This is a genomic window from Pseudomonas sp. GW822-FHT03F04, assembly GCF_058801405.1.
The window spans coordinates 1-57671 of record NZ_JBXANF010000007.1; the positions used below are offsets into that span (position 1 = coordinate 1).

The following is a 57671-nucleotide window of genomic DNA, read 5'->3' on the forward strand; positions in this document are numbered from 1 at the left end:
ACGATGCATCGCCGATGGTAGTGTGGGGTTTCCCCATGTGAGAGTAGGTCATCGTCAAGATTAAATTCCGAAACCCCAATTGCGAAAGCAGTTGGGGTTTTGTTTTGCCCGCAGGAAAGTTCGTACGACATTCTCGGACGCCCTGCGGCTGTCCTCGCCTGCCGACAATGCTAAGGTTCAGCCCTAGCTTTTGTACTTTTCCAAGGAAGCCTTCATGCCGGACACTCAGTCCCTCAACGCTGCATTCATGGTGGTTCAGAGCAACAGCCTGGACGAACTGCGCAGCCTTGTGATCAGCATAATGCGGCGCTATCCGCTGGCTCCTCTGGAGAACGAAATTGCGCTCGTGCAGAGCAACGGCATCGCTCAATGGCTCAAGCTGGCATTAGCCGAGGATCCTGAAGAGGATGACCTTGGCGGCTGCGGTATTGCCGCCGCAATTGATGTGCAGTTGCCGGGCAGTTTCATGTGGCAGCTTTACCGCATGGTCCTGGGGCGAGATGAGATCCCGGCAAAGTCCCTGCTCGACAAGGCACCTCTGACCTGGCGGCTGATGCGCTTGTTGCCGCAGGTCATCGACCTGCCGCATTTCGAACCGCTGCAACGATTTCTGACCCATGACACCGACTTACGCAAGCGCTACCAGCTGTCCGAGCGTCTGGCTGATCTATTCGATCAGTATCAGGTGTACCGTGCCGACTGGCTTGAGGATTGGGCCGAGGGGCGTCATCAACTACGAAATGTCAGAGGTGAAATAAAACCGCTGCCCATCACCAGTTGCTGGCAGGCGGAGCTATGGCGTGCATTGCTTGAGGATGTCGGTGAACAAGGTATGGCTCAAAGCCGTGCGGGCGTGCACCAGCGATTCATCGAGTGCATCAACAACCTTGAAAAAGCACCGACAGGTTTGCCTTCACGAGTAATCGTTTTCGGAATTTCCTCACTGCCTGCGCAAGTACTCGAAGCATTGGCAGGGCTGGCCCGTTTCAGCCAGGTCCTGCTCTGTGTCCACAACCCTTGCCGTTATCATTGGGCCGATATCGTTGCCGACAAGGATCTGTTGCGCCATCAATACAAACGTCAGGCTCGCAAGAACGGTATGCCCGTGGTTCTGGATTCGGAATCACTGCATCAACATGCCCACCCGCTACTGGCTGCCTGGGGCAAGCAAGGTCGTGACTACATCAATCTGCTCGACAGCTATGACGACCCCGGCAGCTATCGCGCGGCATTTCGCAATGGTCGTATCGATCTGTTCAGCGAAACAGTCCCGCAAAATATGCTCAATCAACTGCAGGATGACATTCTGGAGCTGCGCCCACTCGACGAGACGCGTGAGCTCTGGCCCGACGTCGATCTGAAGCACGACCAGTCGATTCGATTCCACATTGCCCATAGTGCCCAGCGTGAAGTGGAGATTCTCCACGATCAGCTTCTGGCCCGCTTCAGCGCCAATCCCGAACTGCGCCCGCGCGATGTAATCGTGATGGTGCCTGATATCGACAGCTATGCACCGCATGTCCGTGCGGTGTTCGGGCAGCTGGATCGTCATGATCCACGGTTCATTCCTTTCACACTGGCAGACCAGGGGCAACGCGGTCGCGATCCATTACTGATCGCTGTCGAACATCTGCTCAAACTGCCAGACAGTCGTTTCCCCGTCAGCGAAATCCTCGACTTGCTCGATGTTCCAGCGTTACGCGCACGGTTCGGAGTGGAGGAGCGGGACTTGCCGACTCTGCATCGCTGGATCGAAGGCGCCGGTGTGCGTTGGGGGATGGACGCTGATCAGCGCGCCGGACTGGGATTGCCAAATGAACTGGAGCAGAACAGCTGGCGTTTCGGCCTGAGGCGGATGCTCCTCGGGTATGCGGTTGGCGACTCAAGTGCCTGCGCGGGTATTGAGCCCTACGATGAAATTGGCGGTCTCGATGCCGCATTGATCGGTCCTCTGGTCGCCTTGCTGGATGCCTTGGAGTACTCGCACCAGCAATTGCTGAAGCCTGCGAAACCTCAAGAGTGGGGGAGCCGGTTACAGGTACTGATGCAGGTGTTTTTCAAAGCGAGCAATGAGCATGACGACTACTTGCTGACCCAGCTTGAAGAGCTGCGCGAAACATGGCTGGAGACCTGCGAGTCTGTCGGACTGGAAGACGAGTTGCCGCTGACCGTTGTTCGCGAGGCCTGGCTGGCTGGACTGGATCAGGGGCGCCTTTCTCAACGCTTTCTGGCCGGAGCGGTGAACTTCTGTACCCTGATGCCGATGCGGGCAATTCCATTCAAGCTGGTTTGCCTTCTGGGCATGAACGATGGCGATTATCCCCGGGCACAACCACCGCTGGACTTCGACCTCATGGGCAGCGATTACCGGCCGGGAGATCGCTCCCGCCGTGAAGATGATCGCTATTTGTTGCTAGAAGCACTGTTGTCTGCGCGTCATCAGCTCTACATCAGTTGGGTTGGACGCAGTATTCGTGACAACAGTGAGCGGCCACCCTCGGTGCTGATCGGTCAGTTGCGCGATCATATCGCCAACGGTTGGTGCACGACTGACGACAGTGCGGATCTTTTGCATGCCATGACTCAGGAACATCCGCTGCAGCCATTCAGTTCACGTTACTTCCATGAGGGAAATGAGCTGTTCAGCTACGCCAGCGAATGGCAGATGCTGCATCTACGTCATGAGCCTGTTGATGTGAAAGGAATACTTGAACCCCATGTCCAGGAGGAGCCGTTGAGTCTCGCACTGCTGCAGGATTTCCTGCGCAATCCGGTGCGACACTTTTTCACTCAGCGATTGAAGGTTTACTTTGAAGCGGCACAAGTACCTCAAGCCGATGAAGAACCCTTTGTCCTGGATGCGTTGCAGCGATATACCCTCAGCGACAGTTTGCTCGAAGCGGCCCTGAGACATCCGGAGAGTGTTGATCAGGCGCTTGAGGCTCAGGCTCGGCGCCTGCAAAACAGCGGGCTGCTGCCCATGGCGGGATTTGGTGAGTGCCTGCAGCGAGAGTTGATCGAACCGCTTCCTGATTTGCTGCAACGCTATCAGCAGCTACTGACGCTTTGGCCGACTCCGTTGACCAGCGCGATCCCGATCAATCATGAATGTCAGGGATTACGCCTGGAAGGATGGCTTGGAGGTCTGCATCAACGCGCCGATGGCGGTGTGCTGTCGGTGACGACGATCCCCAACAGCATCGGTTCGATCAAGAACCGCAAATGGCACCGTCTGACCAAACCATGGGTCAATCATCTGGTCGCTTGTGCGAGTGGGCTTTCTCTGACTACGGCGCTGGTCGCCAGTGACGACACCCTTTTGCTTGAACCGATGGAGCAGGGCCGGGCCTGGAGAATACTCGAAGACCTGCTGCTCGCCTGGCAGTCAGGAATGCGTCAACCGCTCCCGGTTGCGGTGAAAACCGCTTTTGCATGGCTGGGCCAGAATGACCCGCTGAAAGCTGAAGCCGCTGCCCGCAAAGCCTATGAAGGTGATGGCCAGACCAGCGAAGGTGAGCGACGCGAAAGTCCCGCATTGGCCCGTCAATTCCCGGATTACGATGAATTGTTGGCCGAAGAGACATTCCCCGATTGGTGCAACGCTTTATACCGCCCAGTGCTCGAAGCCCCTTGGCAATCCTTGGCCAGCGCGGGGGAACGTTCATGAGCGCAAAGCAGCCTCTTGCCTTGGCGTTTCCGTTAAAGGGCAGTCAACTGATCGAGGCCAGCGCGGGTACTGGCAAGACATTTACAATCTCCGCGTTGTATCTGCGCCTGATCCTTGGCCACGGTGGTGACACGAGTGGCTTCGGTCGCGAGCTGCTGCCACCGCAGATTTTGGTGGTGACATTCACCGACGCAGCGACCAAGGAGTTGCGCGAACGTATTCGCACACGTTTGGCTGAGGCCGCACGCTTCTTCCGTGACGAGACACCGCCTCCAGATACGTTGATCGATGAGTTGCGCGCGCAGTTCGACCCTCAGCAATGGCCCGGTTGCGCCAATCGTCTGGACATCGCCGCGCAATGGATGGACGAGGCTGCCGTCTCGACGATCCACAGCTGGTGTCAGCGAATGCTGCGCGAACACGCATTCGACAGCGGTAGTCTGTTTACCCAGACCCTCGAAACCGATCACAGCGATCTGTTGGGCGAAGTGCTCCGCGATTACTGGCGCCTGTTCTGCTATCCGATGCAGGGGGATGTACTGAATTGGGTTCGCAGTCACTGGGGCGGTCCGGCCGCTTTGTTGCCTCGCGTACGTGCTCTCTTCGGTACTGAACGTAATGGAGCAGAAGGCAGATCTCCGGCCGAATTGATCGAAGAATGCCTGCAAGAACGTCGAGCAGCATTGGTTGAATTGAAAAAGCCCTGGCAGCGGTGGGCGGATGAGCTGCTCGCCATTTGTCATCAGGGCGTCGCCAGCAAGACAGTCGACGGGCGCAAGATGCAGGCTCGCTACTTCGAGCCCTGGTTCGAGAAACTCAAGGCCTGGGCTGAAGACGAGTCACTGGAGCAACTGGATATCGGTACCGGATTTACCCGGCTCACGCCTGACGGCATGGCCGAGGCCTGGAAAGGCGAGCCACCGAGCCATCCGGGACTGGACGCCATGCAGGCACTCAAATCAAGCCTCGATGAGCTGCCAACCCCCGACGCCGCGGTGCTGCAGCACGCCGCCAAATGGGTGGGAGAGCGCTTTGAAGAAGAAAAGCGTCGACGTGCCGAAATGGGTTTCGACGACATGCTGCTGCGACTCGACGCAGCCTTGCAATCCGAAGGCGGCGAGCGCCTCGCCACGCTTATTCGCGAGCAGTTTCCGGTCGCCCTGATCGACGAATTTCAGGACACGGATCCGGTGCAGTACCGGATCTTCGAGAACATCTATCGCATCGAGGAAAACAATCCAGAGACCGGTCTGTTCCTGATCGGTGACCCGAAGCAGGCGATCTATGCCTTCCGTGGCGCAGACATCTACACCTACCTGCGCGCGCGAATAGCCACCACCGGGCGGCTACATACGTTGGGTACAAACTTCCGCTCCAGCCACGGAATGGTCCGTGCGGTGAACCAGGTATTCGAACGCGCGGAGTCTCGTGAGCAGGGGCGCGGCGCGTTTCTGTTTCGAGAGAAAAACGGTGATAACCCGGTGCCGTTTCAGCCCGTGGATTCTCAGGGGCGCAAGGAACATTTACTGATTTCCGGGCAAGACGTGCCGGCGCTGAATATCTGGCATTTATCCACCGAGCAACCAGTCTCCGGTGCGGTCTATCGTCAACAGTTGGCCGCGGCCTGCGCCAGTGAAATCACTGCCCTGCTCAATGGCGGGCAAGCCGGCAGCGCTGGTTTCGCGCAGGACGGCAAGGATTTTCGCGGGGTGCAACCGGCGGACATCGCAATTCTTGTGCGTGACGGCAAAGAGGCCCAAGCGATACGCGGTGAGCTTGCCGCCCGAGGAGTGCGCAGTGTTTACCTGTCGGACAAGGATTCTGTCTTTGCGGCCCAGGAGGCTCATGACTTGCTGGCCTGGCTCAAGGCCTGTGCCGAACCGGATGTCGAGCGATCGTTGAAAGCAGCCCTGGCCTGCACCACGCTGAACCTGCCGTTGACTGAGCTGGAGCGCCTGAATCAGGACGAACTGGTCTGGGAAGCACGCGTCATGCAGTTCCGAGCCTATCGCGAGATCTGGCGCAAACAAGGCGTGCTGCCGATGTTGCGGCGTTTTCTGCATGACTTCCATCTGCCGCAAACCTTGATCGCGCGCAGTGATGGTGAGCGGGTGCTGACTAACCTGTTGCACCTGTCGGAGCTGATGCAGCAGGCAGCCTCCGAACTCGATGGCGAGCAGGCGCTGATCCGGCATTTGGCCGAGCACCTTGCGCTGTCCGGTCAAGCGGGTGAGGAGCAGATCCTGCGCCTTGAAAGCGACGAGCAACTGGTCAAGGTCGTGACGATCCACAAGTCCAAGGGGCTTGAGTATCCGTTGGTGTTTCTGCCTTTTATCTGCTCGGCCAAACCCGTGGACGGCAGCCGGCTGCCGTTGCATTACCACGATGCATCCGGCAAGGCTCAGGTCAGTCTCAAGCCTGATGCCGAGCTGATTGCCCTGGCCGACAATGAGCGGCTGGCGGAGGACCTGCGTTTGCTCTACGTCGCTCTGACCCGGGCACAACATGCCTGCTGGCTTGGCGTGACGGACCTCAAGCGCGGCAATAACAGCAGCTCGGTCCTGCATCTTTCAGCACTTGGTTATCTGGTGGGTGGTGGCGCGTCATTGAGTGAATCCAGCGGTCTGGCTCGCTGGCTCGACGATCTGCAGCAACATTGCCCTGCGCTGAGCATCGTTGAAATGCCACTGGCAACCAGCGAACGCTACCAGCCGCCACGCAACGAAGCGATCCCAAGTGCCACGTTGATCCCCAAACGCAAGGCCAGCGAAAACTGGTGGATCGCCTCTTACAGTGCCTTGCGCATCAGTGACGTGTTGAGCGTGGGCAGTGATGAAGCACCGGATAGCCCGCAAGCGCAAAAACTGTTCGACGACGAGCGCCTTGAGCCCGATGCCCCTCGCGAGATCATTCCGGGAGGGGCCGAGATTCACCGCTTCCCCCGAGGACCGAATCCGGGGACGTTCCTCCATGGACTGCTCGAATGGGCAGGCGATGAAGGGTTCGCGGTTTCTCGCGAGGCACTGGAAGATGCGATCGCCCGGCGTTGCAATCGACGCGGCTGGGAAGGCTGGATCACGACCCTCAGCGACTGGCTGCAGCACCTGCTCAAATCACCGATGCCCGCAGGCACCGGTCGACCACCGGTCGTGTTGGAGCAATTGAAACAGTATCGGGTCGAGATGGAGTTCTGGTTCGCCAGCCACAAGGTCGATGTCGTCAGACTCGACGAACAGGTCCGCAAGTTCACCCACAACGGCGTTGCCCGGGTTGCCGCCGAAGCGGTGCAACTCAACGGCATGTTCAAAGGCTTCATCGACCTGACCTTTGAACATGACGATCGTTACTACGTGGCGGACTACAAATCCAACTGGCTGGGCGTCGATGACGCCGCCTACACCGAACTGGCCATGGAACAGTCGATTCTGGAAAACCGTTACGACCTGCAATACGTGCTGTATCTGCTGGCACTGCATCGTCAGCTCAAGGCCCGCCTCGCCGATTACGATTACGACCGGCATGTTGGCGGTGCGCTGTATCTGTTCCTGCGGGGCTCTCGTGCTGACAGCGGTGGTGTGTATTTCGTGCGGCCGCCGCGGGAGCTGATCGAGCGTCTGGATCGGATGTTCCAGGGCAAACCGGAACCGAAAGCCGAGCCCGCGTGGGAACAGGGAGAATTGCTATGAGCCGCACCATCGCGGATTTTCCGCCGGTTTCACTGGATGCCGACGGCCTCGCGCAGCTCACCCCTCTGACGCGAGCCCATGACCTGTTGCAGCTACTGAACCTCTGGGTCGAGCGTGGATGGCTGCGGGCGCTGGACAAGGCATTCGTGGCATTTCTTTACGAGTTGGCGCCTGACGTTGATCCGTTGGTATTACTTGCCGCCGCGTTGACCAGTCATCAACTCGGCCACGGTCATGTGTGCCTGGATTTGTTCGAAACCCTCAAGGCCCCGGACTTCGCCCTGTCCCTGCCGCCGGAGGGGGACGTGCAATCGGGTGTGTTGTTGCTGCCATCGCAATTGCTTCAAACCCTGGAAGGGGCGCACTGGTGCAAGGTGCTGGCCGGCAGTTCGCTGGTGGCGCTGGCTGCCGATGACAGTGAGTCTGCACGGCAATGTCCTCTGGTGCTGTCCGGTAAACGCCTGTACTTGCGGCGGTACTGGGCCTATGAGCGACGCATCGACACTGCTCTGCGTCAGCGCTTGGCGGAGCATGAGCCGACGCCGGGCGATCTGTCGCAGCGGCTGGACGAGTTGTTCGGATCGACAAAGAACGCCGACGTGATCGACTGGCAGAAACTCGCCTGCGCGCTGGCGACCCGAGGTGCTTTCAGCATCGTCACGGGCGGGCCTGGCACCGGCAAGACCACCACGGTGGTGCGTTTGCTGGCGTTGCTTCAGGCCCCGGCGGTCGAAGCCGGTCAGCCTCTGCGTATTCGCCTGGCCGCCCCCACGGGTAAGGCGGCTGCGCGGTTGACCGAATCCATCAGCCAGCAAGTGCAATCGCTGAAAGTCACCGACACCGTTCGGGAAAAGATTCCTTCCGAGGTCACGACTGTTCACCGTTTGCTCGGCAGCCGTCCCGGCACCCGACACTTCCGTCACCATGCCGGGAACCGTCTGCCGCTGGATGTGTTGGTGGTCGACGAAGCGTCCATGATCGATCTGGAAATGATGGCCAACCTCCTTGATGCGTTGCCGTCGCACGCTCGTCTGGTGTTGCTGGGCGACAAGGATCAACTGGCCTCCGTCGAGGCCGGTGCGGTGCTGGGGGATCTGTGCCGCGACGCCGAGGCGGGTTGGTACAGTCCGCAGACCCGCCAATGGCTGGAGTCCGTGAGCGGTGAGTCCTTGCAGGACAGCGGTTTGCATGAGGACATCGACGGTACACACCCGTTGGCGCAACAAGTGGTGATGTTGCGTCACTCGCGGCGTTTCGGCGAGGGCAGTGGCATCGGCCAGCTCGCGCGTCGGGTGAATCAGCAATTGCCGGATGAGGCTCGCCAACTGTTGGCAGGGCGAAGCCATGACGACGTGTATTCACTGGCGCTTAAAGGTGAGCAGGACCACGCGTTGGAGCGGCTTGTTCTGGAAGGGCATGGCGATGGCCCCCACGGGTATCGGCATTATCTGAGCGTTCTGCGCAATCAGCGTCCGCCTGCCGGAGCTCCCCTTGAGCATCCAGGTTGGCTCGATTGGGCGCGTGAGGTCTTGCAGGCGTTCGATACCTTCCAGCTGCTGTGCGCGGTGCGTAAAGGGCCGTGGGGTGTCGAGGGGCTGAACCAGCGCATCACCGACGCGCTGCTCAAGGCGCGGCTGATCGACAGCGACCAGCAATGGTATGAAGGTCGTCCGGTCCTGATGACCCGCAATGACTATGGCCTGGGGCTGATGAACGGTGACATCGGCATTGCTCTCAAACTGCCCGAGCGTGATGGGCCGAACGTCGGTGAAGCGGTCCTTCGGGTGGCGTTCCCGCGTAACGACGGGCGCGGCGGGGTACGGTTCGTGTTGCCGAGCCGGCTCAATGATGTGGAAACCGTGTACGCGATGACGGTGCACAAGTCGCAAGGCTCGGAGTTTGCCCATACCGCACTGATCCTTCCGGACGCCTTGAATCCGGTGTTGACCAAAGAGCTGATCTACACCGGCATTACCCGAGCCAAGCATTGGTTCACCTTGATCGAACCGCGAGCCGGGGTATTTGAAGAGGCGGTGCAGCGCAAGGTCAAGCGCTTGAGCGGTCTGATGCTGGAACTGGAGGAGGGCGTGGGACCTCGATAATGAAAATGCTGACGGATCCCGGCGTTATCTGACCAGCCGGTCAGAGGGTGCTGTATCGCTGGCGTTCCAACGCTGTGCTATCGTTGCGGCATCATCTCGTTACGATCCAAGAGAATCCCTGCATGAAGCTGGCTGTCTGGGCGACAGAGCGCGTAGTTGGCAGCAAGCAAGTGTTGCTTGCCGGTCTGCTCTGTTTGCTCACGGGTGTGGCTGCTGCCCAGCCGCAAACACCGGTGGGTATGGCCGAGCAACGGGCAAAATCCGTTACTCAGGTGGTCCTCGGCATTCTCAGTTATGCCCGCTGGCCGGTTGAACCTGCACAATTGCGCCTGTGCATCGTCGGTCCCACCGAATACACCGACGACCTGGTGAAAGGCACGACCCAGGCCACGGGCCGACCTGTCACTGTGCGTCGCCTGCTGGCCGACAACCCGTCTATCGTCAGCGAGTGCGATGCGGTGTACATCGGCAAACTCACCGCCGATGAACGCAGCCGACTGTTCGCTTCGCTGATTGGCCACCCGGTATTGAGCATCAGTGAGGGCGGCGATCAGTGCACGGTTGGCAGTCTGTTCTGTCTGCGAGTCGGTGATGAGCAGGTGTCGTTCGAGGTCAATCTCGACTCCGTCGCCCGCAGCGGCGTGCGCATTCATCCGAGCGTGCTGCAGTTGTCGCGCCGCAAGCCGGCGGCCCCATGAGACGCAACAAATCCACAGGGCGTCCGACCCTGGGTTCGGTCATCGGTCGCGGGCATTTGATTGTCGCGCTGGTTGCCGTGGGAATGGCCAGTGTGTCCCTGACCCTGCTCGGTGTGCTGGCGCTGCGGGTCTATGCCGATCACAACCTGCACCTGATCGCTCGTTCGATCAGTTACACCGTGGAAGCGGCGGTGGTGTTCAACGACAAGCCTGCCGCGACGGAAGCGCTGGCGTTGATCGCCTCGACCGAAGAGGTGGCGGACGCGCAGGTGCTGGACAGCCAGGGCCAGGAGCTTGCGCGTTGGCAGCGTCCGGAGAACGGCTTGTTTTCCGGGCTGGAAATGCAGATAACGCGGGTCGTTCTGGAAAAACCGATCAGCCTGCCGATCCTGCATCAGGATCGCGAGATCGGCCGGATCCTGCTGACGGGGCACGGCGGCAGCTTGATGCAGTTTCTTTTGAGCGGTCTGGCGGGCATCATTCTCTGCACCGCGATCAGCGCCTGGGTGGCGCTCTATCTGGCGCGCCGTCAGTTGCGCGGGATCATCGGCCCGCTGCACAGCCTGGCGGGAGTCGCCCACGCCGCCCGCAGTGAGCGGGCGCTCGACCGGCGCGTACCTCCGGCGAAAATCGCCGAACTCGACAACCTCGGTAATGACTTCAATGCCCTTCTTGATGAGCTGGAGTCCTGGCAGACCCACCTGCAAAGCGAGAACGAAACCCTCGCCCATCAGGCCAGCCACGACAGCCTCACTGGATTGCCCAATCGCGCGTTCTTCGAAGGCCGTCTGATCCGCGCACTACGCAGCGCCAGCAAACTCAACGAGCGGATGGCGGTGCTGTTTCTCGACAGTGACCGTTTCAAGGGCATCAACGACAGTTTCGGTCATGCCGCCGGCGATGCGGTGCTGGTGGCGGTGGCTAACCGGATTCGGGCGCAGTTACGCGAAGAGGATCTGGTGGCGCGTCTGGGCGGCGATGAGTTTGCCGTTTTGCTGACGCCGTTGCACAAGACCGAAGACGCCGAGCGCATTGCCGACAAGATCCTCGCCAGCATGGACACCCCGATTGCATTGCCGGGCGACACCAGTGTGGTGACCTCGCTCAGTATCGGCATTGCGGTTTACCCCGATCATGGCGCCACGCCCGGCACCTTGCTTGATGCGGCTGACGCCGCCATGTATCAAGCCAAGCGCCTGTCGCGTGGCGCCCAATTCACGGCCGGGTCGGAGCACCCGGTCGATCCCGTTCAAACCAGGAGCTAATGCCCGTGTTCTCACTTTCCGTTCGACTGTTTTCCACACTGATGTTGATGGCCATGTTGGCCCTGACCGGATGCCAGACCGCCCCGCAAAAAGGCCTGACGCCAGCGCAGATTGCCGTGCTCAAACAGCAAGGCTTTGAGCTGACCGACGATGGCTGGGAATTCGGCCTGTCGGGCAAAGTGCTGTTTGGCAGCGACATCGAAAGCCTGAACAAGCAAAGTACCGAAATCGTCGAGCGTATCGGCAAAGCCTTGTTGGGTGTCGGCATCGAACGGGTGCGAGTGGATGGTCACACCGATGCCTCGGGCAAGGAAAGCTACAACCAGCAGCTGTCGCTGCGCCGAGCGAAAAGCGTCGGTAAAGTGCTGACCACGGTCGGCATGAAGGAAGAGAATATCCAGCTGCAAGGCCTCGGCAGCCGCGAACCGGTGGCCTCCAACGACACCGTTGCCGGCCGCACCGAAAACCGCCGGGTATCGATCGTGGTCAGCGCCGATTAATCGGCGAACTGCATCTCCCGGGTCTGCCCCATCAACAGCGCCTGATTGCGCTCGGTCACTTCGCGGATGTAATCCCACAACAGGGTGATCCGCTTGAGCTTGCGCAGATCCTCCCGGCAGTACATCCAGAACTGCCGGGTGATGTCGATTTCCTCCGGCAGCACCGGTAACAGGCGTGGGTCCTGGGCTGCGAGGAAACACGGCAGAATCGCCAGCGAGCGCCCCTGCTGCGCCGCCACGAATTGTGCGATCACGCTCGTGCTGCGCAAATTGGCGCTGGCGCCGGGCACCACGTTCGCCAGATACAGCAGCTCCGAGCTGAACGCCAGATCATCCACGTAACTGATGAATTGATGCTTGCCCAGGTCGGCGGGGCGGCGGATCGGCGGGTGTTTGTCGAGGTATTCCTGGGTTGCGTAGAGCTGCAAGCGGTAGTCGCAGAGTTTGCAGCACACATACGGCCCGTGTTCCGGGCGTTCGAGGGCGATGACGATGTCGGCCTCGCGTTTGGACAGGCTGATGAAGTGCGGCAGCGGCAGGATGTCCACCGAAATTGCCGGGTAGGCGTCGACGAAGTGGCTCAGTTGCGGCGTGATAAAGAAACTGCCGAAACCTTCGGTGCAGCCCATCCGCACATGCCCGGAAAGTGCGACACCGGAGCCGGACACTTGTTCGCAGGCCATGTGCAGTGTGCTTTCGATCGACTCGGCGTAGCTCAGCAGACGCTGGCCTTCGGCGGTCAGCACGAAACCGCTGGTGCGGGACTTTTCGAACAGCAATGTGCCCAACGCCGCCTCCAGCGAACTGATTCGCCGCGACACCGTTGTGTAATCCACAGCCAGGCGTTTGGCCGCAGTGCTGGCCTTGCGGGTACGGGCGACTTCGAGGAAAAACTTGAGGTCGTCCCAGTTCAGCGAGCCTAAAGATGTGATGTTTTTTTGCATGATGGACGGGCTTATATGTGCGTTCTTATTAGAAGTTTGCACATCTATACTCCAAAAACAGTCCGACAACCAATTCGTGACACACGCCTCATCTCAAGGCGAACCCTTCGCCTTGGCTCCTAAGATAAAAACAAGTTCTGGAGACCAGCATGAACGCATCGCTTACGCCCAACGAAACCACGATCCAGAAGGTCAAGCTGCTGATCGACGGCGAGTGGGTCGAGTCGCAGACCGCCGAGTGGCATGACATCGTCAACCCGGCGACCCAGCAGGTGCTGGCCAAAGTCCCGTTCGCCACCGCCGCTGAAGTCGACGCTGCCGTCAGTGCTGCCCAGCGCGCCTTCCAGACCTGGAAGCTGACCCCGATCGGCGCGCGCATGCGCATCATGCTCAAGCTGCAAGCGTTGATCCGCGAACACTCCAAACGCATCGCCGTGGTGCTGAGCGCCGAACAGGGCAAGACCATTGCCGATGCTGAAGGCGATATTTTCCGTGGCCTGGAAGTGGTCGAGCACGCGTGCTCCATCGGCAGCCTGCAAATGGGCGAGTTCGCCGAAAACGTTGCTGGCGGCGTCGACACTTACACCCTGCGCCAGCCGATCGGCGTCTGCGCCGGCATTACGCCGTTCAACTTCCCGGCAATGATTCCGCTGTGGATGTTCCCGATGGCCATCGCCTGCGGCAACACCTTCGTGCTCAAGCCGTCCGAACAGGATCCGCTGTCGACCATGCTGCTGGTGGAACTGGCGATTGAGGCCGGCGTTCCGGCGGGTGTGCTCAACGTCGTGCACGGTGGCAAGGACGTGGTCGATGGCCTGTGCACCCACAAGGACATCAAGGCGATTTCGTTCGTCGGTTCGACCGCCGTCGGCACCCACGTTTATGACCTGGCCGGTAAGCACGGCAAGCGCGTGCAATCGATGATGGGCGCGAAGAACCACGCCGTGGTGCTGCCGGACGCCAATCGCGAGCAAGCGCTCAATGCCCTGGTCGGCGCCGGTTTCGGTGCGGCCGGTCAGCGTTGCATGGCCACCTCGGTGGTGGTACTGGTGGGGGCGGCCAAACAATGGTTGCCGGATCTGAAAGCGCTGGCGCAGAAACTCAAGGTCAACGCCGGCAGCGAGCCGGGCACCGATGTCGGTCCGGTCATTTCGAAAAAGGCCAAGGCGCGGATTCTCGATCTGATCGAAAGCGGTATCAAGGAAGGCGCCAAACTCGAGCTGGACGGTCGCGACATCAGCGTGCCGGGCTACGAGAAAGGCAACTTCGTCGGCCCGACCCTGTTCTCCGGGGTGACCACCGATATGCAGATCTACACCCAGGAAATTTTCGGCCCGGTACTGGTGGTGCTGGAAGTCGACACCCTCGATCAGGCCATTGCGCTGGTCAACGCCAACCCGTTCGGCAACGGCACAGGCCTGTTCACCCAGAGCGGCGCGGCGGCGCGTAAATTCCAGAATGAAATCGACGTCGGTCAGGTCGGCATCAACATCCCGATTCCAGTGCCGGTGCCGTTCTTCAGCTTTACCGGTTCGCGCGGTTCGAAACTCGGCGACCTCGGCCCGTACGGCAAGCAAGTGGTGCAGTTCTACACCCAGACCAAAACGGTCACGGCGCGCTGGTTCGATGACGACAGCGTCAACGACGGCGTGAACACCACCATTAACCTGCGCTGAGGTATGGCCATGAAAATCGCATTTATCGGTCTGGGCAACATGGGCGCGCCGATGGCGCGCAACCTGATCAAGGCCGGGCATTCGCTGAACCTGGTGGACCTGAACAAAACCGTGCTGGCGGAGCTCGAGCAACTGGGCGGCGCCATCCGCGCCTCGGCTCGCGAAGCCGCAGAGGACGCGGAACTGGTGATCACCATGCTGCCTGCCGCCGTGCATGTGCGCAGCGTCTGGCTCGGTGAAGACGGTGTGCTCGCCGGGATCGGCAAAGGTGTGCCGGCAGTGGATTGCAGCACCATCGATCCGCAGACTGCTCGCGACGTGGCAGCGGCGGCTGCCAAACAAGGCGTGGCCATGGCCGATGCGCCAGTTTCCGGCGGCACCGGCGGCGCCACCGCAGGTACGTTGACCTTCATGGTCGGCGCCACCCCGGAACTATTCGCCACTCTGCAACCGGTGTTGGCGCAAATGGGCCGCAACATCGTGCATTGCGGTGAAGTCGGCACCGGGCAGATCGCCAAGATCTGCAACAACCTGTTGCTCGCTATTTCGATGGTCGGCGTCAGCGAGGCGATGGCCCTCGGCGATGCGCTGGGGATCGACACCGGCGTGCTTGCTGGGATTATCAACAGCTCGACCGGCCGTTGCTGGAGCTCGGAAATGTACAACCCGTGGCCGGGCATCGTCGAAACGGCGCCGGCCTCGCGTGGTTACACCGGTGGCTTTGGCGCCGAGCTGATGCTCAAGGATCTGGGGCTGGCCACCGAGGCGGCGCGTCAGGCGCATCAGCCGGTGGTGCTGGGCGCTGTGGCGCAACAGTTGTATCAGGCAATGAGTCAGCGCGGGGAAGGTGGCAAGGACTTCTCGGCGATCATCAACAGCTATCGCAAGCCGCAGTAATCGTCGTCAGGCCTGTGTTTGTCACAGGTCTGTATTGCCGGGAAATCACGTCGGGTGGTTTCCCGGCTTTTTTGTATCAGGCGAACACGAAATATTTGCGCACAGTCTCGACCACTTCCCAGGTGCCCTTCATGCCCGGTTCGACGACGAAGATGTCACCGGCACGCAGGTGGATCGGCTCCAGGCCGTCCGGGGTGATGATGCAGTAGCCCTCCTGGAAGTGGCAGTACTCCCATTTCACGTAATCCACGCGCCACTTGCCTGGCGTGCAGATCCAGGTGCCCATGATCTTGCTGCCGTCTTCGCTGGTGTAGGCGTTGAGGTTGACGGTGTGCGGGTCGCCCTCGAGCTTCTCCCATTTGCAGGCGTCGAGTACTGGCAGCGGGTGAGTGTCGCGCAGAACGGTGATAGGTGCGGGCATGACGGCTCCAGGCCAAAGGCAGTTTGAGTCGCCACCCTAACGTTGGTCAGCACTGTCGGAATGTCTGGGTTCGACCTCCAGATGCCTGTTAGCGCTGGAGGGATCCCCCCTGAAACCGGCCACTTGCACCAATGCTGTGCATACATGACGGTTTTAATACAAGCGCGCACCATAAAAGTTCAATAAATTTTTAGACCAAAACGAGATAACCATCCGGGCACCTATTGCAAAACAAAATCGTCTGTACTATAACATTCGTACTAAAGGACAATCCCACCCTAATGGAGCTACACCAGAGTCACGGACAGACTTGAATCGGCTTTTCTTCACATAAAACTGACTTGGCCATCGGCGCAAGCGTGAACTTCTACCTGTTGTTAATGAATAACGACAATTGAATGAACCGGTCAGTTAATAAGTTGCGCAGACGCAATGTTGTGCGTGCTTTGAATAGAAGCCATAAATAAACAGTTAATTATTATTTGTGCATCGGCAGAATTATATCTGCGGGATACGCACGCCTTTCGAATTTATATGTGCCCGGCATCAATGGAATGAGGCTTGATTGTGGACGACATAAACGTAATTGAAGTTTCGACGACCGTGAATAACGCGAGTGAATTGGGCCGGCATGTCTGGATTCGTGCTGGCAGCCGCCTGCAAAACGTTCAGGTCGCCGATGATTGTTTCATCGGATTCAAGTGTGATTTGCAGTTCGCCTCCATCGGCGCGTCCAGCATGCTGGCCACTGGCGCACGGTGCCTGGGCACTGCGCAATCACCGGTACACATTGCCGACAATGTCTGGCTGGGCGCCAAGGCCACCGTGACCGCGGGCGTTTCCATCGGCGCGGGAGCGGTGATCGCTGCCGGAGCGCTGGTGACTGCTGATGTACCGGCCGATGCCATCGTGGTCGGCCGCCCGGCGCGAGTCATTGCCCTGCGCACGGTGGTCGAGGACGGCCTGCCGAGCCCGGCGCCGGTGCTGGCGAAAGTCCGGGATCGGGCGCGCCAGGGCTTGCCGTCGATGCTCGATCGGTCGACGCAGTCGGTGCCGCGGCTCAAGGCGTTGAACCCCGACGCCGCGACCTGGGACATCAGTGACGAAGCCTTGATCGATGCCGAATTGCGCGGCGGGGCTTCGGTGGAAATCGCCCGGGACTGCATTCTGATCGGACGCAGCAGCCGCCAGGGCGGTATGTCGCAACTGGGCGGCATCGAACTGGGCACCGGCGCTCGACTGGCGCCGGGCGTGGTTATCGAAGCGGCCGGTGGCGTGACCATCGGTGCCTTCAGCGAGCTGGCCGAAGGCGTCACGATTGTTGCGTCTACTCATGATCATTCGTTCCGCTCACTGCCTTGGGAGGAGGCACCTGTGTGCATTGGAAGTCGTTGCGTAATTGGCGAGGGCGCCATCTTGGTAGGTCCACTGAATATCGGTGACGGTGCAGTTATCAAGCCGTACTCAGTGGTGATAAGGGATGTATTGGAAAACACTGTGGTTCATGGCGTTGTTCAACTAATGGAGATTCAAGAATGATTTTATTTGCCCCCAATCCGACCGGTTCAGGCCACAACATGCGCGCGCTTTCGATCGCTCAGGCGATTAAAAAGCAACGTCCGGATATGCCATTGACCGTGGCGCTGGCTTCTTTGCAGCCCACCTTTACGCCGATGTTCGAAAAGTCCGGCGTTGAAGTGGTGGATATTGCCGGTCGTTTGGTCGATTACTCGAAAAAGAGCAACTTGTCGAAGGAACTCGACTGGAATAATTACATCGGCGGTTATATCGCCAATACCTTCTTGTCCGGTGAGCGGATTCTGTCTTACCTGGCCCTGATCGCCGAGTACAAGCCGACCGCCCTGGTGTCTGACTACAACATGGCTGCCTGCCTGGCCGCGATTTTCAGTGGCACGCCGCTGGTGTTCGTGACCGAGCGCTATGACTTCACACTCTGCCAGCTCCAGGATCACGACCTGGCCGACGGTGGTTTCGAAGTCAATGCGCTGGAAATGGCCCGGGCCCGTACCGCGCTGCACAGCCAGTTCAACTGGATGATCAATCAGAGCCAACTGGTGCTGACCGACAAGCCGTACGTGCCTTCCCTTGATCAGGGCACGCCGGTCGCCGAAGCGCTGATCAGCGGCAAAGCGCATTTTGTCGGGCCGATGATCCGCGACATCAATGTCCAGAGCGGTTTGAACGTTCGCGAGCAATTGAACCTGGGCGATGCGCCGTTCGTTGTTGCCTCTATCAGCGGCACCACGATGTTTGCGCAGAACAAGGACGCGCTGCTCGCCGCCTACCTCGACAGCTTCAAGGTCCTGCGCGAACGCAATCCGGAACTGAAACTGGTGTTGCTCGGCCGTCAGGATATCCAGGCCCAGGACGGCGTGGTTTGCGTGCCGTATTACCCGGACTGGATGGGCCTGCTGCGCGAAGCCAGTCTGCTGATTTCGGCGCCGGGCTGGATCACCGTGACGGAAATCGCCGCGCTGCAGATTCCGACCCTGTTCGTGTTGCCGTCCAAATCCGAATACCACGAACTCGAAGCGCTGCGCCGCCTGGAGTTGCTCGGTTTCCCGACGCATCTGGGTCACGATCGCGATGCCATCGTCGAGCTGATTCAGGGCGAACTGGAGAAAGACACTCGCGCTTCCGCCTACTACGCGCCTCATCGTCAAGTGGCCGCGCCGGACGGCGAAGGTGCTGCCCGTGCCGCCATGCGCATCATCGAATTGTGTCAGGGCAGCGTTGTGTCGCTGACTGAAAGCAAAGCCGCTTAACCTCAAGGAAGAGGGATTTACCATGCCGCTGCATCCGCAGTTTGTATTTGATCAAGGCCTCAAGGACATTGAGTACGGCGGTTTTTTTGCTGTCACCGATGCCAGTGGCGAAGTCGCGATTTCCACTGACAAGCAGTTGCAGGATCAGGTCGCGGCCACGCTCTACCAGGCCGACCACGGTGACGATGTTCAACTGCGTTTTGCCCACGACGGGTTGATGCGTTTGTACGATGCGCCGAACGCCGGTTTTCACGAGCTCGCTGACCGCTACTGGACGCCGCATGGTTCGGGGCGTTGCCGAACGCTGGCGCTGCAACTGGACGCATTGGAGGCGCTGATTGCCTATCAGCGTCGAGTGCCGCAGGACGCGGCGAACGATGCCGTGATCCACAGCATGCTGGAAAAGGTCGAAGCACTTTACGCCCGTTCCACGGTTGCCGGCCTGTACAGCAGCGACTGGTCGACGCCGCTGGAGCTGGCGACCTCGATCGATCTGGACATCAGCGCCACGGCCTTGCTGGCGCGCATCGGCAACGAGCCGTTGGGTCTGGGGCTGGTCGGGCACTTGCAGATTCACGCAGAAAACCTGATCGGTCGCGTGGCCGGCAGTGACAGTGCATCCTGTGTCGATGTGTCCCTGACCCGCTGCGCCGTACGCGCTCAGGTCAGCCTGGTGCTGGCGCGTCTGGCCGATGTGCGGGACGACAACGCGCTGTCGAACCTGGCCCGTTCGTTCCTGCTGCAAACCCTGTCACTGTTTCGCGACCCGGCCTACGGCGGGTACTGGGACCGGGTAGGCATCAACGGCAAAGTGCGTTGCGACTGGCACACCTCGTACAAGAACCACGAGTCGCCATTCCCGATCAAAACCGCCTACGACGTGGCGTTGCTGTTGCAGGCCATTCAGGCCTTGCCGTCCGGCGCGAGCGAAGCTGACCGGTCTTCGGTGACGGCAGCCTTGCTGGAGTTTCACGACGCCCGCAATGGCGGACTGTTCATGGGCAAGGGCTACTTCTGGTCGACACCTGATGACCCGACCGTGCCGTTCATTCGGCAGTTCTGGGCGCCGCCGCGTCAGCCGGGGATCTTCAGCATCGGCAACCTGACGTACCTGCCGTTGCACTTGAAGAGCCTGAAAACCCAGCTCGCCGCCGCCCACGCCTTGCAGGCCATCGAACCGGCCGCTGCCGTTGCTCATCATGACGATGCGGCGTTGGTAAACCGTGAGCTGCAAGTGATTGATGGCGGTGGCGACGTGCAGCGCATTCACCCGAATGGCGTGCCGACCATCAATGTCGATCTGCAGCGTTATCTCGCGTGGCTGGCCAAGGCCCGGGCGTCGAATGAAACCCCTTACGGGCTGACCGCCGAAACTGCGCCGCTGGGTTTTCGTGCCGACAAAACCTGGCAGGTGTTTTCCGGATTGCACGTGATTTCGGACTTGCACGCCCTGGGTCTGCAAATCGAAAACAAGGCCAGCCTGATCGATTGCATCAGGGCCTCGCAGAACACCGACGGTGGATTTGCCGAGCAGCCGGGGCACCTGAGCGATGTGTTCGCCACCTACTGCGCGGTGTTGTCGCTGCGGGTTCTGGGCGCGTTGCCGAACGATATCGGCGGTTGCGTGCGTTACCTGCAAGCGTGCCAGAACCCCGATGGCGGGTTCGGCGATGTGCCGGGTTTCGGCTCGGACATCTGGCACACCAACCTGGCTGTGTTGTCGCTGCATGCGCTGGAAGCCAAGGCGCCGGACGAGCAGGGCGTGATGGCGTTTGCCTTGCGCTGCCGCTCGGCCGACGGCGGTTTCGCCAACAAACCCGGGTATCCGCCGGACGCCTTTTCGGTGTACCGCGTGGTGTCGACGCTGTTCATTCTCAACCGACGCATCGTCGATGCCGAACAGACCGTCGCCTGGCTGCAGAGCCTGCAACTGGCCAACGGTTCGTTCCACTACCGGCCGGGCAAAGCGGTCAGCCTGGTGGGGACTTACATGGCCATCGCGGCGATGTTTCTGCTCGACGCGCAGCCGACGCATTTGCAGGAATCGAAAGACTGGATCGCTTCCCATCAGAAGCAGGACGGTGGTTTCGGCCCGCTCAATGCGACCTCGGCGACCACCGATGAAAGTTTCGTCTGCATTCAGACGCTGCTGATTCTCGAGCAAGGGCTGTCGCAATACTGGGTGGCATTGTTGAACTGACCTGCACACAGCATCGAAGGACGTTAAATCATCATTTTGCCAGGGGAGGCGCTGATGAAAATTTTAGTGACAGGGGGCGCGGGCTTCATTGGCTCGGCCGTGGTGCGGTTTCTGATTGAAGAGACCGAATGTGAAGTGATCAACGTCGACAAACTGACCTACGCCGGCAATCTCGAGTCGCTGGCCGATGTGTCCGACTCGCCGCGTTATCGGTTCTGTCAGGTGGACATCTGCGACAAGCCGGCGCTGGACGAATTGTTCGCACGGCTGCAACCGGATGCGGTGATGCACCTGGCCGCCGAGTCCCACGTGGACCGCTCGATCGATGGCCCGCAAGCCTTCATCGAAACCAACATCGTCGGCACTTACACGATGCTCGAAGCCGCACGTGGTTACTGGAACCGGCTGGACGCGGCGCGTCAGTCGGCGTTCCGTTTCCATCACATTTCCACCGATGAAGTGTATGGCGACCTGGAACCCGAAGATCCGGCGTTCACCGAGCGAACGCCGTATGCGCCAAGCTCGCCGTACTCGGCGACCAAGGCCGGCTCCGATCATCTGGTTCGCGCCTGGCATCGCACCTACGGCTTGCCGGTGGTAATGAGTAACTGCTCGAACAATTACGGGCCTTATCACTTCCCGGAAAAACTGATTCCTCACGTCATTCTCAATGCGCTGCAAGGCAAGCCGCTGCCGGTTTACGGCGATGGCGCGCAAATCCGCGACTGGCTGTTTGTCGAGGATCACGCCCGCGCCCTGTATGCGGTGGTCACGCGCGGTGAGGTCGGGCAGACCTACAACATCGGCGGCCACAACGAGAAGACCAACCTTGAAGTCGTGCAAACCCTGTGCGATCTGCTCGAAGCGCGCGGGGCGGAAAAACCGGCGGGCGTCGCGCACTTCCGCGACCTGATCACCTTCGTCAAGGATCGTCCGGGCCACGACAAACGCTACGCCGTCGATGCCGGGAAAATCCACGCGACGCTGGGCTGGACGCCGCAGGAAACCTTCGAAAGCGGCATGAAGAAAACCGTCGACTGGTACCTCGACAACCGCGCCTGGTGGGTCCGGGTAATGTCCGGTGCCTACGCGCTGGAACGTCTCGGCGAGCAACGCAACGAGGCCCTCGTGGCCTGAACACACAGTCATTCAAATCTCACTGCTTGAAAGGAAAAAAGCATGGCCAAGTACAAAGGAATTCTGCTGGCAGGCGGCGCCGGTTCGCGTCTGCACCCGATCACCCTGGGCGTCTCGAAACAGTCGCTGCCGGTGTATGACAAACCGATGATCTACTACCCGCTGTCGGTGCTGATGCTGGCGGAAATCCGCGAGATCCTGATCATCTCCACCCCGGAAGATCTGCCGGGCTTCCAGCGCATGCTCGGCGACGGCAGCCAGTTGGGCCTGAGCCTGAGTTACGCGGTGCAACCGAGCCCGGACGGCCTCGCCCAGGCGTTCATCATCGGTCGTGAATTCGTCGGTGAAGACAACGTCTGCCTGGTGCTCGGCGATAACATTTTTTACGGCGCCGGTTTCGGTGAAACCTTGCTGCAAGCGGCGTCTCGCGACGAGGGCGCCACGGTGTTCGGCTACTACGTGGCCGATCCCGAGCGCTTTGGCGTGGTGGAATTCGATGCCGCCGGCAAGGCCCTGAGCATCTGCGAAAAACCGAGCGATCCGAAGTCCAACTACGCGGTCACCGGCCTGTATTTCTACGACAACGAAGTGCTGCAGATTGCCGCCGACATCAAGCCGTCGCCGCGCGGTGAGCTGGAGATTACCGACGTCAACAACGTCTACCTGCAACGCGGCAAGTTGAATGTGTCGGTGATGGGCCGTGGCATGGCCTGGCTCGACACCGGGACCCACGATGCGTTGATGGAGGCCGGCAACTTTGTGCAGGCCATCGAGAAACGCCAGGGTCTGAAAATCGCCTGCCTCGAAGAGATCGCCTATAACAAGGGCTGGATCGACGACGCGCAGTTGCTGGTGCACGCGGGCAGCATGAGCAAGACCGGTTACGGTCAGTATCTGGCGCGGCTGATCAACGATGATGTGGTGGTTTCGATGGACGCGCAGCGCCCGCTGAAAGGCGCTGCCTGACCGTTGCGAGATCAATGTGGGAGCACGGATGCTCCCACGGTCTCAGTGGCCGGTCACACTGTCATGTTGCGGGGTTTTGACGCCCGGGCGTGGTTCGGCTGGCGACGGTTGCAGGGACTGCAAACGGGCCAGGCGATTGGCGTGAGTCGGCGCTTCGGCCGCCAGTGGCGAGCGGCGTTTGCGGGTTTCTTCACGCAGCACCGGCAACACTTCCTTGCCGAACATGTCGAGTTGTTCCAGCACGGTCTTCAGCGGAATACCGCCGTGGTCGAACAGGAACAACTGGCGCTGATAGTCGCCGAAGTGCTCGCGGAAGGTCAGGGTCTTGTCGATGATTTCCTGAGGGCTGCCGACGGCCAGCGGGGTCATTTCCATGAACTCTTCCAGGGATGGACCGTGGCCGTACACCGGGGCGTTATCGAAGTAAGGGCGGAACTCCCGACGTGCATCCTGGGAGTTGCGACGCATGAAGATGTGTCCGCCGAGACCGACGATTGCCTGCTCCGGCGTGCCATGGCCATAGTGGGCAAACCGTGTGCGGTAAAACTCGACCAGCGCCATGAAATGTTCCCGGGGCCAGAGGATGTGGCTGGCAAAAAAGCCGTCGCCGTAATAGGCCGCCTGTTCGGCGATTTCCGGAGTACGGATCGAGCCGTGCCAGACGAAGGGCGGCAGGTCGTCCAGCGGTCGCGGGATCGAGGTGAAGTGGTTCAGCGGTGTGCGAAAGCGTCCGCTCCAGTTGATGTCTTCCTCGCGCCAGAGCCGGTGCAGCAGGCGATAGTTTTCCATCGCCAGCGGCAGGGCGTCGGCGATGCTCTTGCCGAACCAGGGATAGACCGGCGCGGTGTTGCCACGGCCGAGCATCAGGTCCATGCGTCCGCCGCAGAGGTTTTGCAGCAGCGAATACTCTTCGGCCAGCCGCACCGGATCGTTGGTGCTGATCAGGGTGGTGGACGTCGAAAGAATGATGCGTTGGGTCTTCGCTGCGATGTACGCCAGCAGCGTGGTGGGAGAGGAGGTGATGAACGGGGGATTGTGGTGCTCGCCGGTGGCGAACACGTCCAGTCCGATGTCTTCGGCCTTCTGCGCAATTTGCAGGGTGGCCTGGATGCGCTCGGATTCACTGGGGGTACGGGCGTTGGTAGGGTCCTGTGTGACGTCGCCAACGGTGTAGATCCCGAATTGCATAAAGCCTCCTTGCCTTGGGTAAAGGTGTGTTTGAAACCCTTGCCGCGAAGAATGAATCAACGTGGCACTTGAAATGTACGCCTGTACACGTACAATCGCAATCGTGGGGCATTGTACAAACGGATTTGAAGACCTCATCGAGAGAGGAACGCGACATGGAACTGGGATTTATCGGTCTGGGCACGATGGGTGCGCCAATGGTGCTGAACCTGCTGAAGGCCGGGCATCGGGTCCGCGTGTGGAATCGCTCGTCGGCACCGCTGGAAGAGCTGGCCAGGGCTGGCGCCGAACCTGTCGACACCCCCGCGCTGGCAGCGCAGGCCGACGTGCTGATTTCAATGCTTGGCGATGACACGGCGATCCGCTCGGTGTTCCTCGACGCCAAGGCGCTGGACGGTCTGCAGGCCGGCAGCGTTCACGTCAACATGTCCACGGTGTCCGTGGCGCTGGCCAAAGAGCTGGCGGCCCTGCACGAGGCGCGCGGCGTCGGTTATGTGTCGGCGCCGGTGCTGGGGCGGGTCGATGTGGCGGCCGCCGGCAATCTGAATATTCTCGCCTCGGGGCCTGCCGCAGCACTGGCCCGGGTGCAGCCGCTGTTCGATGTGCTGGGGCGCAAGACCTGGCACTTCGGTGAAGCCGCCGACGTGGCGTGCGCCGCCAAACTGTCGGCCAACCTGATGGTCGCCTCGGCGATCGAGTCCCTGGCCGAAGCCTCGACCCTGGCCGGTGGCTACGGGATCAGCCGTGCGGCGTTCATCGACATGATCACTTCGACGTTGTTTCCCGTTCCGGTCTATCAGGGTTACGGCAAGCAGATGGCCGAAGAGACATTCGAGCCGGCCGGCTTCAAATTGTCGCTGGGCCTCAAGGATGTGCGCCTGGTGCTGGAGGCCGGGGAGGCTGCTCAGGTGCCGTTGCCGTTTGCCAGCGTGTTGAAGGACAACTTGCTGGACGGCATGGCCCATGGTCAGGCCGATCAGGACTGGGCATCGCTGTCGCGGGTCAGTGACCGGCGTGCCGGCGTGAAGTAATCAATCGGATTTAAACGCCGTAACTTGCCTTGCTAGTTCGGTTGGAATCTTGCGCTGTTAATTATTGTCGGACAGCTATTTGCCTTTTACTGAAAAGTGAAAGAAGTCTGAGAATAATGCTTGTCAAATGTACGACTGTAGACGTACATTTTTATCGGGGTTTAACAACAATAAAAGTTCGTCTGTTTTTTCGTCTGCTGATCGTAAATAAATAATAGCTAGGAGCCGTTATGAAAAATCTAATGCAATGGAACAGCCTTCCCTCCGAATCCAATGAATGGCTCGAGAAGGTGCGTGCACTGAATCCGCTGATTGTTCAGCACCGCGAGTACAGCGAGCAGACCAATGCGACTCACAAGGATGTGATGTCCCGCTTCTTCAAGGACGGTTTTGGCCGTACGTCGGTGTCCCGGGCGTTCGGTGGCTCCCAGGTCGATATCCAGACCACTTCCGCGCTGGTGCTGGAATTTGCCCGGCATGACGCCTCGCTGTCCTGGCAGCTGGCGGTACAAGTGGCGATGGGGCGCCTCTCGGATTACCTGCCGGAAGCCACTTCCGAAGCGATCTACAACCACTGCGAAGGTTTCGTGATCGGCGCCATCCACTCCGGTGGCGAAGCGCTGCCAATGGGTGACGATTACCTGCTGAGCGGCAAGTGGGCCTTCGCCAGCGGCTCGGCCCACGCCGACTGGCTGGTCTGCACCGCCACCGTCAAAGGCACCGAAAACAACACCACCCCGGAGGTGCGGATGTTCTTCGTACCCGCCAGCCAGTGCACCATTCTGTCGACCTGGGACACCCTGGGCATGCGCGGCACCGGCAGCCATCACTTCCAGTGCTCCAACGTCATCGTCAACAAGGCGTTCTCGCTGGACGTCGAAACCCTGAAGAAATCCCCCGAAGCGCGCAGCTCCCGTGCCTACGCCACCGGCTACTACGAGTTCGGCACCCTGGCAGCAATGTCCACCGTGCTGGGCGTGGCCCGGGCCGCAGTGGATCACTTCCGCAACGACCGTGCGATCAACACCGACCCGGGCCTGGAAGGGGTGATCTTCGAGAAGACCGGCCGCGCCATCTCCTCGGTACACACCGCGCAATTGCTGCTTGAGGATGCCATCCATCAGGTGATCAACCGCGGTGAAACCATCGGCGAGCCGGTCAGCGCCCGCGTCGGTCTGGCAGCGTCGGTGTTGACTGAAAACTCGGTCAACGCCGTCAACCAGATCTACTCGATGGCCGGTTCCAAAGCCGTCTACAAGTCGCACTTCCTGGAACGTTGCTTCCGCGATATTCATACCGGTTCGAAGCACTTCACTCTGTCGCCTTTGAACTTGCACGGTATCGGCAAGTATTACCTGGATAAAACCAACGTACTGGCCGCGGCGTAATAGCGGATAAATAAAACGGGCGCGTTATCAGTGAATGTTCACAGGGATCAATAGCGCGCCCGTTTCAAGTTGCACCTTTATTTTCTTAAATCTCAAACTTTTGTGCTCGCAGTAAAGAGTCAAGGGAGTGCCACATGCTTGCTCGAAATATTATTAAGTCGCTGGTGTTTATTATTCTGGTCGTGGTGCTGTCCGCCGCGCTGGGCTGGCGTTTCTGGTCGCCGCAACCGGCCGCGGCCGAGCAACGGATTCCCAGCACCCGGGTCGGTCTGGCCGTGGTCAAGAAACAACCGTACACCTACTACCTCGAAGCCATCGGCAAACTCGAAGCGCAGCGTCAGGTGCTGGTGTCGGCTGAAGTCAGCGGCAAAGTGGTGGACATCGATTTCGAGTCCGGTGATGAAGTGAAGGCGGGGCAGGTGCTGCTCAAGCTCAACGACGCACCCGAGCAAGGTGAACTGGTTCGCCTGAAAGGCGAGTACGAATCCGCCAAGGCGCAGTTTGCCCGTGTCCAGGAACTGGCCAAGACCGGCGCCGAAAGCCGTCGCGCCTTCGACAGTGCCCGCGCTCAATACGACGCGGCCAAGGGCGACATGGAACGCATGCAGGCGCAGATCGCCCAACGGCACATTCGTGCGCCGTTCGGCGGCACCCTCGGCATTCGCCAGGCGCATCTGGGCCAGTACCTGCAAGCCGGCAGCGCGGTAGCGACCCTGACGGATCCGGGCCTGCTGCGCGTCAACTTCACCCTCGCCGAACGCGATGGCTCGCAAGTGCAACTGGGCCAGACCGTGCAGGCCAAGGTCGATGCCTGGGGTGACGCGACCTTCGCCGGCAAGATCGTTGCGGTCGACCCGCAGATCAACCAGTCCCACACCATCAACGTTCAAGCGGTCATCACCGACACGCAAAAACGCCTGCGTCCCGGCATGTATGCACGGGTCTCGGTGACCCTGCCACAGACCGCCGAGCTGCTGATTCCGGAAACCGCGATCACCTACAACGCCTACGGCGAGAGCGTGTTCTCGGTCTACACCGACGAGACCGGCGTGCAGAAGGTCAAGCGTGAGTCGATCAAAGTCGGCGAGCGTCGCAACGGCTGGGCGGTGGTCGACAAGGGCTTGATCGAAGGTGTGCAAGTGGTGACTTCCGGTCAGCTCAAACTCCACGACGGTGTGGCGGTGGAAGGCGTCCCGGACACGATTGCTCTTAAACTCAGTGGGCTGGAAAAATGAATTTCACCGACCTCTTTCTTCGCCGCCCGGTGCTGGCCGTGGTGGTCAGCACGTTGATCCTGCTGTTTGGGGTGCGTGCGCTGATGAACCTGCCGATCCGTCAGTACCCGATGCTGGAAACGTCGACCATCACGGTCACGACCCAGTATCCCGGCGCTTCTTCGGAGCTGATGCAGGGCTTCGTCACCCAACCGATCAGCCAGGCCGTGGCCTCGGTCGAAGGCATCGACTATCTGTCGTCGGCCTCGACCCAGGGTCGCAGCCAGGTGACGATCCGCATGGCACTGAACAGTGATTCCATCGCGGCGCTGACCGAGGTCATGGCCAAGGTCAACCAGATCAAATATCGCTTGCCGAAGGACGCCTACGACCCTGTGGTTGAACGTACTTCCGGCGGTTTCACCAGCGTGGCTTACGTCGCGTTCGCCAGTTCCAACCTGACCATTCCGGAGATGTCGGATTACATCTCCCGTGTCGTCGAGCCGATGTTCGCCGGCATCGAAGGCGTGGCCAAGATCAACATCATGGGCGAGCAGAAACTGTCCATGCGCCTTTGGCTCGATCCGCAGCGTCTGGCCGGTTACGGCATGACCGGGCAGGACGTTTCGGCCGCCATCGAAGGCAACAACTTCCAGGCAGCACCAGGCCAGGTCAAAGGCCTGTACGTGGTCAGCAACCTGCGGGTCAACACTGACCTGAACAGCGTTGAAGACTTCCGCGACATGGTGCTGCGCAACGACAATGGCCACATCATCCGTGTGCGTGACGTCGGCACGGTGGAACTGAACGCAGCCTCCACCGACACCAGCGGCGCGATGAGCGACGTACCGGCGCTGTTCCTCGGTCTGGACGCCGCGCCGACCGGCAACCCGCTGGTCATCGTCAAACGTGTGCGCGAATTGCTGCCGCAGATTCAGGAAACCCTGCCACCGGGCGTGACCGTGCAGATCCCGTTCGAAGTGGCGCACTTCATTCAGTCGTCGATCGACGAGGTGAGCTACACCCTGCTCGAGGCGCTGGTGATCGTGGTGCTGGTGATTTACCTGTGCCTGGGTACGTTCCGCACCGTGCTGATTCCGCTGGTGACGATTCCGCTGTCGATGCTTGGCGCGGCGATGCTGATGCAGATGTTCGGCTTCAGCCTCAACCTGCTGACCTTGCTTGCCATGGTGCTGGCCATCGGGTTGGTGGTGGACGACGCCATCGTCGTGGTGGAAAACGTTCACCGTCACATCGAAGAGGGCAAGACGCCGTTCGACGCCGCACTGATCGGCGCTCGTGAAGTGGCCGGGCCAGTGGTGGCGATGACCTTCACCCTGGCGGCGGTGTACGCGCCGATCGGCCTGATGGGCGGCCTCACCGGCACGCTGTTCAAGGAGTTCGCTCTGACCCTGGCGGGCGCCGTGGTGATTTCCGGCATCGTCGCCCTGACCCTGTCGCCGATCATGAGTACCCGTCTGCTGGATGCGAAAACCAGCGAAGGCTTCATGGCGGTCAAGGCAGATCGATTCTTCCAGTACCTGTCCCGTCGTTATGGCGCGCTGCTCGGCGGTTCGCTGGCACGTCGCTGGATCAGCCTGAGCGTGGCGCTGGTGATCTTCTTCAGCCTGCCGTTCCTCTATCGCTCGGCGCAGACCGAACTGGCGCCGCTGGAAGACCAGAACATCCTGCTGACCGCGATCAAGGCGCCGCAGCACGCCAACCTGAATTACCTCGAAGCCTACGCACACGAGCTCTACAAAACCTTTAACGAAATCCCCGAGGGCTACAGCAACTGGGTGGCGAACGGTTCCGACGGTCTGTCCAACAGCGTCGGCGGGATCAACCTGGTGGACTGGGAAAAGCGTGGCCGCGATGCCAACACCATCCAGCCTGACTTGCAGGCACGGGTGAACCAGATCGAAGGCACGAGCATTTTCGTGTTCCAGATGCCGCCGCTGCCGGGCTCTACCGGTGGTCTGCCGGTGCAGATGGTGATCCGCAGCGATCAGGATTATCTGGCGCTGTACAACGTGATGGATCAGCTCAAGAAAGCGGCTCAGGCCAGTGGCCTGTTCGCGGTGGTCGACAGCGATCTGGACTTCAACAACCCGGTAGTGGAAATCCAGGTTGACCGCGCCAAGGCCAACGCCCTGGGCATCCGCATGCAGGACATCGGCGAGACGCTCAACAGCCTGATCGGCGAGAAGTACGTCAACCGGTTCTCGTTCCACGGTCGTTCCTACGATGTGATCCCGCAGTCGGTGTCGGCGGATCGCCTGACCCCGGAAACCCTCAAGCTGTATTACGTGAAGGATCAGAAGGGCAACCCGGTGCCGCTGTCGACGCTGGCCACCCTCAGCGTCAAGGTCGAGCCGAATCGCCTGACCCAGTTCAACCAGCAGAACTCCGCCACGTTCCAGGCCATTCCGGCGCCGGGCGTGACGTTGGGCGATGCAGTGGGCTTCCTGCAGAAGCAATCGGAAAACTTCCCGGCCGGCTTCAGTTTCGACTGGCAGTCCGATGCCCGCCAATACGTGCAGGAAGGCAACAGCCTGGCGTTCACCTTCGGCCTGGCCCTAGTGATCATCTATCTGGTGCTGAGCGTGCAGTACGAGAGCTTCCGCGACCCGTTCATCATTCTGATCAGCGTGCCGTTGTCGATCTGCGGGGCCCTGGTGCCGCTGGCGCTGGGCATGACTTCGATGAACATCTACACCCAGATCGGCCTGATCACGCTGATCGGTCTGATCAGTAAGCACGGGATCCTGATGGTCGCGTTCGCCAACGAGTTGCAGCGCCAGCAAGGCATGGACCGCGTGCAAGCGATTCAGCACGCCGCGCAGGTGCGTCTGCGGCCGATCCTGATGACCACCGCTGCCATGGTGGTCGGCCTCGCGCCCCTGTTGTTCGCCAGCGGTGCCGGCGCCAACAGCCGCTTCGGCCTGGGCCTGGTGATTGTGGTGGGGATGCTGATCGGTACCTTGTTCACGCTGTTCATTCTGCCGTCGGTGTACACGCTGCTCAGTTCGATCAAGCAACCGAGCCACGCACCCGACGCCGAACCGGCCGGTGTGCCGCAACCCATCCTGTGAGGACGTGACATGTATTCGATTACACGTTTGATGCTGGCGCCCCTGGCGGCGGCCATCCTGTTGGCGGCGGGTTGTGTGAACTACGCCGGGATCGATCATCAGGGCAAATTGCTGGCGGTCGGCGATGCGCCGTCCGACAGCCTGAAAGACAAGTTGCCACCGGCCCAGTGGCCGCGTGCGGACTGGTGGACGTCGCTGGGTGATCCGCGTCTGGGCGCGTTGATCGAAGAGGCGTATGCCAGCAACCCGGACTTGCAGGAAGTCGCTGCCCGGGTCGCCAAGGCCAACGCATTTCTCGACCTGCGCGATGCTGAGCGTTACCCGGAAATGGACGCGTCGGCAGGTGTCACTCGCGGCCGGCTGTCGCGCTTCGAGGACTACAGCGGCGAGGGTGAAAAGTACTTCACCGCACGCAATCTGGCGGTGAACTTCAGCTACACCTTCGACCTCTGGGGCGGCCAGCGTGCCGCCTGGGAATCGGCGCTCAACAGTGCACGAGCTGCGGAAGTCGACCTGCAATCGTCGCGGCTGATTCTGGCGACCAACGTGGTCAAGGCTTACAACCAACTGGCGTACGCCTGGCAGGTGTCGGAGCTCAACCAGCGCGATCTGGAACGCTTGAGCAAATTGGTGGAGCTGACGGATTCGCGCTACGGCTCGGGCCTCGACAACCTGTCGCAACTCAAGCAGGTGCAGAGCCTCAAGGCACGTTCGGAATCAACCCTGATCGGCGCCAATGAAGACATCGAAATCGCTCGGCTGCAATTGTCGGCGCTGATTGGCAAGGGCGTCGACCGTGCGCACACGCTCGAGCGTCCATCGAACCTGCAGGCCAGCGTGGTGGCATTGCCGGCGCAGTTGCCGGCCCAGTTGCTCGGCCGTCGTCCGGACATCGTCGCTGCGCGTTGGCGAGTGGAGGCCGAGACCAAGAACGTCGAGGCGGTGAAGACCACGTTCTACCCGAACATCAATCTGGTGGCGGCGGCGGGTTCGCATGCCTTGATCGGTGATGCGATGTTCGCCGGGGTCAGCAAGTTCTGGAATGTGGCGCCGACGGTGTCGCTGCCGATCTTCGATGCGGGTCGTCTGCGCTCCGATCTGAAGGCCGGCAACGCTGAACTCGACAGCTCTATCGCGCAATACAACCGGGTGCTGAATTCGGCGTTGCATGAGGTGGCGATTTCGGTGACGCAGTTGCGTTCTTTCGAACAGCAAATCGTCGTGCAGCGCGATGCCTGTTCGATTGCGCAGTCGTCTTATGATCTGTCGCAGTCGCGCTACAAGGCCGGGGAGGACACGTTCCTCGATGCCCTGAATATCGAGCAACAATTGATTCAGGACGAAATGCGCCTGGCCTTCCTCAACAGCAAGCACATCGACAGTTCGGTTTCGTTGATGGCGGCGCTGGGCGGCGGGTTCCAGGCCCCCGCGCTGGAGACGGCACAGAGCAGTGCTCTGTAGTGTTTTTCGGGACGCCGCCTTCGGGGCGGCTGTCGCGGGAAAAAGGCATCTTGTGTATAGTCTTACTGTTCTCGTATAGACGAATACAAGCCGGATTATTCCCGCCTATATCATCAAGGGTACCTACCTATGAACGTCCCGAATCATCCCAATCAGGATCAGATCCTTCTGGAAAATGTGCTGAACGCATTGGGAAGCCCGCTACGCCTGACCGTATTGAAAGTGTTGTCCGATGGCCAGGAACATCCATGCGGCCGGATCCTCAAGGGCGCATCGAAGTCGACCATGACTCACCACTGGCGGGTCCTGCGCGACAGCGGTCTGATTTGGCAACGCCCCTACGGCCGGGAAAACCTGCTGTCCTTGCGTCGTGAAGACATGGACGTGCGTTTCCCGGGGCTTCTCGACTCGCTGCTGTCGGCGGTCAAGACCGATGAACAGACCATCAGCGTGATCAGCAAACACGAAGTGACCGAAGAAAACGGAGCCGAGTGACAGACACCGCCGGTGAAGGGTTGGCCTTCCACGGCAACCAATCAATTCACCATCACCAGGAAGGTGTGTGCGGGTATGGATACAAGTCATTACTGGTCGTCGCGACCCCTGTCGGAATTGACCGGCTCCGAGCATCACTGGCTGTTTTTGCCCGGGGCACTGACCCCGCGTCTGAAAGCCATGGGCGACTATTCAATCGAAGTGGTCGAGCAGTCCCATGGCCCGCTCAATCCTGAAGAAGCGCAAGCGCTGAACGTGCCACCGGCGACCATCGGCTGGGTGCGTGAAGTGGTGATGAAGCTCGATGGCGAGGCCTGCGTCACCGCGCGCAGCCTGACCAGCATGCCGGCGTTGAACGGCGACTGGGCGGATCTGAACGGCTATGGTCGCCGGCCGCTGGCCGAGATTCTCTACACGTCGGACCAGACCCTGCGCGAACCCTTCCAATGCGCCTTGCTGTCCCCCGGCGCACCGTTGGCGGCGCTGTCCTATCGCTACGCGCCGCAGGCCAAACGGTTGTTGGCCCGACGTTCGCGTTTTACCCGCAATGGTTCTGCGCTGCTGGTCTGCGAGTGCTTCCTGCCGGCGTTCTGGGCACGGGTCGAGTACGCTCAGGCGCTCAAGTCGGCCTGACAAAATGAAACCTGCGGGAGCGAACTCCCGCAGGTTTTTTTTCGCAAGTTGTTCAGAGCCGGATGACCGCTTCGATCTGCTTGATTGCCGGCGTCAGGGCCTGCGCCAGCTCCTCGGCTTTCGAGGTCGGGCGCATGGTTCTGGATGAGCGCAGAAACAGAGGATCATCGAACCGCTTGCGCAGTCGTGCCAGCGATCCGCTGATGGCGGGTTGTTTGACGTGCAGGCGTTCGGCCGTGCGTGACACGCTGCGTTCGCGGAACAGCACCAGGAAAATGATGATCAGGTTCAGGTCGATATCCGCGAAGTTGTCTTCATTGAATAGCATGGTTACATCCCTGTCATGACCCGCCGGCTAGCAATCTGCGATGCCGGCGGGTGTCTGGATCACTGCTCGGGTGCCAGGCGCAGTTCGTCGTTCAGACGGTAGTAACTGCGGTTGAAGTAGACCAGGCCTTCCGTGGCCTCGCTGTGTTGCTGCAGCTCGAGAATTTCACAGTAGAAGATGCTGTGAGTGCCCACTTCATCGACCTTGCTGACCCGGCAATCGAGGCTGACCAGCGCCTCTTCGATCACCGGCGAGCCGGTCTTCAATGTCTGGCAATTCACGCTGGAAAAACGCTCCTGCATGCTCAACTGCCGGTTGGCGAACGCCCCGGAGGTCGACTGGTGGTCGCCGGTCAGGACGTTCACGCACAGCACGCCATTGGTCTTGAAATGCTCGTGATTGGACGACGAGCGATTGACGCACACCAGCAGCGTGGGCGGTGAATCCGTCACGCTGCACACCGCCGACGCGGTAAAGCCGAAACGCCCCGCAGGGCCATCGGTCGTGACGATGGTGACGGCACTCCCCAGCATCGCCATTGCATTACGAAACTCCGTTGAATCAACCATCGCGTCACCTCATTCCATGTAGGTTTAATGGAGCCGATCCGTTCTTCCTTGTCCGTTGTCGTTGTGCGAAAACGGGTATCGGGCAACACGTTCGCTCTGGCGATATAGTACGTATGTATCCGTACCTTGCAAGCTATTCCTTGTGCTTATTTTGCAGATGAAAAGATAAATCTCAGGGGAGTGCCAAGGCTTGCAGCAAGGCTGTGGCATAGGCCGGCAACGTGGAGAAATCCCGGGCGCACAGCAACAGTTTGCGCATGGCCCACGCTTCATTCATCGGCAGGGACTTGAAGGCCTGCGGTGCGGCACGCTGGACCGCCGCCAGCGGCACGATGCCGATGCCGGCGCCCCGGGCCACCATGCGCATCACGCCGTCGAAACCATCGGCGCGGATGCGCATCTGCATCCGTGAGCCGCTGTGCAGGGCCTGTTCTTCCAGGTACACCGCCAGTGCGCTGTCGGCATGCAGGCCGACGAAGTCATGGCGCAGGGCGTCGCTGAAACTGACTTCGGTCGCATCAGACAGTGGATGTTCCAGAGGCAGAATCAGCACCAGCGGATCATCGTGAAAGGCTCGGGTCTGCAAGTCGGAGGTGTCGATCGCGTCGGACACAATGCCCAGATCCGCCGCGCCCTGGCGCAAGGCATGGGTGATGCGAGCGCTGGGCAGTTCCTGCAAATCGATGTCGAGATTGGGGTGCTCGCGCAGGAAATCCGCCAGCACCTCCGGCAGGTATTCGCTGAGCGCCGTGGTGTTGCACAACAGACGCACCTGACCTTTGACGCCTTGGGCGTATTCGGCCAGATCCTGCTGCAGGCGGTCGGCCTGTTGCAGCAACACCCGCGCATGTTGCGCCAGGGCTTTGCCGGCCGGCGTCGGCGTAACGCCACGGCGCCCGCGCTCAAGAAACTCGGTGCCCAACGAAGCCTCCATCGCCCGGATCCGCGCACTGGCCGCCGCCAGCGACAGATGACTGCGTGCGGCGCCGGCGGTGATGTTGCCGCTGTCGAGGATGTGCAGGTACAGGCGCAGGTCGGTGAGGTCGAAGTGCATGACGCGTGGCTCTTGCTGAGAGAGAGGCTGCCTCAGTGTATGACAGATTTTCAGTTCATCCGTGTGGGTGCAGAGTGTCGCCATGAACGCACTCGCAGATTTTTATCAAAACCTCGGTCTTGCCCTGTCATTGCTGGTGATTGCGACCTTCGTCGTCGCCGGCCTGATCAAGGGTGTGATCGGCCTCGGCCTGCCCACCGTCGCCATGGGCCTGCTCGGTCTGGCTATGGCACCGTCGCAGGCTGCGGCGTTGCTGATCATTCCGGCGACCCTCACCAACATCTGGCAACTGGCGTTCGGCGGGCATTTGCGCGGGCTGGTGAAACGGCTGTGGCCGATGCTGCTGGCGATCTTTCTCGGCACGGCCGTTGGCACCTTGTGGATCGGCATGGCAGGTGGGCATTGGGTGGTGCGCGGGCTCGGCGCGGCGCTGTTGCTCTATGCGCTGAGCGGATTGTTTCTGCCGACGCTGAGTGTCAGTCGCCGCCATGAACCGTGGTTGGGACCGCTGTGTGGCGTGGTCACCGGCGTCATCACTTCGGCCACCGGCGTGTTCGTGATTCCCGCGGTCCCCTACATGCAGGCACTGGGTTTGAACCGCGACGAACTGGTGCAGGCGCTGGGCCTGTCCTTCACCGTGTCGACCCTGGCGCTGGCCGGTGGATTGCTCTGGCGCGGGTCGCTCGGCGGCGCAGAATTGAGCGCCTCGTTGCTGGCGCTGATCCCGGCGGTGCTCGGCATGCTGTTCGGCCAATGGCTGCGCCAGCGCATCAGCGCCGTGCTGTTCAAGCGAGTGTTCTTCATCGGTCTGGGCGCGCTCGGCGCCCATCTGTTGATCAGCGGCTAGCGGACGAATCGCTGAGCATGTCGATCGGGCGGATGTCGAAATCCCGCTCCAGATACTCCATGCGCTGAGCGAGAAACTGCTGCATGTGCGGCAGGTTCGAGTGCACGTCCAGGTGCGCCTGGGTTTCCCAGATCTCGTAGAAAATGAACAGGCTCGGATCTTCCTTGTCGCGCAGCATGTGGTACTCGATGCAGCCGGGTTCGGCGCGGCTCGGCTCGACGTAGGCGCGGAAAAACGCTTCGAAGGCCTCGGCTTTTTCCGGGCGGGTCTTGGCGTACAGGATGAAACCCTGGCGTTCGCTCATCGTAAAAAACTCCTCAGATTCAGATGGCGGCCAATCCTAAGGCAACAATCGGCATTCGATTCGTGCGTTTTACTCAAATGAATTTTGCGCAACCGCGGCTTATTCCGCGCGAGGCGCATCGTTAATCTGCCGCCATTCAATTTTTCCCCTTCTCCATCCAGCGCTCTGCGCTGCGCATCGGAATCCGATCGAGGCTGTCCCATGAAAAAAGTGCTGTTGCTCAACGGCGGTAAAAAATTCGCCCACTCCGACGGTCGCTACAACACCACCCTGCACGAAGCGGCGCTGAGCGTGCTGGATCGCGGCGGTGTCGACGTCAAGACCACCTTCATCGACGAGGGTTACGACATCGCCGAAGAAGTTGCCAAGTTTCTCTGGGCCGACGTGATCATTTATCAGATGCCGGGCTGGTGGATGGGCGCGCCATGGACCGTGAAAAAGTACCTCGACGAAGTGTTCACCGAAGGCCACGGCAGTCTGTACGCCAGCGACGGTCGCACCCGTTCCGACTCCTCGCAGAAGTACGGCAGCGGCGGTCTGATCCACGGCAAGCAATACATGCTGTCGCTGACCTGGAACGCGCCGCAGCAGGCGTTCGATGACCCGACCGACTTCTTCGAAGCCAAAGGCGTGGACGCCGTTTACTTCCCGTTCCACAAGGCCAACGAGTTCCTCGGCATGACCGGCCTGCCGACCTTCCTCTGCGTGGACGTGATGAAGCGCCCGAACATCGAAGCGGATGTGGCACGTTACGAGCAGCATCTGACCGAGGTGTTTGGCCTCAAGGCCTGACGCTCGGCTACTATCGAAGGCCTGAGCTTGCGCAGCAGGCCTTTCGATTCGAGGACACCCGTGAAAGCCAGATCCGATGAGTTGCAGATTTTCGTCTGCGTGATCGAATGCGGTTCAATCTCCGCCGCCGCCGAGCAGGTCGGACAGACGCCGTCGGCCGTCAGCCGCACGCTGTCGCGGCTGGAAGCCAAGCTCGACACCACGCTGATCAACCGCACGACCCGACGCATGGACCTGACCGAGGAGGGCAAGTATTTCTTCGAGCAGGCCAAGCTGATCCTCGACCAGATGGACCAGCTCGAAGAGCGCCTCTCTTCGCGCCAGCAGACGCCGTCCGGTCGGCTGCGAATCAACGCCGCATCGCCGTTCATGCTCCACGCCATCGTGCCGTACATCGACGAATTCCGGCGGCTGTACCCGGACATCCAGCTCGAACTCAACAGCAATGACCTGATCATTGACCTGCTGGAACAAAGCACCGACGTCGCCATCCGCATCGGCACCCTCGCCGATTCGACGTTGCATGCCCGCTCGCTGGGTTGCAGTCCGCTGTTGATCGTTGCCAGTCCCGCCTATCTGGAAAAACACGGCGCACCGCTGGAAGTGGCCGACCTCAGCGAACACACCTTGCTCGGCTTCACCCAGAACGAAGGCCTCAACCAGTGGCCGCTGCGTTACGTACACGGTGATCGCTGGCCGATCACCCCGGCGATCAGCGCCTCCAGCGGCGAGACGGTTCGGCATCTGGCGCTGGAAGGCCAGGGCATTGCCTGCCTCTCGCATTTCATGACCATCGACGACATTCGCGCCGGGCGCCTCAAGGTGTTGCTGGCGGAATTCAACAGCGGTTATCGCCAACCGATCAACGCGGTGTACTACCGCAACTCGCAACTGGCGCTGCGGATCCAGTGCTTCCTGGACTTCATCCAGAGCAAACTGGCGGCTTACGCCAGTGCTGATTTCAAAGGCTGATTCGTGATCCCTGCGCAAGAGTGAATTGGCTGAGGGCGGGTTTTTCCACCGGACTCGGCGGTCGATACTCGTTGCATCACTTATTCACGCAGGGAGTTTCTCCATGAACGTATTCGTCACCGGCGCTGCCGGTTTTATCGGCGGCTCCATCGCTACCGGTCTGGTCAAGGCCGGGCACACCGTCACCGGTCTGGTGCGCGGCGCCGAGCAGGCTGATGAGTTGAAAGCACTGGGCATCACCCCGGTGATCGGCACCCTCGACGACAAGGCACTGCTGGCCGAACAGGCCCGCGCCGCCGACGCCGTGATCAACGCCGCCAGCAGCGACCATCGCGGCGCGGTCGAAGCCTTGCTCGATGCCCTGCGCGGCTCGAACAAAGTGTTCCTGCACACCAGCGGTTCGAGCATCGTCGGCGATGCGTCGGGCGGCAAATCCAGCGATGTCATCTACTTCGAAGACAACCTGCCGGAGCCGACTGTCGACAAAGCCGCACGCGTGGCCATCGACAACCTGATCCTCGCGGCAGCGAAGGACGGCGTGAACTCGGCCGTCATCTGCAACACCCTGATCTACGGCCACAGCCTGGGCGTCCATCGCGACAGCGTGCAACTGCCGCGCCTGCTGAAACAGGCGCGCAAAAGCGGCGTGGTGCGTCACGTCGGCACTGGCCAGAACATCTGGTCCAACGTGCACATCGAAGACGTGGTGTCTCTGTACCTGCTGGCGCTGACCAAAAACGTCCCGGGCACGTTCTACTTCGTCGAAAGCGGCGAAGCGTCGTTCATCGACATGACCACCGCCATGGCCGAAGCCCTGAATCTGGGCCAGCCACAAGACTGGCCGCTGAAAGACGCCGAAGCAGAGTGGGGCTACGAAATGGCCAACTACGGCCTGGGCTCCAACAGCCGGGTACGCGGCAAACACGCCCGTGAGCTGCTGGGCTGGGTACCGAAGCGCACGTCAGTGGTCGAGTGGATTCGCAACGAAATGGTGTGAGTCCACACACCACACTTGAACCTGTGGGAGCCATCCGGCTCCCACAGGTTTTTTTATGCCCCGGAAAAGACGGACAGGATGCCGAGGCTCATCGAAACGTTCAGAAATTTCCTACTAGCCTGATCCCCGCACAGGCATGGCCAACACAGCTGGCCGGTTTGTAGGATAGCGGGCACCCACTGGTTGTCTGGCCATGAGGCCAGGTCGGTGGGTAACGCCCGTGGAATTTTTCTGCAAAAAGGAATTTGCGATGGCAATACGCACCTCTGCTGCCTGCACGTAAAGGCATATCCCGGGCGAACCAGATGATTTCGCCTCCTCACGGTTCATGACACGGCGCCACGCGCCTTGGCCGGAGCATTGCGCTCTTCGGTCGTGGGCACACTCATCCGCGAAATTGGCAAGAACAAGGAGTAGTTATGGTCATTTTGGGCATTACCAATAACGATTTGTCGGGCGCTTGCCTGGTACGCGATGGTCAGATTCTCTCGGCAGTCAGCGAAGAGCGTTTCACCCGCATCAAGGATCACAAGATCTGGCCCGCCAAGTCCATCGAGTTTGTGTTGAGCCAGGCTGGCGTGTCACTGGAAGATATCGACTACGTGGCTTACGGATGGAATGCCGGTTTCAACGCCGATAAACACCTTGAGTTGTATTTCGACCGAATCGTCGAGGAAGTCCGGAACAACCCCGAAGGCCTGGCGCAGTTCCGCCAGCGTGTTACCGATGAAGTCCGAAACGACAGAGAGAAGCGCGCCGAATTCGATCAATACATTGTCGCCAATGGCCTGGCCGGCAAGGCGTATTACATCGATCACCATGAATGCCATGCCCTTGGTGCTTATGTCTGCTCGCCGTTCGATGAGGCCTTGACCCTGACCTGTGACGGGCGCGGCGACTTCCAGTCGCTGACCGTGACCTGGTACAGCCCGACCGAAACCACGGTTTTGCAACGCGAAACCAGCATCGACAGCCTGGGTTACTTCTACGGCCGGATCACTCATTTGCTGGGCTACAAACCGAACCGGCATGAAGGCAAGGTCACGGGACTGGCCGCTTTTGGTGATCCGCAGAAGTTGCTGGGGGTGATGCAGCAGATGATCCGTTTTGAAGACGGGCGCATCAAGGCCCGTTGCGGCGACCTGTTCGTGCCGTCCTACAACCACTACAGCGAATCACTGGAAACCCTTTTCTCCCGGGAAACCCCCGAGGATATCGCCGCCGCCGTGCAGCGCCACTCCGAAGACTTGCTGGTGGCGATCGTCAAACATCACCTGGAACAACGCGGCAGTACCAACCTGTGCCTGGCCGGCGGTGTGTTTGGCAACGTCAAACTCAACCAGCGCCTACGCGAGATTCCCGGCGTGCAAAACGTCTATGTGCTGCCGTGCATGGGCGATGGCGGGCTGGCACTGGCGGCGGCCGTCGGAGCGGCGTACCTGGAGAACGGCACACGCTTCAAGAACCCGGCGATGACCCTCGGGCCGGAATCGCGCAGCGTTTCGCAGAACATCAACCTGATCCATCGCGACTACCCTGAACTCGGTTATCACACACCGTCGAACATCATCGACGTGCTGACCGACGCACTGATGGAAAACCAGGTGCTGGGCATGTTCAAGGGCAAGATGGAGTTCGGCCCGCGCTCACTGTGCAACCGCAGCATCGTCTATCACGCGCAGGATGGCGAAGTGAACGACTGGCTGAACAAACGCATGCACCGCACGGAGTTCATGCCCTTCGGCCCGGTCACCGCCATCGAACAGGCGGCGGCCTGTTACATCGGCTGGGACGAGGATCAAGTGGCGGCAGACACCATGACCATGACCTACGATTGTCATCCGCAGTTCAGCGAGGCCAGTCCGGCGGTGGTGCACATCGACGGCACGGCGCGGCCGCAGATCATTCGCCCGGAGCGTGATCCATTCATGCATCGGCTGTTGAATGCCTGGCATGAGCGGACCGGTCAGGCAGCGTTGATCAATACCTCGTTCAACCGGCACGAAGAACCGATCGTGTGTTCGCCTCAGGATGCGCTGGATGCGTTGAAAGAAGGGATGGTCGATCTGGTGGTGATGAGTGAATCACTGATTGTCTGGCGCAAAGGCAAAAACAGCTTCACCCAACAACGCTTCGAATAATGGATGGATGGTTACAGGGCTCCGCTGGAGCCCTGCTCAGGAGCATCGAGCGTATGGTTGACCCATGTATCTGATCTTTTTCGGGTTCTTTGCGGCAGAAGGGATCATCTATCCGTTCTGGCCGACCTGGCTGAATTCGCTGGGTTTCAGCGCCAGTCAGATTGGCCTGCTGATCGCGGCGGTCTATTGGCCCCAAGTCGTGACCGGAGTGTTGATCACTTACGTGGCCGACTGGCGCGTGGACCAATTGCGGCTCGCGGCTTTTCTCGGTTTCTCGGCAGCGTTGTGTACGTTGCTGTTCTATTTCATGCCGGTGCACCTGTGGGGATTCGTGTGCCTGAGCATCCTGTTCGGCGGGCTGTGGATGGTGGTGTTGCCGCTGTCCGAGTCCTATCTGCTCAAGCGTGACAAGCAAGCCCTGCAGAACTACGGCTGGGTCCGTGCGGTGGGCTCTTCAGCGTTTATCCTGACTTCGACCCTCGGCGGCCTGTTGTTTGCGCAGTACAGCCAGTCATGGGTGCCGGTGGTGATTGCCGCGTGCATGTTGCTCACCGCACTGGCATGCCTGTGGCTGAAGCGTCAGGTCTCCCGTGCCCATCTGGAACCGGTCAGTCGCACCCTTGAACGACCGGACTGGAAAGCGCTGTTCGCGCAAAAAAGTCTGTTGGTCGCGATTGCGGCGGCCAGCTTCATTCAACTGAGTCACACCCTGTACTTTTCCACGGCGTCGATCGGCTGGGGCGTGAAGGGCTACTCTTCAACCGCCATCGGGGTGTTCTGGTCAGTGGCGGTGATCGCGGAAATCACTTATTTCGCGTTCTCCAACAAAGTCCTGTCGTTCTGTTCGCCGTTGTCCATCGTGATGTTTTCCAGTGTCTGTGCGGCGGCGCGCTGGGCGTTGTTTTCCGACAGCGATGCGGTGCCGGTGATCCTGCTGGGGCAATGCCTGCACGCCTTGAGTTTCGCGGCGTATCACTCGGCGATCATGCGCTGCATTCGCGATCACGCCCCGCCAGATATCCAGGTGTTTACCCAGGGTGTCTATTACTCGCTGGCGGTTGCCTTGCCCATGGGGCTGGCCACACCCTTTGCCGGGTATCTGTACGAGACGCAGCCACAATGGTCCTGGTATGTCATGGCGCTGTTTGCCCTGATGGGAACCGTGCTGGCATTCATTGCTCACCAGAAAATGCGAAGTGCAACCGATGCCACAACGAACGTTTACAGCCGTCTGCTTTGATATGGACGGCGTGCTTATCCAGTCTCGCGAGGTCATCGAGTTCGCCTGGACCACGGTGGCGCGCAACTACGGTGTTGCCGTCGATCAGGCGTTCATCGACGATCACATTCACGGTCGCCCGGGCGGTTACACCCTGCAGGCCCTGTTTGGTCAGTTCGACGAACAGACGCGCGTGGCCATCAAGCAAGAAGTCGACGCCATCGAAGAGGTTTCGATCTGTCCGCTGGTGCCGGGCGTCGCTGCGTTCATCGCCCAATTGAATGGGCGCGTGCCGCTGGCGCTGGTGACCAGCAGTTGGCGAGCGCGAGTCGACCACGTCTTGCAGCAACACGACCTGACGTCGGTTTTCGACTGCATCATCTGCCGCGACGATGTGCGCAGTGGCAAACCGGCTCCCGATCCTTATCGCCTGGCCGCCGCCCGACTGGAGCGTCAGAGCGATGAATGCCTGGTCTTCGAAGATTCCGTCAGCGGCGTGCAGTCGGCGGTCAGCAGCGGCGCGCTGTGCATCGGTATCGGCGACGATCCGACGCTGAGCGCTCACGGGGCACTGCGGACGTACGCGGATTTCACGGCGCTCCCGGTTTCGCAGGGCGGGGTGGATACACACCTCTATGCCGACGGTGGGTTGTTTATCAGCGGGCAGCTTGCCCAGAGGTTCGCACGCTCATGACACCGACCTTGCGACACGCGACCGTCCTGTGGAATTTCCTGGGAGCAGGGCGCCAACACAGCGAGTGTGAGCTGATCGTGGTGTGCGGCTCCTACGACCTTCGAGTCTGCGATTACGCCTGCCAGTTGCTGAAAAAAGGCGTCGCCCCGCATCTGTTGTTTACCGGCAATACTGGTAACTGGACGAAGCATTTGTGGGAACGGACCGAAGCCGATATTTTTGCGCAACGGGCCATGATTCAAGGTGTTTCGCCGGATCAATTCACCCTCGAATCCCGTGCCACCAACTTCGCCGAGAACATCGCATTTGCCCGAGCGTTGTTCCCGGACGTGCGCCGGGCGACGTTCCTGACCAAACCGAATTCGATCCGGCGCGTGGCGTTGACCTTGCCCGTTCAATGGCCAGGGCTTGAGGCCTGGGTGGATGCGCCGTCGTTCAGTTTTCCGGGGGAGGTCAGCAACCTGATCGGGGTTCTGGGGCTGATCGACGAAATGGTCGGGGATGTGCACCGGATCATGGTTTACCCTTCGCTGGGCTTTCAGGTCGAGCAGGTGATTCCCGAGGAAGTCGAGGTAGCCTGGCGCTACCTGATCGAACAAGGATTCGATCACCATTTGATCAAAGGCAGACACTGACGCCGAGCTGCCGCCGGAGACTGACATGCTGTACGACACACTGATTCGCAACGCCCTGGTCATCGACGGCAGCAACAGCCCCGGCTATACCGCTGACGTGGCAATCCTCGGTGGCCGCATCGCGCGCATCGGTGACTTGCGCGATGTGAGCGCCACCGATGAAATCGACGCCGCCGGCCGAGTGCTGGCACCGGGCTTCATCGACGTGCACACCCACGACGACACCGTGGTGATCCGCCAGCCGCAGATGCTGCCCAAGCTCAGCCAGGGCGTGACCACGGTGATTGTCGGCAACTGCGGCATCAGCGCCGCGCCGGTCAGTCTCAAGGGCGATCCACCGGATCCAATGAACCTGCTCGGCACTGCCGCCGCATTCGTCTATCCACGTTTCAGCGATTACCGCGCGGCGGTCGAAGCGGCCAACACCACGCTGAACGTCGCGGCACTGGTCGGGCACACGGCGCTGCGCAGCAATCACCTCGATGATCTGTTTCGCACGGCGACTGACGATGAAATCGCCGCGATGCGCGAGCAGTTGCGTGAAAGCCTGGAGGCGGGCGCCCTTGGTTTATCCACAGGTCTGGCCTACGCCAGTGCGTTTTCGGCATCCACCGATGAAGTCATGCAGCTGACTGAAGAATTGAACGCGTTCGGCGCCGTGTACACCACCCATCTGCGCAGTGAGTTCGAACCGGTGCTGGAGGCCATGGACGAAGCCTTTCGCATCGGCCGCCACGCCCGTTCGCCGGTGATCGTTTCCCACCTCAAGTGTGCCGGCGTAGGTAACTGGGGGCGCAGTCCGCAGTTGCTCGCGTCGCTGGAAGAAGCGGCGAAAACCCACCCGGTCGGCTGTGATTGCTACCCGTATGCGGCGAGTTCTTCGACGCTGGATCTGAAGCAGGTGACCGATGCCCACCGCATCACCATTACCTGGTCGACACCGCATCCGGACATGGGCGGCCGTGATCTCATGGATATCGCCGCGGAATGGAACCTGCCATTGCTCGACGCCGCCAAGCGTCTGCAACCGGCGGGCGCGGTGTATTACGGCATGGACGAGAACGACGTGCGCCGCATCCTCGCCCATCCGCTGACGATGGTTGGCTCCGACGGCTTGCCGGAAGACCCGTTCCCGCACCCACGTCTGTGGGGCGCTTTCCCTCGGGTGATCGGGCATTTCAGTCGTGATGTAGGCCTGTTTCCGCTGCACACCGCCGTGCACAAGATGACCGGTCTTTCGGCGGCGCGCTTTGGCTTGAAGGAACGAGGCGAGATCCGGGAAGGCTATTGGGCCGATCTGGTGCTGTTCGACCCCGCAACCGTACGTGACGTGGCTGATTTCAGCGATCCGCAACGACCGGCGCAAGGCATTGACGGGGTGTGGATCAATGGCGTGTCGAGTTATCGCGACGGACAGGCCAGCGGCCGGCGTGAAGGCCGATTCCTTGCCAGACAGGGGGATTTGCGCGCGGGATTCGCGCGCGCGTTGTGAGGGCAGGGAAGCTGGATTGATAGCGTGATGGCACATTGAGACTAAAGATTCCCTCGACCAAGCCGAATTGCTGACATCCAGTGGATTTGGCGTACGTCGCCCAGGGAGTTTCATGTATCGCGTCAGTTTGCTCGTAGCCATCACCCTGTTGACTGGCTGCGCCGTCACCCCGCAGGTCAGAACCGCCGCCTCCCAGGCTGAAACAGGGGGCATCCTGATGCGTCCGATCGTGCAGGACTCGATCATTCGCGAAGGCGATGTCTTGAGCTTTCAAACCAGCGACACAGGCAACGCTCAAGCGGGATCAGGGATCCTCGCGCAACTTGAAGCCTCTTGCACGGCGGATCGCGGCAGCCTTCTGTACCTGACCAGTTCCGTGCGTCGCTATCTGGGGGGCAATGGCCGCGAGTACAGCGTGGGCTTGCCGATTCCTGCGTCGGCGTATCCGACGTTCAAGCGTCACCCTGATTTCATTCGTGCCTGCGCGCAGACGCCACAGGCGGACTGGCGTGTGGTCAAGGGCAGTGGCGAACAGCAATGGGTGATGATCGACCGCAACAGCCTCAAGACCGAAGGCAATGAGTTGAAGTTCTGGGCCGCGTACGACAATCCGTATGTAGCGTTCGATATGCCCTACAACGCGCCTTATGCACAAAAGCGTGAGCACTATGCCGTCAACTGTTCCAAACAGGTGTTCCGTCCGATCGGGGGGTATGACCTCAATGTCGACAACACCGTGACCGACGGCCAGGACCGCACTTCGCTGGCCGCCCAGCCAATTGCCGGAAGCAACGACGACTACGAGATGCTGTTCAAACTGGCCTGTGAGAAGCCGCAATCCATCGCGCAGTTGCCGGTGTTCGTACCCCGTGCCAAGAAGACCCAGCCGACGACTTTGCCGATGGTATCCGACAAGGTACTTTCCGCGATCAAGAACCTGAACATGACCCCGGTCAGCAAGCCTCTGAGCTACGTGGAAGTGGTAGGCAAGTCCACTTACGAGTCCACGACCAAGGACATGCGCGAGGAACGTTTCCTCGGTGTCGACGCTGTCAGTGGCCAGTCGACCCAGCGCTTGACGGGCAACGGCTACGAGGGCAATAGCGTGACCTTCCGTGGGCTGTTCGAGCTGGTGAGGCAAACGGAGTTCGGCGTGGGCAAGCCGTCGTCGATGAAAGACGGCTCCAGCGTGGAGGAGCTCAGCTTCAGTGGTGACTGGCAGCACATGCCGGTCAACGGCAAGCTGGGTTACATCATGCAACTGCGCACGTCCAATTCGGTGATCGGCAAGCTTGGTGAAATCACTCGCCGCAATGAATGCACGGTGGTTCGTGACCTGTCTGCCAATGAACTCAATGCCACGCTGAGCGGCGGGGCCAAAGAACTTTCTTGCCAGCAGAAAAATGATCAGTACGGCCGGGTGGATACGTATTACTACCTGCAGGACTACGGCTACTTTTTCTTCGCCCGTACCGACAAGAACAACCACTACTACCATGACCTCACGCTCAAGACAGTGCGCTGAGCAGGCCGTTTGAACCTGACACGCCCGCCTCAGGCGGGCGAATCCCATACGCGAGAACATGCCCATGAGCTTCGGTAAAACCACCCCGATCCTGCGGATTTTCGATGAAGCCAAGGCCTTGGAGTTCTATGTCGACTTCCTCGGTTTCAAGATCGACTGGCAGCATCGTTTCGAACCCGGTTTCCCGTTGTACCTGCAAGTCTCCCGGGGCGAGTGTGTGCTGCACCTGTCCGAGCATCATGGCGATGCAACACCGGGTTCGGCCCTGCGGATCGAGACCGATGAGCTGGAGGCCTTCCAGCAGCAGTTGATCGCCAAGAACTACAAGTTCTCGCACCCGGGGATTCAGGCCATGCCGTGGGGCAGCCAGGACATGACCATCGCCGATCCGTTCGGCAATCGCCTGGTGTTCACCAACGCGATCAGTCTCTAACTGTCGTTCGATACCCGGTGAGTCTGCCGAAACTCACCGGGCGGCATGCCACGCCGGCTCTTGAATGTGCGGTGAAAGGAGCGCGGTTCGGTGAAGCCCAGATACTGGGCGATGTCCTGAATCGGCAACGTACTGTTTAACAGGTAATGCTCGGCCAGCTCCTGGCGCAAGTCATCGAGGATCTGCTGATACGAGGTGCCGGCCTGATGCAACTGGCGTTGCAGCGTGCGCACGGACACCGCGAGATGCTCGGCCACCTGTTCCTTGCGCGGCAGGCCTTCCTTGAGCAACTGGCGCAGGATGCTTTTGACCCGTTGCTCCAGCGACGCATCCTCCAGTGTCGCCATCAGGCTCTGCGCGTGCTCTTCCAGCGTGCGCAGCAAATGCGCATCGGCCTGGCGCAACGGCAACTGCAAATACGGCAGCGGCACGATCAGCGCGGAATACGGTTGATCGAATAGCACCGGGCATTCAAAAAACTGTTCGTACTGTTCCAGCGTCGTGTCCGCCGGGCGTGAGTGTTCCAGCCACACGGCGGCCGGCGACAATTGGGTGTCGGCGATCCAACGCGCATATTGAAGCCAGGAACCGAGTACGTTTTCCACCAGATGCCGGCGAATTCGCGGGCGCTCAAAGCGGCAGCTCCAGATCAGGTGCACATGGCTGTCCTGAACCTCGGCGCGGCTCACACCCATGTCGCCCACCAGTTTTTCGAACGGCATGATGCGGCTCATGGCGTCGCCCAGTGTCGCGCAGTTCATGGTGATGTAACCCAGCACGCTCCAGGAGTTGGGCAACACGAAATTCGCGGCGTTGAGGCCGAACAGCGGATCGCCCGAGTGTTCGCAGAAATAATCGAGCAACCGTTCATGGGTTTCACCCGGCAGGCGCAGGCTGTTGTCGCTCAACTGCTGCGCCTGCAACCCGGCCGCCGCCAATGCAGGCTCGATGGCCATGCCCAGATGTTCGGCGTGGCGCAGGTACTTGAGCAGCGGCGGAACGGAGGTGAAGCCGAGCGATTGCATGACCGTATTCCCTTGATCGAGGCCGCCGTGGGCGGATGAGCGCCCTGAAAGGTAATTTGAATCCACGACTAAAGTAAATGGCTGACGCTTGCGCGACGTTTGACTCAATTGGCTACTCGAACTGGCCGGATGCGACCGTGACACTTTCGGCCGGCTGACTAGTATGAGGGCCTGAAATCTCACTGATCAGACTGCACAGAAGGACACACGCATGCGACGCTGGAACGGCTGGGGAGATGCAACAACGGTGGTCGAACTGCCGGCCCAGGGCGCAAGTTTTCTCCATGAGCGACTAGGGGAGGGCCGAGCGCTGCCCGATGCGACGCTTGAAGCGGCGATGGCCCGCGTACCGGTCTCGCGGCTGGCGGAGCACGCGTTGTACAGCATCGATGCCCATGACCGTCTGCTGCATGCCCGGGGGCAGAGCCTGCCGGACTGGCTGGCATTGCGCGAAGGGGCGTTGGGTAACTATCCCGACGCCGTGGCGTTCCCGGAAACCGCTGAACACATCCGCCAGTTGCTGGCGCTCGCCCAGGCGCAGGACCTGTGTCTGATTCCCTATGGCGGCGGCACGTCAGTGGCCGGGCACATCAATCCGACAGATTCCGCGCGGCCCGTAGTAACTGTTTCCCTGGCGCGGATGAATCGCCTGCTCGACCTCGATGAACAGAGTCTGCTGGCGACTTTCGGCCCCGGCGCCAGTGGGCCGCAGGTGGAAAGTCAATTGCGCGCCCGTGGCTACACGCTGGGGCATTTCCCGCAGTCGTGGGAGTTGTCGACGCTGGGCGGCTGGGTGGCCAGTCGTTCCAGTGGCCAGCAATCGCTGCGTTATGGGCGGATCGAGCAACTGTTCGCCGGCGGGACGCTGGAAACCTTTGCCGGGCCGCTGCAAATCCCGACCTTCCCGGCCTCGGCTGCCGGCCCTGATCTGCGCGAAGTGGTGTTGGGTTGCGAGGGGCGCTTCGGGATCATTTCCGAGGTCAAGGTGCGGGTCAGCGCACTGCCGGCCGATGAGCGTTTCTACGGTGTGTTTCTGTCCAGCTGGAGCAAGGCACTGCAGGCCATTCAGCAACTGGCCCAGGCGCGAGTGCCGCTGTCGATGCTGCGTCTGTCCAACGCGGTGGAAACCGAAACCCAGTTGGCGCTGGCCGGCCATCCGCAACAGATCGCCTGGCTGGAAAAGTATCTGAGTTTGCGCGGAGCGGGTGAAGGCAAGTGCCTGCTGACCTTCGGCGTGACCGGCAATCGCAAGCAGAATGCGCTGTCCCTGAGTCAGGCCCGCCAGCATCTGAAGGCATTCGGCGGTGTGTTCACCGGCACACTGCTCGGCAAGAAGTGGGCGCAGAACCGCTTCCGTTTTCCCTACCTGCGCGAGAATCTGTGGAACGCCGGTTATGTGGTCGACACTCTCGAAACCGCCACCGACTGGAGCAACGTCGACAACCTGCTCAACCTGATCGAAAACAGCCTGCGCGATGCTCTCGCGGCTGAAGGAGAGCGGGTGCATGTGTTCACGCATCTGTCCCACGTCTACGGCGAAGGCTCGAGCATCTACACCACCTACGTGTTTCGCCCGGCGGCGGACTATCCCGCGACGCTGGCCCGCTGGAAGGCCCTCAAGCATGCGGCCAGCCAGACCATCGTCGACAACCACGGCACCATCAGCCACCAGCACGGCGTGGGCAAGGATCACGCGCCGTACCTGCTGCGCGAAAAGGGCGAGCTGGCGATGGACACCTTGCAGGCGCTGAGCCGGCACTTCGACCCGGCCGGGCGCCTGAACCCCGGCACGCTGTTGCAGGAGTGACGGCGATGAGCGCGGACTGGAACGCCGAATGGCGCCAGCAGGTCCTGCCGACACTGGCGGGTGAAACCTGGGACCTGATCGTGATCGGCGGCGGCATCAGCGGTGCCGGAATCCTGCGTGAAGCCGCGCGTCGTGGCTGGCGTTGCCTGCTGCTGGAGCAGCGAGATTTTGCCTGGGGCACGTCCAGTCGATCATCGAAAATGGTTCATGGCGGTTTGCGTTATATCGCCAAGGGCCAGTGGCGACTGACCCGCGATTCGGTGCGCGAACGCCAGCGTCTGCTCGACGAAGCGCCGGGGCTGGTGGAACCGATGAGTTTCATGATGCCGCACTATCGCGGCGGCTTTCCCGGGCCGCGGGTGCTGGGTGGTCTGTTGTCGATCTATGACGCACTGGCGGGGCGGCGCGACCATCGTTTCCATGACGCGCAGCAACTGCGTTATCTCGCGCCGGGCGTGAAAGAAAATGACCTGTTGGGCGGCACCTGTTTTGTCGATGCGCTGACCGATGACGCACGGTTGGTGATGCGCGTGTTGAGCGAAGCGCGGGCCGACGGCGCAGTGGTACTCAACGGCATGCGTGTCGAACATGTGCTGCGTGAAAACGGGCGGGTGTGCGGGGTTCAGGTCGAGGACTGCGAAGCCGGCGCTTCAATTCAATTGCGTTGTGGTGTGCTGGCAGTGGCTACCGGCGCCTGGGCCGAACGCTTGCGTCCGCCCGAGGCTCCGCGCCAGTTGCGTCCGTTGCGCGGCAGTCATTTGCTGCTGCCGGGCTGGCGCTTGCCGGTGGCGCAGGCCTTTACGTTTATGCACGAGCAGGATCGGCGTCCTGTGTTCGTTTTCCCTTGGGAAGGCGCCACAGTGGTCGGCACCACCGACCTTGATCATCGCGAGAATCTGGACCAGAGCGCGAGCATCAGCGGCGAAGAACTGGACTATCTGCTGGCCGCCTGCCGACAGCAGTTTCCCGGCGCTGAAGTGACAGCGGCTGATGTGCTTTCAACCTGGTCGGGCGTGCGCCCGGTGGTGGGCAGTGCGGCGGGTGAGCATCAAGACAAACCGTCGAACGAAACCCGTGAACATGTGCTGTGGCAGGAGCCAGGCTGCGTCACGTTGGCCGGTGGCAAACTCACGACGTTCCGCCCGCAAGCCATCGAAGTGCTCAAGGCGTGCGCCGACATGCTCGGCCGTTCCTTCGATGACGATGCCGCGCCGGTGTTTGCCGCCGTGCCGCCACTGACAATCCCCGGCCTCAGCCCGGGCCAGTGGCGACGTCTGGCCGGGCGACATGGCCGGGACTTGCCGAGACTGGCGCAACTGCTCGCCGAACTGGGCCACGACACCGTCGGCGCCACCGACACCTTGTGGGCAGAACTGGCCTTCGCCTGCGAAGCGGAAATGGTCCTGCACCTGGATGACCTGCTGCTGCGCCGAACCCGTCTCGGCCTGTTACTGCCCCATGGTGGAGCAGATTATTTTCCGGCCATTCGCCAACTCTGCCAGCCGCGACTGGGCTGGAACGACGAACACTGGCAACAGGAACAGCAACGCTACCAGGCGTTATGGCAACGCCATCACGGCCTGCCGGAAATCGCGCAGTGATGCCCCTCGAAGAGAGTTCCATGGACAACCACCCGAACAAGCGTTACCTGCTGGCCATCGACAATGGCACCCAGAGCGTGCGCGCGCTGCTCTTCGATTTGCAGGGCAACCTGCTCGGCAAGGGCAAGGTTGAATTGCAGGCCTATTACTCGACGCAGCCGGGCTGGGCCGAGCAGGATCCGGAATATTACTGGGCGAAACTGGGCGAGGCCTGCCAGCAGGTGTGGGCGCAAACCGGCATCGATCGTTCGCAGATTGCCGGGGTTTCTCTCACGACGCAGCGCGGCACGGTGATCAATGTCGACGCCCAAGGCAAGCCGCTGCGCCCGGCGATTCTCTGGCTCGATCAGCGCCAGAGCGAAGTCGAAGGCGGGATCAAGGGACCGTGGGGCTGGCTGTTCAAACTGGCTGGCGCGCAGGCCACCGTGGATTACTTTCGCACCCAGGCCGAAGCCAACTGGATCGCCCGGCATCAGCCTGACGTGTGGGCGGCGACCGACAAGTTTCTGCTGCTCTCGGGGTTTCTCACGCATCGCCTGTGCGGGCGCTTCGTCGATTCGGTGGGATGTTGCGTCGGTTACCTGCCGTTCGACTTCAAACGTCTGCGCTGGGCCGCGCCGCGTGACTGGAAATGGCAGGCGCTGGCGGTGCGTCCCGAGCAGTTGCCGACCTTGCACAAACCCGGTGAAACCCTCGGCCACATCAGCGCTGAAGCGAGTCTTCACACCGGCATTCCCGAAGGCGTTCCGCTGATCGCGGCGGGGGCCGACAAGGCCTGTGAAGTGCTCGGTTCCGGCGTCGTCGACTCGGGCACGGTGTGCCTGTCTTACGGCACCACGGCGACGATCACCAGCACCCGCTCGCGCTATCTGGAAATCGTCCCGTTGATTCCGCCGTACCCGTCGGCGGTGCCGGATCAGTACAACTGCGAAGTGATGATTTATCGCGGCTACTGGATGGTCAGCTGGTTCAAGAACGAGTTCGGCCTGCGGGAAATGCAGCAGGCCAAGGAGCAGGGTATCGAGCCTGAACAACTGTTCGATGCGCTGGTCGATGCGGTGCCGCCGGGCTCGATGGGGTTGATGCTGCAACCGTACTGGTCGCCGGGGATTCGTGAGCCGGGTGTGGAGGCCAAAGGCGCGATGATCGGCTTCGGCGACGTGCATACCCGTGCGCACATTTACCGGGCGATTCTTGAAGGTCTGGCGTATGCGTTGCGTCAGGGCATGGAGAAAATCGAGAAGCGCTCGAAGATCTCCGTCACCCGTTTACGTGTTGCTGGCGGCGGCTCGCAAAGTGATGCGGCGATGCAACTCACGGCGAACATCTTCGGTCTGCCGGCGGAGCGTCCGCACGTCTATGAAGCGTCCGGTCTGGGCGCGGCGATTTGCTGCGCGGTCGGGCTGGGGCTACACGCGGATTTCCCCACAGCAATTGCGGCGATGACCCGGGTTGGCGCGGTGTTTCAGCCGCAACCCGAGGCGCAGCAGGTCTACGAGCGACTGTACAAGGACGTCTATCTGCGCATGTATCGGCAGCTCAAACCGTTGTACCAGAGCATTCGCAGGATCACCGGTTACCCGGCCTGAAAGAACAGTGCATGTGGCGCTATCGGAGAACTTTTCTGGTGAGATTGGACAGTGTCAGGGGCGAGGTCGGTTGTTAGGCTCATCCCCCACAGCACATCCAACAAGAACTAAAAGCAATGAAGCTGACATTCCTCCTGCTGCTGCTTTGTGGAATGGTCCCGACGGCGTGGGGCTGGTCGAATCATACGGTGGGCAGCTACCTGGCGTTGCAGGACCTGCCGGCGTTGCGCGATGCGCCACCTGTTGAAGTCGAACCGCTGGAGCGGTTTCTCTCCGAGCAATATCCGGCCATCGCCGCGTTGCTCGATGAGCAGGAACGCTTCGCCCGCGAGCATTTCAACCAGTACCCGCCGCGCCCCGACAACCTCAAGTTGCCCGCCGAGCCGAGCGACAATCTGCGCCACGACTTCCTCACCGCGCTGCGGATCAACCCGCAGATTTATCTGGCGATGGTCATCCAGCCGTTGCCGGGCAAGGACCTGCCGGAGCGCGAGCATCTGCAGGCCGATCAGGTCATGGTGGAGCAAACGCTTTCGCCGTGGAATCGCCAGCGTTTCATCCGCGTAGCCGATCACGAAAAAGTCGCGCCCCTGGCCGTGCTGGCCAGTGCCGCCGACGAGCCGGACTACGGCCACGACATCAATCTGTTCAGCGACAACCCCGGTGAAGTCGCCGCGTTGTACGGCTTCGGCCCGCAGCCGTTTGGCGATGCGCGCTTCCAGTACAGCTCCCAGGCGCCGTTCCACATGGGCTTCTTCCATGAGAGCCCGGTGGTGTATGCGGCTGCCGGATTTCTTGAGCGCAGCTGGCCGGACTGGCGCGCGTATCAATACATGGGGCTGGCGCGACTGGCGTTTGCCAGCGGCCATCCTTACTGGGGTTATCGCTTTCTCGGTTGGGGCCTGCACCACGTTCAGGACCTGACCCAGCCGTATCACGCCAAGCCGTTGCCGGGCGTCGAACTGCCGAGCCTTCTGCTGCTGGAGGGCAAGGCGCTGGCCGGTTTTGCGGATGACAAACAGGCGTCCATCGAACGGGTCGCGACCCGCCACATGGAGGTCGAGAAATACCAGTCGACCTGGCTGCGCCGTGTGCTGCGCGCCGGTCAGCCGCATCCGATGATCGACGCCTACGCCGATGCCGTCGGGGACGCGCATTACCCGCCGTACTCCGTGGACTACCTGCGCGAAGTGGTGAGCGCCGAGTCCGTCGACGACTCTGCCGCCTTCGATGAAGCCATCGGCCAGTGGCTGGAAACGGCGCCGGTCACCAGCGATTTCAGCGCGGGCAATCAGTTGCAGCGCGAGACCTTCGAGCACCCGGAACTCAATCGGCAATTGCTCAAATTGCTCGGCCATTTCGGCGCCCACAGCCGGATTTATGTTCGTGCGGGGCTGGCGCCCTAAGCATCGCGGCAACACACAACAATAAGAACAGGGAAGGAGGAACAGATGATCAACACTCGATTGCGCCTGTCTGGCGTAGCGCTCCCCGGTGTCGGTTTGGCAGGGCTGCTGCAACTCTGCGCAGTCGACGCGGTGCAGGCCGCCGAGTTCAGCGTGCTGGACAATCAGGTCACCGGCTCGCTCGACACGACCTTGTCCTATGGCCGCTTGTGGCGGGTGCAGGGCCGGGACAAGAACAACGATGACGTCAACACCAACGACGGCAATCGCAACTTCGACACCGGGCTGGTTTCCGAGGTGTACAAGATCACTTCGGAGCTGGAAGCCAACTACCAGAACTACGGGATGTTCCTGCGCGGCACCGCGTTCTACGACACCCAGTTGATGGACAAGCGCAACGACTACTACCACAACAACAGCCCGTCGCAGCCGAGCCAGAGTTATCCCCAGGACGACCGTTTCACCAGCCAGACCCGCGACATCGCCGGCAGCCGGATCGAGATGCTCGACGCCTACGTCCACGGCAGCTGGGATGTTGCGCAAATGCCGGTCACGGCGCGGGTGGGGCGTCAGGTGTTCAACTGGGGCGAGGGGATTTTCTATCGCGGCGGGATCAACACCACCAACCCGGTGGACGCCGCCAAGTACCGCTTGCCCGGCGCCGAGGTCAAGGAAGTGCTGATGCCGGTGGAGGCGGTCAGCTTCAACATCGGCCTGACCGACAGCCTGACGATGGAGAGCTTCTACCAGACCAACTGGAAAGAAACCCGCATCGACCCGGTCGGCACGTTCTACTCGCAGACCGACCTGTTCGCCGACGGCGGCAACACCGCTTACAACAACTTCAGCGGCACCGCACTTGATACGCCGGTGCCGGGGTTTGGCAATGTCATCGGTCTGTACAGCGCACTGGGCAACAACCCGTTGCTCGGCCCGGCGCTGAAGTCCACCGGCCTCTACGCCAACGGCATGACCCCGGCCTACGGCAACACCCTCAAGGTGGCGTCGATCGGCAAGGACTACAACGCGCGCAACGACGGTCAGTTCGGCTTCGCCTTTCGCTACATCGCCGAAGAGCTCAACAGCACCGAATTCGGCTTGTACATGGTCAACTACCACGCCAAGGAGCCGACCATCGCCGCTGACCTTGGCGGTTACAAGGGCATCGACATGAATGCTCTGACCAACATGCTCTCCAGCGTTGCCGGCAGTCAGGCCGGGGCTCTCGCCAACGGTCTGGCGACCGCCGATGTGATGGGCAACATCCAGGCCCATCGGCGGTATGCCGAAGACATCCGCATGTACGGTTTCAGCTTCAACACCACGCTGGGCAATGCCTCGGTGTTCGGTGAAGTGGCCTATCGACCGAACCTGCCCATCGGCGTCGCGGCCACCAACGACCTGATCGGCGATCTGGCCAACGGTGCTGCCGCAGCCGTGTCCGGCAAGACCATCAACGTCGGCGGGCAAATGGTCACCCTCGACAGCCAGATCAACAACGCCGAGCGGGTGGAAGCGTTCAACACTTCGCTGGGCAGCATCTACAACTTCGGCCCGACGCTGTCGTTCGACTCGATGTTCGGCATCTTCGAACTGGCCTCCGAGCACCTGCGCGGCAGCAGCCTGCAATACACCGCCTACGATGGCAGCACCCGTTACTACGCCGGCACCGGCAACACTTCGTACGTGTCCGGCGGTGATCGCGACGATCAGGTCAATCGCAATTCCTACAGCTACACGGTGATGTTCAACGGCACCTGGAACGACGTGTACGCCGGGATCAACGTCTCGCCCTACGTCGTCTACAAGGACGATTTCAAGGGCAACAGCTACCAGGCCGGCAATGCCATCGAGGGTCGCAAGGCCTACACGCTGGGGGTCAAGGCCAACTACCAGAACAAGCTCGAAGCCGAACTGCAATACACCGAGTTCTGGGGCGGCGGGCAGAACAACGGTATTCGCGACCGCGACAACGTCGGTTTCAACCTCAAGTATTTCTTGTGAGCCCACAGGTTTTTGAATTCGGAGAACGAACATGTTTCCTGCATCACGACTGACCAAGACCACGCTGGCGTTGTTTTTGAGTTTGACCGCTGCAAGTACGCTGGCCGCCATCTCGCCCCAGCAGGCCGAACAACTGAAAACCTCGTTGACCCCCATGGGCGCCGAGCGTGCCGGCAACGCTGCCGGCACCATCCCGGCCTGGACTGGCGGCATCACCCAGGCGCCGGCCGGCTACAAGCCCGGCCAGCATCACCCCGATCCGTACGCGGCGGACAAACCGCTGTTCACCATCACCAAGGCCAATCTCGACCAGTACAAGGCGCACCTCAGCCCCGGCCAGATCGCGCTGTTCAACAGCTACCCCGACACCTTCCAGATGCCGGTCTATCCCTCGCGCCGATCCGGTTCGGCGCCGCAGTGGCTGTATGACAACACCCTGAAGAATGCGACCTCGGCCAAGTTGCTGGAGGGCGGCAGCGGGTTCGCCGATGCCTATGGCGGCGTACCGTTCCCGGTACCCAAGGATGGTGTCGAAGTGCTGTGGAATCACATCACTCGCTATCGCGGCATCTACGTGGTCCGCCGCGCCTCCGAAGCACCTGTGCAGCGCAACGGCAGCTTCGCGCTGGTGACCTCGCAGCAAGAGGGCTTCTTCAATTACTACCGCCCGGGCGGTCAATTCGCCGACCTGAAAAACATCCTGTTCTACTACCTCGCCTTCGTGAAAAGCCCGGCCCGCCTCGCCGGTGGTGCAGCGTTGGTGCACGAAACACTGGACCAGCTCAAG

General features: G+C 60.7%; 45 protein-coding genes (1 of these 45 running past the window's edge). 37 read left to right on the top strand and 8 right to left on the bottom strand.

Features of this window, described 5'->3' with window-relative positions; translation table 11 throughout:
* Window positions 1-214 precede the first annotated feature (214 nt).
* The 6 genes from recC (at window position 215) to yfiB (ending at window position 11918) form a co-directional block, all read left to right on the top strand.
* Window positions 215-3667 carry an exodeoxyribonuclease V subunit gamma gene (recC, locus tag AC1RMX_RS17300; protein ID WP_493072597.1) on the top strand — a complete coding sequence of 1151 codons (3453 nt, stop codon included), beginning with the start codon at window positions 215-217 and terminating at the stop codon, window positions 3665-3667.
* Entirely contained in the window at window positions 3664-7353 is a 3690-nt protein-coding gene (gene recB / locus AC1RMX_RS17305) for an exodeoxyribonuclease V subunit beta (RefSeq protein ID WP_493072598.1), read from the top strand. The genes recC and recB overlap by 4 nt, the downstream gene beginning before the upstream one ends.
* Window positions 7350-9455: an exodeoxyribonuclease V subunit alpha gene (gene recD, locus AC1RMX_RS17310; protein ID WP_493072599.1), complete on the top strand. Its 2106-nt coding sequence runs from the start codon at window positions 7350-7352 to the stop codon at window positions 9453-9455. The genes recB and recD overlap by 4 nt, the downstream gene beginning before the upstream one ends.
* A 122-nt stretch (window positions 9456-9577) precedes the next feature.
* Window positions 9578-10153, top strand: a complete 576-nt coding sequence (gene yfiR / locus AC1RMX_RS17315) for a regulatory sequestration protein YfiR (protein ID WP_096818680.1) — start codon at window positions 9578-9580, stop codon at window positions 10151-10153.
* Window positions 10150-11418 carry a diguanylate cyclase DgcN/YfiN gene (gene dgcN, locus AC1RMX_RS17320; RefSeq protein WP_096818682.1) on the top strand — a complete coding sequence of 423 codons (1269 nt, stop codon included), beginning with the start codon at window positions 10150-10152 and terminating at the stop codon, window positions 11416-11418. Before yfiR ends, dgcN begins: the two co-directional genes overlap by 4 nt.
* On the top strand, window positions 11418-11918 hold the full coding sequence (yfiB, locus tag AC1RMX_RS17325; protein WP_176504814.1) for an outer membrane lipoprotein YfiB: 501 nt from the start codon (window positions 11418-11420) through the stop codon (window positions 11916-11918). The genes dgcN and yfiB overlap by 1 nt, the downstream gene beginning before the upstream one ends.
* On the opposite strand, the gene AC1RMX_RS17330 is transcribed toward yfiB, so the two are convergent.
* Complete coding sequence (locus AC1RMX_RS17330) at window positions 11915-12862, bottom strand: LysR family transcriptional regulator (protein ID WP_114881330.1); 948 nt, start codon at window positions 12860-12862, stop codon at window positions 11915-11917. The two genes, yfiB and AC1RMX_RS17330, sit on opposite strands and share 4 nt — an antisense overlap.
* Before the next feature lie 149 nt (window positions 12863-13011).
* Between AC1RMX_RS17330 and AC1RMX_RS17335 the strand changes: the two genes are divergently transcribed.
* Entirely contained in the window at window positions 13012-14538 is a 1527-nt protein-coding gene (locus AC1RMX_RS17335) for a CoA-acylating methylmalonate-semialdehyde dehydrogenase (RefSeq protein ID WP_493065213.1), read from the top strand.
* A gap of 9 nt (window positions 14539-14547) precedes the next feature.
* On the top strand, window positions 14548-15435 hold the full coding sequence (gene mmsB, locus AC1RMX_RS17340) for a 3-hydroxyisobutyrate dehydrogenase (RefSeq protein ID WP_493072600.1): 888 nt from the start codon (window positions 14548-14550) through the stop codon (window positions 15433-15435).
* Window positions 15436-15511: 76 nt separating this feature from the next.
* Here mmsB and AC1RMX_RS17345 read toward each other — a convergent pair whose 3' ends face one another.
* Window positions 15512-15856, bottom strand: coding sequence for a cupin domain-containing protein (locus tag AC1RMX_RS17345; protein WP_096818693.1), 345 nt, complete (start codon window positions 15854-15856; stop codon window positions 15512-15514).
* Window positions 15857-16459: 603 nt separating this feature from the next.
* On the opposite strand from AC1RMX_RS17345, the gene AC1RMX_RS17350 reads away from it, so the two are divergent.
* From AC1RMX_RS17350 to rfbA, 5 genes are read left to right on the top strand one after another with little or no spacing between them, the layout of a single operon-like run.
* Entirely contained in the window at window positions 16460-17395 is a 936-nt protein-coding gene (locus AC1RMX_RS17350) for an acyltransferase (RefSeq protein ID WP_493072601.1), read from the top strand.
* A 38-nt stretch (window positions 17396-17433) separates the two neighbouring features.
* Window positions 17434-18642: a glycosyltransferase family 28 protein gene (locus AC1RMX_RS17355; protein WP_493072602.1), complete on the top strand. Its 1209-nt coding sequence runs from the start codon at window positions 17434-17436 to the stop codon at window positions 18640-18642.
* Between the two features lie 22 nt (window positions 18643-18664).
* Window positions 18665-20842, top strand: coding sequence for a prenyltransferase/squalene oxidase repeat-containing protein (locus AC1RMX_RS17360; RefSeq protein WP_096818699.1), 2178 nt, complete (start codon window positions 18665-18667; stop codon window positions 20840-20842).
* A gap of 54 nt (window positions 20843-20896) precedes the next feature.
* Complete coding sequence (gene rfbB, locus AC1RMX_RS17365; protein ID WP_493072603.1) at window positions 20897-21979, top strand: dTDP-glucose 4,6-dehydratase; 1083 nt, start codon at window positions 20897-20899, stop codon at window positions 21977-21979.
* Between the two features lie 42 nt (window positions 21980-22021).
* A complete protein-coding gene (rfbA, locus tag AC1RMX_RS17370) occupies window positions 22022-22945 on the top strand; it encodes a glucose-1-phosphate thymidylyltransferase RfbA (RefSeq protein WP_085734075.1) in 924 nt (307 codons plus the stop codon).
* Between the two features lie 42 nt (window positions 22946-22987).
* Here rfbA and AC1RMX_RS17375 read toward each other — a convergent pair whose 3' ends face one another.
* Window positions 22988-24133: an LLM class flavin-dependent oxidoreductase gene (locus AC1RMX_RS17375; protein ID WP_096818702.1), complete on the bottom strand. Its 1146-nt coding sequence runs from the start codon at window positions 24131-24133 to the stop codon at window positions 22988-22990.
* A gap of 26 nt (window positions 24134-24159) precedes the next feature.
* On the opposite strand from AC1RMX_RS17375, the gene AC1RMX_RS17380 reads away from it, so the two are divergent.
* The 7 genes from AC1RMX_RS17380 to AC1RMX_RS17410 all read left to right on the top strand — a co-directional run bounded on the left by AC1RMX_RS17380 (window position 24160) and on the right by AC1RMX_RS17410 (window position 33450).
* Window positions 24160-25164: an NAD(P)-dependent oxidoreductase gene (locus AC1RMX_RS17380; RefSeq protein ID WP_493072604.1), complete on the top strand. Its 1005-nt coding sequence runs from the start codon at window positions 24160-24162 to the stop codon at window positions 25162-25164.
* 230 nt (window positions 25165-25394) lie between these two features.
* Window positions 25395-26552: an acyl-CoA dehydrogenase family protein gene (locus AC1RMX_RS17385; protein ID WP_493072605.1), complete on the top strand. Its 1158-nt coding sequence runs from the start codon at window positions 25395-25397 to the stop codon at window positions 26550-26552.
* A gap of 134 nt (window positions 26553-26686) precedes the next feature.
* Complete coding sequence (locus tag AC1RMX_RS17390) at window positions 26687-27787, top strand: efflux RND transporter periplasmic adaptor subunit (protein ID WP_096818709.1); 1101 nt, start codon at window positions 26687-26689, stop codon at window positions 27785-27787.
* Window positions 27784-30861, top strand: a complete 3078-nt coding sequence (locus tag AC1RMX_RS17395) for a MexW/MexI family multidrug efflux RND transporter permease subunit (protein WP_493072606.1) — start codon at window positions 27784-27786, stop codon at window positions 30859-30861. The genes AC1RMX_RS17390 and AC1RMX_RS17395 overlap by 4 nt, the downstream gene beginning before the upstream one ends.
* 9 nt (window positions 30862-30870) lie before the next feature.
* Window positions 30871-32322 (top strand): efflux transporter outer membrane subunit, encoded by a 1452-nt coding sequence (locus AC1RMX_RS17400; RefSeq protein WP_273538200.1) that lies wholly within the window; start codon window positions 30871-30873, stop codon window positions 32320-32322.
* A gap of 129 nt (window positions 32323-32451) precedes the next feature.
* A complete protein-coding gene (locus AC1RMX_RS17405) occupies window positions 32452-32817 on the top strand; it encodes an ArsR/SmtB family transcription factor (RefSeq protein WP_007953843.1) in 366 nt (121 codons plus the stop codon).
* A 75-nt stretch (window positions 32818-32892) separates the two neighbouring features.
* Window positions 32893-33450, top strand: a complete 558-nt coding sequence (locus AC1RMX_RS17410; RefSeq protein WP_096818714.1) for a chorismate--pyruvate lyase family protein — start codon at window positions 32893-32895, stop codon at window positions 33448-33450.
* 52 nt (window positions 33451-33502) lie between these two features.
* On the opposite strand, the gene AC1RMX_RS17415 is transcribed toward AC1RMX_RS17410, so the two are convergent.
* The 3 genes from AC1RMX_RS17415 to AC1RMX_RS17425 all read right to left on the bottom strand — a co-directional run bounded on the left by AC1RMX_RS17415 (window position 33503) and on the right by AC1RMX_RS17425 (window position 35401).
* Complete coding sequence (locus AC1RMX_RS17415) at window positions 33503-33778, bottom strand: helix-turn-helix domain-containing protein (protein WP_085713206.1); 276 nt, start codon at window positions 33776-33778, stop codon at window positions 33503-33505.
* A 59-nt stretch (window positions 33779-33837) separates the two neighbouring features.
* Window positions 33838-34347, bottom strand: coding sequence for a flavin reductase (locus AC1RMX_RS17420; RefSeq protein WP_007953834.1), 510 nt, complete (start codon window positions 34345-34347; stop codon window positions 33838-33840).
* 172 nt (window positions 34348-34519) lie between these two features.
* Window positions 34520-35401: a LysR family transcriptional regulator gene (locus AC1RMX_RS17425; RefSeq protein WP_493072607.1), complete on the bottom strand. Its 882-nt coding sequence runs from the start codon at window positions 35399-35401 to the stop codon at window positions 34520-34522.
* 82 nt (window positions 35402-35483) lie between these two features.
* Here AC1RMX_RS17425 and AC1RMX_RS17430 point away from each other — a divergent pair, with 82 nt between their 5' ends.
* On the top strand, window positions 35484-36248 hold the full coding sequence (locus AC1RMX_RS17430; RefSeq protein WP_493072608.1) for a sulfite exporter TauE/SafE family protein: 765 nt from the start codon (window positions 35484-35486) through the stop codon (window positions 36246-36248).
* Here the strand turns inward: AC1RMX_RS17430 and AC1RMX_RS17435 are convergent.
* On the bottom strand, window positions 36238-36552 hold the full coding sequence (locus tag AC1RMX_RS17435) for a putative quinol monooxygenase (RefSeq protein ID WP_493072609.1): 315 nt from the start codon (window positions 36550-36552) through the stop codon (window positions 36238-36240). The two genes, AC1RMX_RS17430 and AC1RMX_RS17435, sit on opposite strands and share 11 nt — an antisense overlap.
* A gap of 201 nt (window positions 36553-36753) precedes the next feature.
* Here AC1RMX_RS17435 and mdaB point away from each other — a divergent pair, with 201 nt between their 5' ends.
* From mdaB to AC1RMX_RS17485, 10 genes are all read left to right on the top strand, one after another.
* Window positions 36754-37344, top strand: a complete 591-nt coding sequence (gene mdaB, locus AC1RMX_RS17440; RefSeq protein WP_493072610.1) for an NADPH:quinone oxidoreductase MdaB — start codon at window positions 36754-36756, stop codon at window positions 37342-37344.
* Between the two features lie 60 nt (window positions 37345-37404).
* Window positions 37405-38316: a LysR family transcriptional regulator gene (locus tag AC1RMX_RS17445; protein WP_192563425.1), complete on the top strand. Its 912-nt coding sequence runs from the start codon at window positions 37405-37407 to the stop codon at window positions 38314-38316.
* 103 nt (window positions 38317-38419) lie between these two features.
* Window positions 38420-39313 (top strand): NAD-dependent epimerase/dehydratase family protein, encoded by an 894-nt coding sequence (locus AC1RMX_RS17450; protein ID WP_493072611.1) that lies wholly within the window; start codon window positions 38420-38422, stop codon window positions 39311-39313.
* 419 nt (window positions 39314-39732) lie between these two features.
* Window positions 39733-41454 (top strand): carbamoyltransferase family protein, encoded by a 1722-nt coding sequence (locus AC1RMX_RS17455; RefSeq protein ID WP_096818732.1) that lies wholly within the window; start codon window positions 39733-39735, stop codon window positions 41452-41454.
* A 64-nt stretch (window positions 41455-41518) separates the two neighbouring features.
* Window positions 41519-42694, top strand: coding sequence for an MFS transporter (locus tag AC1RMX_RS17460; RefSeq protein WP_096818735.1), 1176 nt, complete (start codon window positions 41519-41521; stop codon window positions 42692-42694).
* A gap of 1 nt (window position 42695) precedes the next feature.
* Window positions 42696-43367, top strand: a complete 672-nt coding sequence (locus AC1RMX_RS17465; protein WP_493072612.1) for an HAD family hydrolase — start codon at window positions 42696-42698, stop codon at window positions 43365-43367.
* On the top strand, window positions 43364-44002 hold the full coding sequence (locus AC1RMX_RS17470; RefSeq protein ID WP_493072613.1) for a YdcF family protein: 639 nt from the start codon (window positions 43364-43366) through the stop codon (window positions 44000-44002). Before AC1RMX_RS17465 ends, AC1RMX_RS17470 begins: the two co-directional genes overlap by 4 nt.
* A gap of 25 nt (window positions 44003-44027) precedes the next feature.
* Window positions 44028-45494, top strand: a complete 1467-nt coding sequence (locus AC1RMX_RS17475; RefSeq protein ID WP_493072614.1) for an N-acyl-D-amino-acid deacylase family protein — start codon at window positions 44028-44030, stop codon at window positions 45492-45494.
* 112 nt (window positions 45495-45606) lie between these two features.
* Entirely contained in the window at window positions 45607-47019 is a 1413-nt protein-coding gene (locus tag AC1RMX_RS17480) for a hypothetical protein (protein ID WP_493072615.1), read from the top strand.
* A 64-nt stretch (window positions 47020-47083) separates the two neighbouring features.
* On the top strand, window positions 47084-47452 hold the full coding sequence (locus AC1RMX_RS17485) for a glyoxalase superfamily protein (RefSeq protein WP_114881352.1): 369 nt from the start codon (window positions 47084-47086) through the stop codon (window positions 47450-47452).
* Here AC1RMX_RS17485 and gliR read toward each other — a convergent pair.
* Complete coding sequence (gene gliR, locus AC1RMX_RS17490) at window positions 47449-48477, bottom strand: AraC family transcriptional regulator GliR (protein ID WP_493072616.1); 1029 nt, start codon at window positions 48475-48477, stop codon at window positions 47449-47451. The genes AC1RMX_RS17485 and gliR overlap by 4 nt on opposite strands.
* A gap of 211 nt (window positions 48478-48688) precedes the next feature.
* On the opposite strand from gliR, the gene AC1RMX_RS17495 reads away from it, so the two are divergent.
* The 6 genes from AC1RMX_RS17495 to AC1RMX_RS17520 form a co-directional block, all read left to right on the top strand.
* Complete coding sequence (locus AC1RMX_RS17495) at window positions 48689-50284, top strand: FAD-binding oxidoreductase (RefSeq protein WP_493072617.1); 1596 nt, start codon at window positions 48689-48691, stop codon at window positions 50282-50284.
* A 5-nt stretch (window positions 50285-50289) separates the two neighbouring features.
* Window positions 50290-51885: a glycerol-3-phosphate dehydrogenase/oxidase gene (locus AC1RMX_RS17500; RefSeq protein WP_096818755.1), complete on the top strand. Its 1596-nt coding sequence runs from the start codon at window positions 50290-50292 to the stop codon at window positions 51883-51885.
* Between the two features lie 20 nt (window positions 51886-51905).
* Window positions 51906-53474, top strand: coding sequence for an FGGY-family carbohydrate kinase (locus AC1RMX_RS17505; RefSeq protein ID WP_096819322.1), 1569 nt, complete (start codon window positions 51906-51908; stop codon window positions 53472-53474).
* 116 nt (window positions 53475-53590) lie between these two features.
* Entirely contained in the window at window positions 53591-54880 is a 1290-nt protein-coding gene (locus AC1RMX_RS17510) for a phospholipase (protein ID WP_493072618.1), read from the top strand.
* A 45-nt stretch (window positions 54881-54925) separates the two neighbouring features.
* Complete coding sequence (locus tag AC1RMX_RS17515) at window positions 54926-56884, top strand: DUF1302 domain-containing protein (RefSeq protein WP_493072619.1); 1959 nt, start codon at window positions 54926-54928, stop codon at window positions 56882-56884.
* 31 nt (window positions 56885-56915) lie between these two features.
* Window positions 56916-57671 carry the 5' portion of a DUF1329 domain-containing protein gene (locus AC1RMX_RS17520; protein ID WP_493072620.1) on the top strand. 618 nt of this gene lie beyond the right edge of the window, so 756 of the gene's 1374 nt are visible here — the first part of the coding sequence; the start codon lies at window positions 56916-56918; the stop codon falls past the right edge of the window.

Excerpts from the sequence above, each read along its gene's own strand:
- yfiB (WP_176504814.1), top strand. The coding sequence starts at position 11,418 with ATGCCCGTGTTCTCACTTTCCGTTCGACTGTTTTCCACACTGATGTTG.
- recB (WP_493072598.1), top strand. The coding sequence starts at position 3,664 with ATGAGCGCAAAGCAGCCTCTTGCCTTGGCGTTTCCGTTAAAGGGCAGT.
- yfiR (WP_096818680.1), top strand. The coding sequence starts at position 9,578 with ATGAAGCTGGCTGTCTGGGCGACAGAGCGCGTAGTTGGCAGCAAGCAA.
- AC1RMX_RS17515 (WP_493072619.1), top strand. The coding sequence starts at position 54,926 with ATGATCAACACTCGATTGCGCCTGTCTGGCGTAGCGCTCCCCGGTGTC.
- AC1RMX_RS17460 (WP_096818735.1), top strand. The coding sequence starts at position 41,519 with ATGTATCTGATCTTTTTCGGGTTCTTTGCGGCAGAAGGGATCATCTAT.
- AC1RMX_RS17510 (WP_493072618.1), top strand. The coding sequence starts at position 53,591 with ATGAAGCTGACATTCCTCCTGCTGCTGCTTTGTGGAATGGTCCCGACG.
- AC1RMX_RS17330 (WP_114881330.1), bottom strand. The coding sequence starts at position 12,862 with ATGCAAAAAAACATCACATCTTTAGGCTCGCTGAACTGGGACGACCTC.
- AC1RMX_RS17465 (WP_493072612.1), top strand. The coding sequence starts at position 42,696 with ATGGACGGCGTGCTTATCCAGTCTCGCGAGGTCATCGAGTTCGCCTGG.
- AC1RMX_RS17410 (WP_096818714.1), top strand. The coding sequence starts at position 32,893 with ATGGATACAAGTCATTACTGGTCGTCGCGACCCCTGTCGGAATTGACC.
- AC1RMX_RS17390 (WP_096818709.1), top strand. The coding sequence starts at position 26,687 with ATGCTTGCTCGAAATATTATTAAGTCGCTGGTGTTTATTATTCTGGTC.
- recD (WP_493072599.1), top strand. The coding sequence starts at position 7,350 with ATGAGCCGCACCATCGCGGATTTTCCGCCGGTTTCACTGGATGCCGAC.
- AC1RMX_RS17455 (WP_096818732.1), top strand. The coding sequence starts at position 39,733 with ATGGTCATTTTGGGCATTACCAATAACGATTTGTCGGGCGCTTGCCTG.
- AC1RMX_RS17425 (WP_493072607.1), bottom strand. The coding sequence starts at position 35,401 with ATGCACTTCGACCTCACCGACCTGCGCCTGTACCTGCACATCCTCGAC.
- AC1RMX_RS17495 (WP_493072617.1), top strand. The coding sequence starts at position 48,689 with ATGCGACGCTGGAACGGCTGGGGAGATGCAACAACGGTGGTCGAACTG.
- AC1RMX_RS17400 (WP_273538200.1), top strand. The coding sequence starts at position 30,871 with ATGTATTCGATTACACGTTTGATGCTGGCGCCCCTGGCGGCGGCCATC.
- rfbA (WP_085734075.1), top strand. The coding sequence starts at position 22,022 with ATGGCCAAGTACAAAGGAATTCTGCTGGCAGGCGGCGCCGGTTCGCGT.
- recC (WP_493072597.1), top strand. The coding sequence starts at position 215 with ATGCCGGACACTCAGTCCCTCAACGCTGCATTCATGGTGGTTCAGAGC.
- AC1RMX_RS17500 (WP_096818755.1), top strand. The coding sequence starts at position 50,290 with ATGAGCGCGGACTGGAACGCCGAATGGCGCCAGCAGGTCCTGCCGACA.
- AC1RMX_RS17345 (WP_096818693.1), bottom strand. The coding sequence starts at position 15,856 with ATGCCCGCACCTATCACCGTTCTGCGCGACACTCACCCGCTGCCAGTA.
- AC1RMX_RS17430 (WP_493072608.1), top strand. The coding sequence starts at position 35,484 with ATGAACGCACTCGCAGATTTTTATCAAAACCTCGGTCTTGCCCTGTCA.
- AC1RMX_RS17505 (WP_096819322.1), top strand. The coding sequence starts at position 51,906 with ATGGACAACCACCCGAACAAGCGTTACCTGCTGGCCATCGACAATGGC.
- AC1RMX_RS17475 (WP_493072614.1), top strand. The coding sequence starts at position 44,028 with ATGCTGTACGACACACTGATTCGCAACGCCCTGGTCATCGACGGCAGC.
- gliR (WP_493072616.1), bottom strand. The coding sequence starts at position 48,477 with ATGCAATCGCTCGGCTTCACCTCCGTTCCGCCGCTGCTCAAGTACCTG.
- AC1RMX_RS17385 (WP_493072605.1), top strand. The coding sequence starts at position 25,395 with ATGAAAAATCTAATGCAATGGAACAGCCTTCCCTCCGAATCCAATGAA.
- AC1RMX_RS17335 (WP_493065213.1), top strand. The coding sequence starts at position 13,012 with ATGAACGCATCGCTTACGCCCAACGAAACCACGATCCAGAAGGTCAAG.
- AC1RMX_RS17470 (WP_493072613.1), top strand. The coding sequence starts at position 43,364 with ATGACACCGACCTTGCGACACGCGACCGTCCTGTGGAATTTCCTGGGA.
- AC1RMX_RS17420 (WP_007953834.1), bottom strand. The coding sequence starts at position 34,347 with ATGGTTGATTCAACGGAGTTTCGTAATGCAATGGCGATGCTGGGGAGT.
- AC1RMX_RS17395 (WP_493072606.1), top strand. The coding sequence starts at position 27,784 with ATGAATTTCACCGACCTCTTTCTTCGCCGCCCGGTGCTGGCCGTGGTG.
- AC1RMX_RS17485 (WP_114881352.1), top strand. The coding sequence starts at position 47,084 with ATGAGCTTCGGTAAAACCACCCCGATCCTGCGGATTTTCGATGAAGCC.
- AC1RMX_RS17355 (WP_493072602.1), top strand. The coding sequence starts at position 17,434 with ATGCGCGCGCTTTCGATCGCTCAGGCGATTAAAAAGCAACGTCCGGAT.
- AC1RMX_RS17405 (WP_007953843.1), top strand. The coding sequence starts at position 32,452 with ATGAACGTCCCGAATCATCCCAATCAGGATCAGATCCTTCTGGAAAAT.
- AC1RMX_RS17480 (WP_493072615.1), top strand. The coding sequence starts at position 45,607 with ATGTATCGCGTCAGTTTGCTCGTAGCCATCACCCTGTTGACTGGCTGC.
- AC1RMX_RS17360 (WP_096818699.1), top strand. The coding sequence starts at position 18,665 with ATGCCGCTGCATCCGCAGTTTGTATTTGATCAAGGCCTCAAGGACATT.
- dgcN (WP_096818682.1), top strand. The coding sequence starts at position 10,150 with ATGAGACGCAACAAATCCACAGGGCGTCCGACCCTGGGTTCGGTCATC.
- AC1RMX_RS17375 (WP_096818702.1), bottom strand. The coding sequence starts at position 24,133 with ATGCAATTCGGGATCTACACCGTTGGCGACGTCACACAGGACCCTACC.
- AC1RMX_RS17415 (WP_085713206.1), bottom strand. The coding sequence starts at position 33,778 with ATGCTATTCAATGAAGACAACTTCGCGGATATCGACCTGAACCTGATC.
- AC1RMX_RS17435 (WP_493072609.1), bottom strand. The coding sequence starts at position 36,552 with ATGAGCGAACGCCAGGGTTTCATCCTGTACGCCAAGACCCGCCCGGAA.
- mdaB (WP_493072610.1), top strand. The coding sequence starts at position 36,754 with ATGAAAAAAGTGCTGTTGCTCAACGGCGGTAAAAAATTCGCCCACTCC.
- rfbB (WP_493072603.1), top strand. The coding sequence starts at position 20,897 with ATGAAAATTTTAGTGACAGGGGGCGCGGGCTTCATTGGCTCGGCCGTG.
- mmsB (WP_493072600.1), top strand. The coding sequence starts at position 14,548 with ATGAAAATCGCATTTATCGGTCTGGGCAACATGGGCGCGCCGATGGCG.
- AC1RMX_RS17450 (WP_493072611.1), top strand. The coding sequence starts at position 38,420 with ATGAACGTATTCGTCACCGGCGCTGCCGGTTTTATCGGCGGCTCCATC.